Origin of the sequence: Pseudomonas sp. SIMBA_041, assembly GCF_046535095.1 — a bacterium.
Lineage (GTDB): Bacteria > Pseudomonadota > Gammaproteobacteria > Pseudomonadales > Pseudomonadaceae > Aquipseudomonas > Aquipseudomonas mucoides.
In genome coordinates this window covers 1-55,694 of record NZ_JAWRXJ010000017.1, presented here as the reverse complement: position 1 = coordinate 55,694, position 55,694 = coordinate 1, and the positions used below count along the sequence as shown (strand labels likewise).

The window sequence follows — 55,694 nt, the reverse complement described above, 5'->3', positions numbered from 1 at the left end:
TCGCTTGGAAATCTTTAACAACTTCAACCACTTGCGCTTCCGATCACTCGGTAGCGGGAGGCGAATTCTACAGCGTTCCAATACTACGTCAAGTCTCTTTTTGAACTTTCTTTCCCCGTCCGAACGCCTGTACTACAGAGGCCTTTTCAGCCCCCTCCCAAGCCGCATTGGCTGGGTAAACCAGCGACGCGACTACTCGGTCGTCCAGTCGAGATCGTCGTCCCACTCCTCATCGTCCTCAAAGTCCTCCTCATCAACCTCCTCCGCTTCCGGTTGGTTAAGGAGGAAATCCTTACGACTCTCAGTAATTGCCCGTCTTAGTTCCTCCCCCTTCACGGGGCAGTTGAGCATTTGGGCGATGCGATCGATTTTTTTCGCCACGGCTTCCTCCAACGCATCGGCTACGACCCGATAGTGCGCGCTTTCGGGCACGGATGCCAAATGGCTGACCGTCTTGCAACTCAGTTTCTGGGCATTTCCTTGAGTCGGGCCTCGACGTTTTCGTCAGGAAAGCGTTTGTGCAATGCCTTCATTAATGTATCTGCCGCCTGTACCTGACCGGCATTCTGCAGGCGCACCACCTCACGCAGTTGCTCATCCAGCGCTATTGCCGGCGCCGCTGCACGTTTAGCAATTTTCGCCTCTTCGGCCCTCTCGGCATTAATCGGCTCGCTCTGCGCGGGCGCAGCAACATCGGCCATCGGCGCCGCCGGGGCAGCCAGAGAGCGCGCAGCTTCTTTTTTGACGACCGGGGCGGATGCCTTGGGCGCCGTGACGAAGTCATAGCCCGGCGATTGCTCCGGCGTACGCTGCGCCAACGCCAGCATCAACGCGACACCCACAAGGCTGGCAAACGCAACCTGCCAGCGAGGCTTCTGGCACGCCTGAATCCAGCGCTGCCACAGGTTTGGCTTCGGCACCGGAGCTTCCTTATGGGCCACGGCAAGGATCAATGAATCCAGATGAGCCGGCGGTTCACCCGTCGCGTGCTCACGAAAGTGCTTCACCACATCATCTTCAGGTGCAGGACGGGCGTCAGTCATATCAGTACCTCCTCGGCCAGCAGCCGACGCAGTTTTTGCTGGGCGTAACGCAAACGGCTTTTGACGGTTTCCAGCGGTGCTCCAATGAGCATGGCGATCTGCGCCAGATCGAGATTGCCATGGGCACGCAGGAGGAAGACCTCACGCTGGTCAGCAGGCAGATTTTGCAGCGCCGTTTCCAAGCGCTGACTGTCGCGACTCAGGCTTAGCAGTTGCTCCGGATCGGTCGCCTCATCAATGACTGCATGAGCCTGTTCGTCATAGCTGTCGTGCAAGGGGTTGTGGACTCCGTGCTTACGCCAGTGATCGATCAGTCGATTACGGGCGATCTGGTAAAGCCACGTACGAAAGTTCGCCCGACCTTGTGGCTGACTGGTACTGCGAATCAGGCTCAGCCAAGTGTCCTGGTAAACCTCTTCGGCCAGCTCGGGTTTACCGCTGAGGCCGAGCAGGAATCGATAGAGGCCCAAACGATGGCGAGCGTACAAGATCTCGAACGCTGGCCCGTCACCTGCTCGATAACGGGCCAGCAGCGCTTCGTCGCCCGGCTCAAGAGCTGACATGTCAGTTGTTGCCTCCTTTAATAAGCGGCTCACTGTTCGAGGCCGTCGTGGTGCGCAGGCTTTGTGCTAACGCTACCAACTGCACGAACTCGGCACGCAGCCCGAATCGATCCTCTCCCCGCGCACCGCGAGCCAGTACTTGCGTGTCCTTCAAACTGAAATCACCGGTATACCGCCCATCTTTAAGCTGCTGGGAAAACGCGGCGACGGCCGCCGCAAACCTCAGGTCATCGCTGGCTTTGCCGGATTGACTGTCAGTGATGGGTCGCTCGATCAAGCGACTATTCCCACCTTCGGGCAGCTGATACCTCACTCGCAGCATCGCCAGTTCTCCGGAACTCGCGGAAACGGACGACTCAGGTTTGCCATAGCGCAAAGGCTCCAGCCATCCCTTCTCACCCTTGGGCACAATTTCATACAGCGCCGTCACCGTGTGCCCTGCACCGATCTCGCCCGCATCGACATTGTCGTTGCTGAAATCCTCGCGCTTCAACGTCCGATTTTCATACCCCAACAGTCGATACTCGCTGACCTGAGCCGGATTGAACTCCACTTGCAGCTTGACGTTCTTCGCCACGACCGCGAGCGTTGAGCCGAGCTGATCCACCAGCACCTTGCGCGCTTCACGCAGGTTGTCGATGTAGGCGTAGTTACCGTCCCCGGCGTCGGCCAGTAGCTCCATCAGGTGTTCATTGTAGTTATCCACCCCAAAACCCAGGGTCGTCAGGGAAACGCCAGTCTTGCGTTTATCCACAGCCAGTTGCTTGAGGCTATCGAAATCGCTGATGCCGATATTGAAGTCACCGTCGGTGGCCAGCAGGATGCGGTTGATTCCCTTGGGGATAAACGCCTGCTGCGCCATTTGATAGACCAGTTCGATGCCCGACGCGCCAGCGGTCGAACCGCCGGCGGTCAATTGATCGATTGCTGTACGAATTTTCGCCTTTTCGCGTCCGGAAGTTGGCTCGAGCACCACACGCGAATCGCCAGCGTAGACCACCAACGAAACACGATCCTGTTCGCGCAATTGATCAACCAGCAATTTCAGGGTGCTTTTGACCAGCGGCAGACCTTCGCGGCGGTCCATTGAACCGGACACGTCCACCAGAAACACCAGGTTCGCCGGGGCCAGTTCCGCTACCGCGCGATCAGACGCCTTGATGCCGATGCGCAGCAGGCGCGTATGCGGGTTCCAGGGTGACGATGCCACTTCAGTGGTCACGCCGAATGGCGAGCCGTCGGTGGGTAACGCATAGTCGTAGGGGAAGTAATTGACCATTTCCTCCAGGCGCACAGCGCCGTCGGGAGGCAAGCGCCCCTGATTCAGTAACCGTCGGACGTTGGCGTAAGCGCCAGTATCCACATCGGCACTGAAGGTCGAGACCGGCGCCTCGGCCACGCTGTGGATGGGGTTGTCCGCCAGCGCCTGGTATTGCTCTCGCTGTTCATCCCGATACCCCGGTGGGAATGACTCAGGTGCAACACTTGCGACCGGTGCCGGACGTGCGCTGCGCTTGGCCATCGACCTATCCGCCAGCGGCGCTTCACTGCGCACCACCCCAGCCGCCTTCATCTCGCTTTGAGCCGGTGGCGACACTTGCGCGGAATCGGGTGCGGAGGAAACGCCGCAACCGGCGATGGCCAGCAGTAACCCGGTGGTGAAACCCTGGGCGGCCGGGCGGAGGAAATGCAGAGGGAGGGACATGGGGGCTGACCTCAGGAGGAAATTGATCCATTCATCCTCTGAGACGAGCTCCCGTTCAGGTTCGGGTTAAACCGGCTGAAAATTAAACTCAGCGGTGGTAACGGCGCACCACGCTGCTGTTCCTCAGCACATGACCTTTGATTTTTTCCAGCAGTTGCTCACGCGTCAGGCCGGCAGGCAAGGCGTCTGGAGCGAGGTCCAGCGCATACAACTGAATAATGTAGTGATGGGCGCTGTCGCCAGTCGGTGGGCAGGGCCCCATGTAACCGGGGGTGCCTTTGCTGTTGGTGCCGCTGACACCTTCAAGGGCTGATTTTGCCCCGACGCCGGCAGGAATCTGGTGCGTGGTGGCCTTGATGCCGTAATGCACCCAATGATCAACACCTTGGCCCTTTTGGCCGTCCGGGTCGTGCATGACGATGGCATAACTCAGTGTTCCCGCCGGACCGGTGTTCCAGTTCAGCGCCGGTGACGCATTGTGTCCGCCACAACCCGGAGCATCGCTGGCAGCCGCCGAGGTAAACAGCCGGTCATCCGTTACACCTGGAATGTTCAGGGTGAAACGCTCCTGGGCCTGCGCCGGAAATTGCACGCAAAGGGCGACTGCAACGGCCGCCAGCCAAGGGTTCAGAGAGGTCAATCGGGTCATTCCGGAGCACCTTGTGCGGATAGGGCCGTCGTCGGCTTGCGAACTATAGCTGTACCGTTCGTGCGGTGGCAGTGGGAATTGGCTGAACCTCGCGTAAAGCGCCAAACTCTTAAATGAAAGTCTGTCTGGAGAGCCATCATGGCACTGCACCGCGTTGCGCATTTCGCCGATGTGTCCGAGAGCCGGGGCCTTGAAGTCCGGGTTGCAGACACCAAAATCGTTTTGTTGCGAGTGGGCGATCAGTTACGCGCCTATCAGGGCGAATGCCCGCATGCCGGGGCACCGTTGGCGGAAGGCGCGCTGTGCCACGGACGCTTGATCTGCCCGTGGCACAAAGCGGCGTATCGGATTGAGGACGGGGCATTGTGCGAACCGCCGGCCCTGGACAGTCTCAGGCGCTATCCGCTGGAAGTACGCGAGGGCGAGATCTGGGTCGACGACCAGCCATTAGCCGATGCGCATACACCGCCGGCAGACGACGAACGGACATTTGTCATCGTCGGGGCCGGGGCGGCCGGTACGGCGTGTGCGGCGGCGCTGCGCGAAAAGGGCTTCGGCGGCCAAGTGCTGCTGATCGACCGCGAAGTCGATGCCGGCTACGACCGCACCGTCCTGAGCAAATTTGTTATCGCCGGGGAGATGCCGCCGGAAGAAATCCCGCCGCTGAGGGACGAGGCGTTTTATCGCGAACAGCGTATCGAGCGCATCAGCGGTGAAGTCGCCAGCCTGGACTCGTCGAGCAAAACCCTGCGGCTGACTGAGGGTCGATCGTTGAGGTATGACGCCGCATTGCTTGCCACCGGCGGCAAGCCCAATCCTCTCACGCTGCCTGGCGCGGATTTGCCGCAAGTGTTCGTGTTGCGCTCAAAAGATCAGGCACGGGAGATTCTGCAGGCGGCAAAACCCGGCCAGCGCGCAGTAATCATCGGCGACAGCTTTATAGCACTGGAATCCGCGTCAGCCCTGCGTGAATACGGCTTGGAAGTGACTGTTCTGGCCCGGCATGCCATCCCCTTCGTCGCGCAATTTGGCGAAACCGTCGGCAAAGCGATTCGCGCCCTTCATGAGGCCAATGGCGTGGTGTTTCATACCGAAGGCGAAGCCTCTTATATAGAAGGCACGGAAAACGTCGAAGCGGTGTGCCTGGACAATGGTCAACGTTTGCCGGCGGACCTGGTGCTGGCCGGCATCGGCGTCACCCCCGCAACCGATCCGTTTACCGATCTGCCCAAGGAAAAAGACCGCTCGCTGAAGGTCGATGGCGCCATGCGCGTTACCGACGGGGTGTGGGCAGTCGGCGATATCGCGACCTTCCCGCTCAACGGCCAGCCTCAGCGCATCGAGCATTGGCGTCTGGCTCAACAACAGGCGCGGATCGCCGCCGCGAATATGCTGGGCGCTGACGAGCATTACCTCGACGTACCGTATTTCTGGACCTGGCACTTCGGCAAAAACTACGACTATCTTGGCCATGCCGAAGCCTGGGACGAAGTGGAGTTCAAGGGTGATCCCTACCACCCGCCCTTTATAGGCCTGTTCGGCAAGAACGGCGTAGTGGCGGCTGCGGTTGCCTGCGATGAAGAACGGGCCATGGCGCTGCTCGCCGAACGCATGAAGCAGCCGCTCTCAATGGACGAAGCGTGGCAACTGATTCGGGACATGAGTTAGCAGGCAAACACCCGACAGCAAAACGCCCGGCCTCTGCGTGCAGCAGAAGTCGGGCGTTGTTTTGAACGACTGGTTTTATTCCTGGATTTCAGCACCACCACCGATTTTGCTCATCACGAAGCCCACAAACTCTTCTACGGTCATTTTCTGGCCGTTGAATTCCACCTGATTGTTGGCGTAGTGAAATTTGCTGACGATGTTGTTGCCGTCCAGTTTGGCGAATTGCGTACCGACCGCCATGCTGCCGAACATGTCGGCCGTGGCGGTCGCCTGGTCGGCGATGAGCTTGGCGTCGGTCTGACCATCAAGCTGGCTTTGCACGGTGAACACGTCGACGAGCATTGGCTTGGACACTATTACATTGATATCCAGCAGTGCAATCAATTGTTGAGTCAGTTGATCGGGCGGCAGGTCCATGGTCGGTGGTTTGGTCAGGTCGAGCACCAGATTGGCGCGGCTTTCGCCATTGGTGGTGTTGAACGACAGGTTTTCCAACGCCACCTGCGGGCCGGCAGCCAGCAGTTTTTCAAGGCCTGTTTTGACCTGCGCCTCTTCGGCCGGGGTCAGGACCAGTTCTGGAGACGGCTGACCGGCCGCAGCGGCCTCGGCGGCGGCTTTCTCGTAAGGCTGCAGTTTGGTCTGGTAGACCTGCATCAGCGACATGGTCGCCGGGATATCGAGGTTCTTCAGGCTCATGGCCATTTGCGCGGAACCGACCGCCTTGCCGTTCACCGACACTTCACCCACTTTGTAATCGGCACGCCCCGAAGCGCTGGTGCCCGATTCCTCGGTCAGGTTTTTCATTTCAAATTTCTTCAGGCCCAGCACCGATTGCTTGGGACCGAAGGTGGATTTGCTGTCGCTCAGCTCGAGGGTGTTCTCGCCGGTGTAAAAACCGTAAGTGCTTTTTACCAGGTTACTGGCCATGGTCAGGCCATTGAGCTCGACCTTCACCGGGGTCTGATCTTCAGCCACGGTGGTCAGCGTCAGGCTGTCCATGTAGCCGTTGGCCTTGATCTTCTGGGCCTGGGCGCTGGCGGCGACTTCGAGGTTCAAACCGGAGAATTTCAGGTTGGACTTGTCATCCAGCGCGACATCCAGTGGCAGGAATTCGAGGGTGCCATTGGTGGCGTTGTCGTAACCGATGTTGACCACGCCGGTGAGCGGGGATTTGTCTTTGGCGGCAGCAAACCATTTCTCGGTGAGCGGGGTGCGTTCCAGTTCGTAGTGACTGGTGGCCATGACCGGCAACCACTTCAACGAGACCAGACGCGAGAACGGCAGCGGGCCATGTTCGATGTGGTCGACAAAGAGCAACTCAATCGGGGCTTCACCAAACATCTCGCCTTCGCCCTTGAGGCGGTAGTGCGCGGTGCTGCTGAACACATGACGCTCAAGCGACACCAGCTCCAGCGAGGCCGTGCCATTGGAACCGACCAGCGCAGCCTTCAGCTCTTTGTTGGCGTCGGCGATCGAGGTGTTCAACACGCCTTCGATTTTGGTCCCGGTGTACCAGGCTCCACCCGCGCTGATTGCACCGATGGCTACGACGATTCCAAGAAGCACGCCTGCTGATTTATTCATGAATGACCCAGTCAATGTCCGTTGTTTGAAGGTGTCGTCGTCTTCCCTGAACCCTTGAGGGGGTTGCGGCTCGACTCCGCTAAAAGTGGGGTGGAGATTAGCACTAGGCGCATCGGGCGGCCCAATGTTTAAAGGTTAAAGAGTGTCTATGGACTACTCGGGACGGTTGAGAGTTTCGGCGGATATGAAATCGCCATCGCGAGCAGGCTCACTCCTACAAAGGTTATGTGTCGTTCACAGAACCCTTGTAGGAGTGAGCCTGCTCGCGATGGCGTCATCCCAGCCAACACACATCAGGAATATTGCACTTCCATCTCATCCAGCTGATGATCAAAGCTCTTGAGCCGCGCCGTCCACGTATACACCAGCACCTCAAAGTCGCGGTTGATCACCGCCCCGCCGGTCACCTCCGAGCGCGGATCACAGACGTCGAGTTGATAGCGTTCCCGCGCCATCTTGGTGGCGACATCCGACAGCTCGCGGGCATTGTTGAGCCAGTGCCAGCCGTCCTCGGACACCTGTTTATCCAACGCCAGGCATTGCTTCTTCAAGGTTTCGAGGCTTTTTTCCAGCGGTGTGCCAGTGAGTTCGCCCATGACTTCCTGGAACGTGCGCCCCGGTTGCCAGTAGCTGCCCCAGAAATATTGGTCAAACACCGTTTCGACACGACGCAGCGCCACCTTGGTATCCCAGATCAGCACCAGGGTCTTGCCTTGTTCGAATTGTCTTTTTTTGATGCGCTGACCCTGGACGGAAGCCCAGGCCACCACCACGATCGCCATCACGGCGATGAGCGCGGTGGCGCTGTCGAGAAACACCAGCGCCTTGTCGATCTGGTGGGCCAGCATGATGCCGTAGAAATAGGTGGCCGACAGCAAAACCAATGCTGCAATAGCGCACCAAAAGCCAGGAGCATAAGGGTTTTTCATTATTTTTAATCCCCATGACCAACGCGAGCTTGATCGATGAAGTCGACTCGCGACTCCATCAAATCAAAGCATAGCAACGGCCTCAGGGTTTGCTGGCGTTCGTGCCTTGCGTTCGTCCGCTTTCCCAGCCGCCGCCCAAGGCGAGGAACAAATCGATCTGGCTGGCGGCCACCTGGGTGTTGGCAGCGGCGAGTTGCGCAGTGACGTCCGTGTAGGTGCGGGTCGCTTGCAGGTCCGCCAGGAATGATTCGCGCCCGGCCTGGAAGAAACGATGCGTCTGGTCCGCTGCCAGTCTTGCCGATTGCTCGGCGTCTGCCAGGGCGTCACGACGTTGCAACAACGCAGCGTACTGGGCCAGGCTGGTCTGGGTTTCGCGAATGGCGTTGAGCACCACCCCATCGAAATGCGCCAGCGTCGCCTGAGTCACCGCTTCGGCTTCGCGGATGCGTGCCCGGGCGCCGTTGGTCGGCACGTTCCAGGTCAGCGACGGACCGAAGCCCCAACGGTTGGTGGACGGGTCGCCGAGATCGTCGAGGATACCGACGGTGCCGATGGTCGCGCCAATGCTGATGTTCGGGTACAGCTCACCCGTGGCGACGCCAATCCCGGCCGTCGCAGTCGCCAGCCGGCGCTCGGCCTGCCGCACATCGGGACGACGCTTGAGCAATGCGGCGCCATCGCCCACCGGAATCAATTGCGCGATTTTCGGCAGCTCGTGGCAGGTGGCGGTGCCGGCCGGCAGTTGATCCACTGGCTTGGCCAGCAACATCGACAGGCGATACAGCCCGGCCTGACGCGAGGCCTCATAGCGCGGCATGTCGGCGCGCAGGGATTTGAACTGGGTTTGCGAACGGGTGACCTGGGTTTCGTCGCCACGGCCGGCATCGCGCAGGCGCTGGATCAGCGTGGTGCTCTGGGCCTGCAGGTCGAGGGAGTGCTGGGCAATCTCCCGCTCCTCATTGGCCGCGCACACCTGGGTGTAGGCTCGGACCACGTCGGCCACCACGGTGATGCGAGCCGTATCGGCAGCTGCCTGCGTCGCATCGGCGTTGGCCTTGGCCGCTTCGATGCCGCGCTGCAACGTGCCGAACAGATCGAACTGGTACGACGCGCTGATGCCGATATCACCGACGTTGGCCACCGGCACTTTTTCCGGAATCAGGAACGCTTGGCCAGACTCCTGCAATCGCTGGGCGCCCATCTTCACACCGCCGCTCCAGCCACCCGCCGCTTCTGCCTCATCGACCTGAGCACGGGAGCGCGACAGACTGGCCGCCGCAACGCGCAAATCGGTATTGGACGCCATGGCCTGTTGTACCAACTGGTCGAGTCGCGGGTCCTTGTACAGGCGCCACCAATCGGCCGGCACCGGCGCGGACACCACCGTTTTGCCGTCGACCGCCAGATCGCCCTGCAAATCGGGTCGATGGACAGCCGCTTCGTCGGGCAAATGGTAATCCGGGCCAACGACCTGACACGCCGATAGCAGCAAACCTAATCCGGCAACCGCCAAACCCGACGCCTTGCTCATTTCGCCGGCTCCTGCGGTTGATCGTCGATGATCGACACGGTCGCAGTCCGCCCGGCGATCATGCGGAAGTCCGCCGGCACATCGTCAAAGACAATACGCACCGGAATCCGCTGTGCCAGGCGCACCCAGCTGAATGCCGGGTTGACGTTGGGCAGCAGGTTGTTGCCGATGGTGCGGTCGCGGTCTTCGATGCCGGCGACGATGCTTTCCACATGACCACGCAGCCGCGCGCGGTCGCCGATCACGCGGATGTCGACGCTTTGGCCGACATGAATGCCGTTCAGTTTGGTTTCTTCGAAATAGCCGTCGATGTGGAATGAATTGCTGTCGACCACCGACAACACAGGTCGCCCGGCGGTGACGAATTCCTGGGCCCGCGGTGCACGGTCGTTGACATAGCCGTCGACCGGGCTGCGGATGGTCGAGCGGTCGAGGTTCAGTTGAGCGCTGTCCACCGCCACTTGGGCTTCCATCAACCCCACTTCGGCGCGAGCCACCCGGGACTGACTTTCTTCCAGTTGCTCGCCCGGCACCAGATTGCCCAGGCCACGGTTACGCTTGGCCTCGCGTTGCGCCTGAGCCAGGGTTTCCTGACGGTCGGCGACTGTCGCTTTAGCTTGGCGCAGGGCCAGTTTGAAACGGTCCTGATCGATGCTGAACAACACCTGCCCGCGTTTCACCAACTGGTTGTCGCGCACGTCCACTTGCTGAATCAGCCCGGACACGTCCGGGGCGATTTGCACGATGTCGGCACGGATATGCCCGTCGCGGGTCCACGGCGCAAACATGTAGTACATCACCATGCGCCAGACCACGACGACGGCGAAGGTCACGATCAACAGGGTCAGCACCACGCGCCCCAGGGTCAAAAAAGGTTTTTTCATGTCATCAGGTATCGACTGAGTGAGTCCACGGCGCCGAGCAGCAAAGCGTAGAGAGCCACGTTGAACAATGCCCGGTGCCAGACCAGACGGTAAAAGTGCAGGCGCATCAGCAACCCGTGCACCAGCAGGTACAACACATACGTAATGCCCATCAGTACCAGCAGCGTGGGCAGAAACACCCCGCTGATGTCCACATCACCGATCATAAAGGCGCTCCATCGATGCCATGGGGCAGCGGTTCTTCGAGTTCGCCCACGCTTACGAATTCCACGCCCGGCAACAACGCCAGGCGCAGGCCGCTCAGGGCATGCAACAAATTCAGACGGGCATCCTCATCACAATTCGTGTCCAGTGCCCGGCGGGCGCGGTCGAGGGTCATCAGCAACGGGCCGGGGGCCGGCAGACGCTCATCCGCCTTCAGGCAGGCCTTGAAATACTCACCGACTTCCGCCACCACCTGATGCAGCAGCGCTCGCGGTACACCGTCCACTCGCGGCGTGTAAGCCAGCAGATCGAGCACGTTCAGCGCCACACGCACCTCACGCAACGCAATGCCGGTGTCCTGGCCAGTCATGGCCAGACGCGGCAAGTGCTGCATCAGACGATCGAGCACGTGTACGCCCAATTGCCGGTGTTCGGCCAGGTTCGCCGGTTTGCTGAGATTGACGATGTCGCGCCAACTGAAGCGGGTTAACCGCTTGGCCGCCAGCTCCGCACCGAACGGCCGGGCGATCAGGGTCCAGATGAAGGCAAACAATAGCCCGATGGGGCCGGCCAGGTTGGAGTTGGCGAAACTGAGGAAGTCCGCATCGTAGGCGCCCTGAATGCTGATAAACGACGAGGTGTTGACGAGGGTCAGGAGCATGCCCAGGTAAAATTGCGGCTTGACCGTCAGGGTGCCGATGCAGATAAACGGCACGGCAAACGCCAACACCAGCATCGGGAAATCGTGCAGGTTGGGCAGCACCAGAAACAGGTAAAGGCTGGCCAGCACCACCGACATCGCGGTCCAGAAGAAGAATCGGTAAATCTGCGGTGCCGGGTCATCCATCGAGGCGAAAAAGCTGCACGACACGGCGGCCAGAATCACTGCCGAGCCGCCATCGGTCCAGCCAAGCAGAATCCACAGCACCGAGGCAACGATGATCGCGGTGACCGTCGAGGCCGCCGAGTAGAGCATCAACCCACGGTCGAGAAACGGTGACAGGCGACCGAGGCGCCAGTGGCGATACACGGCGCGCCAGCTGTCCGGGCTTTCGCACTGGATGGCGTATTGCAGGCTGCGGCAGTCTTGCCACACATCAATCCACTCGCCGAGGCGATACAACGCATTGGAGAACAGCAGCTGTTTGCGATCGTTAAGCGCTTCGGCGGACGGTTGCAGGGCTTCAAGCTGTTCTTTCAGCGCCTGCCAGCGCGCGAGGTCGGCGTCTTTGTGATTGAGCCATTCGGTCGCAGCGGCCAGCAACGGTGCGAACTTCTCCACCAGCTCGGGCGTACGCCGCTCAAGGGCATACAGCGCGTCGTCGAGGGCGTCGATCACCGGCAACAGGTGAATCATGCGCCCACGCAATTCCTTGGTGTTGCGCACGGTTTGCCGATGCGCACCCTCGTGCGGCAACTGGCCGATCATTAATTCCAGGGTATTGAAGGTCGTGACCATGGCGGAGCGCAGCGCACTGACTTCGTCCGGCTGCACCTGGCGGCTGAGGAAACGCAGGCTGTACGTCGAGGCATCGGCAAACCATTTGCTCACCGAGTCGTTGAACACCGGCGCCAGCCGCCGCGGCCAGAACATGGCGCCGACCACCGCTGCCACGGCGATGCCGAGGAAGATTTCTTCCGTCCGCGCTTCTGCCACATCCCAGACGCCTAACGGGTTGTTCACCACTGGCAAGGCGATCAGCGGCAAGGTGTAACCGGCGAGCATCAAGGCGTAGTTGTTGGCGGTGCGCAGGTGCAAGGACAGGAACAACAGCGTCCCGGTCCACAGCGCAATAACCACCACCAAAACGTAGGGACTCTGGACAAACATCGGCACAAAAAGCACCGCGGCCGCCGCGCCGAAAAAGGTACCGATGGCACGGTACAGCGCCTTCGAACTGGTAGGACCGACAAAGGGGCTGGACACGATGTAGACCGTGGCCATCGCCCAATACGGACGCGGCATTTGCATGAGCAGGGCGATGTACAACGCGATCATCGAGGCGGCAAAAGTACGCACACCGTAGAACCAGTCTCGCGCCGCGGGCATACCGCTGAAAAATCCGCTCAAGGGTTGACCACCGACGGCGAATTCGCCGCTTCAAAGGCTTTCAGTACCCGAAGCGTAGCTTCCAGATCGCTTTGGTCGATGCCTTCAAGCACTTCATGGCGCAATCGCACCAGCTCGATTTCGACGGCCTGCACCAATTCGCGACCGGTGGCGGTCAGGCTTAGGCACTTGGCGCGCCGGTCATGGGCATCTTCGGTGCGGCAGACGTAGCCCGAATGACACAACTGATCGAGCAAACGCACCAGGGACGGACTCTCCATCCCCGCCGCCTGCGCCACCGTCACCTGCCGCACGCCCTCGCCCAAGCGCCCGATCATCAACAACGGGACGGCGCAGGCTTCGGAGATTCCATAGTTGACCAGCGTGGTCTGGCAGATCTTCCGCCAATGCCTGGCGGCCACCACCATGGAGCTGCTGATGTTCATCTGGAGAGCGTCGAGGTTTTTCGGCACGAGGGGAAATACACACTGTTAGTTTGCTAACTATCAATATCGCATTTGGGGGGAAAGGTGGTCAAGTTTTGAAACAATTCACCTGCGGATTGAACACTTCTACAGAGCATCAAGGCTCACAGGCACGGAGTCTTCACCACTGCGGGCAAGAACAAGCACCGCCAAATCGAAATCATCCAGACGCTCCAGCATCGCGCCATACAAATCTGCCGAAATCGGATACGCCTGGATTCTGTTGTTCTCTAGAACTGCGATTGGCTCCTGTTGCGCCTCCCGTACCCCATCACCTGCGTTCTGAGCAAACACGGAGATGCCGATGACCTTTTCTGCCAACAACCGCTGCATGAGCTGATCTCTTCATAGAATCTGTTTTCATGAAATTACTTCAGCCAGGCCCATAACCTTCAAAAAACCTGTGACGAGTTTTTTCAATTGCTTCTACAGCCCCCGCCCCTTCCTCAACAACACATCCAACTGATCCACCACCTCCGCCCAATCCGCATCCTCCAAAATATCGTTACGCAAAAAATCCGCCTGGCTCTCGCTCCAGAAAAACGCATCGGCAAGGTGCAGTTCGGGCTTGAGCGGTGAGTGGGTGGTGATGAATTTATCGATGCTCTCGGCGTCATCCTCCAGGCCGAGTTGCTTGAACAGGTTGGGCAGGGTGTGGGTTGGGGATTCCATGTCGGGCTCCTTGAGAAATGAAAAATCAATCGCGAGCAGGCTCGCTCCCACCTAAAAACCCGGTCAAAGGTGGGAGATAGCTTGCTCGCGATGGCGGTGGTACTGACAACACAACACTCACTGACTCAATTCCCGCACCTCGGCATGCGGCACCATTTTCAAGAATTGCGGCATGTCCATGTGCAGCAAATTGATGTGATTGCCAGCTTCCAGATAGATGTCTTTCTGCCGGGTTACCAACGGGTCAATGACCACATCCAGCCCATAGGCCTCACCCAGCGCCGGCACGGCACCGCGTTCGCAATCATCGAACAGGTGCGGCAGATTGCTTTCCCGCGAGACCTGCCATTCACCGCTGCTGCGGACTTTGCTCAGGTCCAGGTGACGGCTGGCAGGCAACACGGCCATCAGGTAGTGGCCGTGGTGATCGTCGAGGATGACCGACTTGGCCACCCGCTCGGCAGGAACACCCGCGAGCCGCGCCGTTTCCAGGCTACTGGCCGAATGGGGATGGGTGACGATGTCATATTCGCAGTGTGCCGTTTCCAGGCTTCGCTGCACGGTTCTTGCCATACGCATGATGCACCTCGGTGTCCGCAACAGTGACGAGCGGACGATGGTTGACGCGTTTCTTCGTACTGAAAGTCTAGGCCTGATGATGCATTTCGGCGGGAAATCCGCCCATCGGACGCCACCGTAAAGTGAGCAGAATTCAGAGATGCCAAGGCTCAACTAAACTGTATACAGAGCCACCTGATGACTCTCGCGGAGGGTCACGTGAAGATTCGTTGCTGTGCCGTTGCACTGCTGTTGGCGATGAGCGGATCGGTGTTCGCCGCCGATACCGTTGTGCTGCTGATGCCAAATCCCATCGGGATCTGGTTGATCACCTTCGGCATCGCCTTTCTGATCGCCGAGGCCGCGTTGCCCAACTATGGCGTGATCGGTTTGGGCGGCATTGTGATGTTCGTGATCGGTGCAGTGATTCTGACCAACACCGAAATACCTGTTCCCTTGATCATCGGCCTGGGGCTGGTGAGTGCCCTGCTCCTGATTTTCCTGCTGATCCGCGCCCTGAAAACCCGACCGCGGCGCAACGTCACTGGCGATGCAGAGCTGCTGGGCAGCGTGACGCCGGTCCTGTCGTTGCTGCCCGACAACGCCTGCAACGGCTGGGTGCATCTGCAAGGGGAGCGCTGGCAGGTTTCAAGCCCGACACCGCTGCAGCCGGGGCAACACGTCCTGGTGGTGGCGCGAAAAGGATTACTGTTGCAAGTGGCCGCGGCTGACGCGGTGCCGGTGGGAGAATAAACATGGGCCTGCAAGTAGGTTTCGCCGCGCTGCTGCTACTGCTGATTGCACTGGCGGGGTCGACCTTCCGCATCCTGCGCGAATACGAGCGCGGCGTGGTGTTCCAGCTCGGACGCTTCTGGCAGGTCAAGGGTCCCGGCTTGATCCTGCTGATCCCGGTGGTCCAGCAAATGGTCCGTGTCGACCTGCGAACCATCGTCCTCGACGTTCCCCCACAAGACGTCATCACCCGCGACAACGTCTCGGTCAAGGTCAACGCGGTGCTGTATTTCCGTGTGCTCGATCCACAGAAAGCGATTATCCAGGTCGAAGACTTTCTGGCGGCCACCAGCCAATTGGCCCAGACCACTCTGCGAGCGGTGCTGGGTAAACATGAGCTCGATGAACTGCTGGCCGAGCGCGAACGGCTGAACATCGACATCCAGCAAGTGCTCGACGCCCAGACCGACGCCTGGGGCATCAAGGTTGCCAACGTCGAGATCAAACATGTGGACCTCAATGAGTCGATGGTCCGTGCCATCGCCAAACAGGCCGAAGCCGAACGGGAGCGCCGGGCCAAGGTGATCCACGCCGAGGGTGAATTGCAGGCCTCGGAAAAACTCATGCAGGCCGCTGAAATGCTCGGCCGTCAGCCTGGGGCCATGCAGTTGCGTTACATGCAGACGCTGAGTTCGATTGCCGGGGACAAGAGCTCGACCATTGTCTTCCCGCTGCCGATTGAACTGCTCAAGGGGATGGCGGATTTGTCGTCAAAGCCTTAATACCAAGACTTTCAATGCAGCACAAACAAGCGCGCATTAGCCCCGCCCGCCTGCGTAATACCGGCGTTCTTCCAGCCCACGGGCAGCGGTGCGAACTCGTCCGGCACACCGACGGTGCCGATCAGCCACACCCGACCGGTGCCCTTGGGCAAGTTGTCGAGGCGGTCCAGATAAATGTCCTGGGTGACCAGCGTGCCAAATCCATAGCCATTGGGTCGGCCCGACCCGCCGTTGGCTAACGGTGGGGTGTACAGCAACGGTTTAGCGTCGGTGCGATTGTAATAAACATAGGCGAGGTACCAGAGCATATCGCTGGTGACGATCTGGTCGCCCGCAACGAAGTGCTGGTTAACGTAGTCGACCATCACATTGATTTGATCGTGGGTATCGACCGTAGCGTTGTTTTTCAAGCCGACCAGTTCGACGCCGACAAACAACACCAGCACTGCCAGCGCCAGCATTCGAAAGCCTGAATACAGGCGATCAACAGCCAGCGCGACAATCATCGGCAACCCCAGTGCATAGGCCGTCAGGTAACGCTCAATGAACACCGGCGAGATAAACGACACGGCGAACACCAACAGCATTGGCAACGCCGTGTAGATCACCAGCAGGATACTGCCGCGAATGACGCTACGATCCCGCGCCAATGCCACGCCGGCAATGGCCAGCAACGCCAGCGGCAGCGCGATAAAAATCAGCGTCGGCAAGTTTTCGCCATCGTCCTGGGTCAGCAACGACCAGATCATCGACGGCAACGAGCCGAACGTGACCGGCAACTCCCACCCCACATCACCATTGGCTTTGAGCAGGTCCATGTGCTGGATCAGATCAATCAGGTTGGGTACCCATGGCAGGTAGATCAGCACGATTGCCACGTTCGCCAACCACCAGCCGGGGCGTTGAATAGTGCGCACGCGATACGCTGGCAGCACACGAATCAGCCCCAGGTACAGCCAGTGGCACACCACGCACAGGGCGGTGAAATAATGGGTGTAGAACGCCGCACTCATCAGCAGCACATACGCCACCAGATAGCGTGTACGCCGGGGATGCCTGATCCAGTAGACCAGCGCAATCGTCGCGCCGATCAGCCACAGGCCCAGCAGCGAGTACATCCGCACTTCCTGGCTATAACGCACCGCCGTCGGCAGCAGCGCCAGGAGAAAACCAGCCAATAACGCAGCGCGCCGGGTGGCGATCAAGTCCATCAACCAGACGCCGAGCCACACCGTAATGATCCCGGGCAGAGCGCTGAGACAGCGAATCGAAAAAATGCCGTCGCCGAACACTTCGATCCAGCCATGCAGCAGCATGAAATACAGCGGCGGGTGCACGTCATGGGCAGCGTGCACCCATATTTCGGCCAATGAGTAGTGGCTCATCAGCAGGCTCGACCCTTCGTCGCCCCAAATGGCCGCCGCCGTCAGGTCGTAGAAACGTACCAAGGCTGCCAACGCCAGAATCGGCAACAGCCGGTGCTCCTGCGCCCACCGCAACCAACGCTGAACCACCGCCCAGCCGCCAGGCACCGCGTGCGGATCCTGGGTACCGCCAAGCGAAGTTTCTCTGCGCGCTTCCATTGCCTCCCCCTGCAACCGGCCCGACATCACGAAGCCTATGGATCACTTTAAGGCGGCGCAGGTTCTTCGTCGATGCTGGCTTTGCGACCAGTGACGTTGCCGACCTTATCTCCCAGATGGATGAGTAGAGGCTAAAACACGCGGCGGAGCATCAAGCGGAGAATGGTTACTCGATAGAAATGTGCTGTTTCAAAAAACCAGATACTTCTCAGCAGGCACCATGTTCCCTCTCCATTGCCTCTCGGTATCAAATCCCACAGGATTCTGGGAATCTACATGCGGTCGTTACTGAGAAGACCTGTAGACAACTTTCACTTTTGCAAAGATGCAGCACTTTGAACTTCATCTCGTAGCAAACGCTCATAGATTTAGTCGATAAGACCTTGACCAACGACCAACCGACTGCTCAAAACTGGCTCGCCGCTGCAAGTCGAGTAGAGCGATGGATCAATCAACGGGTTGACGTCCGTGCCCCACCCGACTTACGATCCCCCCACTGAACCCCGTACGCAGAGATTAAATTCTCTGGCAGTTGGAGGTGAGAAAACCGGCTTAGGCCGGTTTTTTCGTTTCTGAGGTATGAGCTTTTGCGAACTGCTTTCTTTGTTGATGGCTACAACGTGTTCTATGGGTTACTCGCTGGCACGCCCTACAAATGGCTTAATCTCAAAGGCTTGCTAGCCCATGTCGCGCACATCGAGAATCCGCAGAGCTCAATTATCTCTGTTGATTACTTCACTTCATCCGTCAAACCAGAACTTGCTACTCGCGGCCGAACCTCTAAAGAAGCTCAAGACACTTACGTACGAGCGTTAAAAACGACCAACGTTGCCGTTCACTATGGTCGCCATAAGCTTGAGCCTGCTAAAGCCCCACGTTTCATTGACAGAAAAACCGGGGCATCGCGCCAAGACAAAGTCGACATCTGGAAACTTGAAGAGAAAGAAACAGATGTTCACATCGGAATCAGCATGTATCGCACGGCAGCAAGACAGTCCAAACTTCATTTCAATGAGCCTATCGAACAACTTGTATTAGTATCCAGCGACACAGACATGACTCCAGCTCTCAGAGCAATTCGAGAAGATTTCCCTGACATGAAAGTCGGTGTCATTCTTCCCCACCGGGCTGAGTTAAACCGTCCTTCTCCAGGTTCTTTGAAAGAACACTCCCACTGGATGCGACGAGTCGTCACCGCAGAAGAGCTGCGGACACATCAATTTCCAAACAGGGTACCAACGCACAAGGCGCCCGCCATCAAACCGGATTATTGGTAACGACATTTACCAGCGGATACACCGACTCCCATCCCCCACCCAACGCCTTGTACAACCCGACCATCGCCAGCGAAACCCCGGTCGAACTCTCCACAAACTGCTCCTGCGTCGCCAGCAATGCGCTTTGCACCGTCAGCACATTAACGAAGTCCACCACGCCTTCCGTGTATTGCTGCTGCGCAGTGCGCAGGGCGATCTGGTTTTGGCGGACGGCTTCGGCGAGGCTGTCGCGGCGCAGTTGGCTGGCGTTGTAGGCGGCCAGTTGATCGTCGATTTCATGCCAGGCGCGCAGCACGGTTTGCTGATAGGCGATGGCCGCTTCCTGTTGCTGGGCTTCGCGCAGGTTCAGCACACCGCGCAGGCGACCGCCGTCAAACAGCGGCAGGCTGAATTGCGGGCCGATGCCGAATGAACGCGAGCCCCACGAACCAAAATCGCTGAGCTGCATGGCTTGCGAACCCAGGTTGCCCGACAAGGTGATCCGCGGGTAGAAGTCACCCTTGGCCACGCCGATGTTCGCGGTGGCAGCGTGCAGTTGCGCTTCAGCCTGGCGAATATCCGGACGGCGTTCAGCCAGCTGCGACGGCAAGCCGATCGCGACCTGGCGCGGGGTTTGCGGCACCGGCCCATCTGTGGATAACTCGGCGTGCAGCGCTTGCGGCGGTTCGCCCATCAACAGGCTCAACGCGTTGATCAGTTGCGACTGCCGCTGCTCCAGCGCGGGCAGGCGCGATTCGATGGCGGCAACTTGGGCGGCAGCCTCGGCGACATCCAGGTCAGTGGCAACGCCGTCGGCCAGACGCAGTTGCGAAAGTTTCAAACTGTGGCGGGCGACATCGAGGTTTTGCTCGGTAACAGCCCGAGTGCTTTGCACGCCGCGCAGCTGAATGTAGTCCTGAGCGGTTTCCGCGAGCACCGACAGCAGCACGCCGCGACGATCGTTTTCCGCGACTTCCAGCGTGGCGTCGGCGGCTTCGGTTTCGCGGCGTACACGCCCCCAGAAATCCAGTTCCCAGGAGGCGGAGAAGCCGGTGTCCCACAGGTTGAATGCCGAATCACCGTTGTGCCCCGAGGGATCGTTCAAGCCTTCGCCGCTGTTGCGTTTGCGCCCATAGCTGCCCGTCGCGGCCGTGTTGGGGTAACGGTTGGCGGTGATCACCTGGCGCGCGGCACGGCTTTGCTGCAAGCGGCTGCTGGCGAGTTTCAGGTCGAGGTTGTCGGTCAGGGCGCGCTGGGTCAGGGCGGAGAGTTTTGGGTCGTTGAAGACTTCCCACCAGCGTTCGTTCATGTCGGCGGTGACCGCTTCACCGGCGGCGGGTTTGGCCGGTTTTGACCATTCGGTGATTTGTCGGGCTTGAGGTTTGTGGAAGTCGGGGCCGACGGTGCAGGCTGACAGGCTCATGATCAGCAAGGCGCAAAAGGTCAGTTGAGGCCACCGCTCAACAAAAATCTTCATCGCTGAGCCACCTCATGCGACACGGCACTCGCCGTATCAATACTCGCCTCCACCGACATCCCCACGCGCAGCCGCGAGGCCAATGCCTGCCCAGGTTCGAGGACGATTTTCACCGGGATCCGCTGCACAACCTTGGTGAAGTTACCCGTGGCGTTGTCCGGCTTGATCGAAGCAAACGTCACGCCCGTCGCCGGGGCGATGCTCTCGACGCGACCGTTCAGCGCCTCCCCGCCGAGGCTATCAACCCGCACCTGCACACCCTGCCCTGGCTGAACGTTAGTCAGTTGAGTCTCTTGAAAATTGGCCACCACGTAAGCCTGCGCCAGCGGCACTACCGCCAGAATCTTGCTACCCGGTGTCACATAAGCGCCGACTCGCACGGCGCGCTCGCCGACCATGCCGTCCTGCGGCGCGACAATGCGCGTGTAAGACAACTCATAGCTGGCGATTTCCAGCGCGGCTTGCGCCCGTTTCAGTCCGCCTTCCGCCGCATCGCGCTGGGCCGTCAGGATGTCCACTTGCTTGCGCTCCGCCGCCAGCACCGCCATCGCGTTGGCCAACCGCGCATTGGCCTGATCGATGCGCGTGCGCGCTTGCTGAGCATTCTGCACCGTGCCGGCCCCAACACCGGCCAAGTGGTCGTAGCGGTTCAACTCATGCTCGGCGAACGCCATTTCAGCCTTGGCCGAGACTACCGAGGCTTGAGCCTGAGCGATCACTGAGGCCTGGCGCTCAAGGGTTGCGCGGGCATTTTGCAGTTGCGCCCTGGCCACCAGGGTTTCGGCGTCCGCCGCCTGAGCCGCAGCGCGCAGATCACGATCATCGATCAGTGCCAGCAACTGCCCGGTCTTGACCTGCTGGTTGTCTTCCACCAGCACCTCCTTGATAAACCCGGCCACGCGCGGGACCACCAGCGTGAAGTCCGCCGAGACAAACGCGTCATTGGTTTTTTGCTGCGTACGCGGACCGAAAAGGCCGGGCGTCAGCAGGCAAATCAGCACACTGACCGCCACTACTACGGCGACACCGACAGCTATCTTTTGCTTGGTTTGAGTCGTCATAAAAACCTTCTGTTTCAGTAAAGCGTTCAAGTCGGCGCGCGCGGTGGATACATCCGCGTCGGCAGCCAGAAAATCAGCAGGATCAACGCCAACGCGACGCCCGCCATGCACAGGTAAAGATCGGAAGAAGTCAGCACCACGGCTTGCTCGTGCAGGCGATGGGCGAGGCCCGCGCTGTCGCGTTCGGCCAGGGGCGAGTTGCCGAGGTTGTCCACCAGCATCGTCGAGTGAAAATGCAGCCTGGTGGTGGTCAATGCCTCGATGACGCCGGTCGCAATTACCGCTGACAGACCTTTCACCGTGTTGAACCAGGCCGAGGCGAACGGCCCTTCCATCGGCAAGATGCTGCCGGTCGACAGCATCAACAGCGGCAGGACGGCCATGGGCTGACCGAATATTTGCAGCAGTTGCAGCGCGTAGAAATCGTCGCGAATCCATGCTGACGTCAGCTGCGAACCACCGACGCACGACAGCGCCAACAGGCTCAAACCCGCGCCCAACACCCAGCGACAATCGACCCATCGCAGGTTGCACAACGCCGCCACCAACGGCAGCGCAATCAACTGCGGCAACGCCGCCAACAGCGTGATCGGCGCCGTCTGCACGGGCCGGTAACCCTGCACCTGAGCGAGGTAAGAGGACGGAATGATGATCACCGCCAGCAGTATCACCAGCACCCCGGCCAAGGTGAGCAAAGCAAACGAGAGGTTGCGGATGCCAAGCATCTGCATCTTGAAAAACGGTATCGGCTGCGACCATTCATTGATCAAAAACAGCACCAGCAACAGCAGCCCACCACCGAGCAATCCACAGATCAGGCTCGACTCGAACCAGTCCAGCCGATTGCCCTGCAAGATGCCGATCACCAGCATGCAGATCGCCGGAAAACCCAGCAGCAGTCCGCGCCAGTTGAAGTGCTTGAAGCGCTCCAGACGTAGCGGGTCCTGGGGCAAACCATAGGCCACCGCGCCCAGCGCCAGCAGACACGGCACGATGATCTGCCAAAACGTCCACTGCCAACCGACATACTCGGTCCACAACCCGGCCAGTGGTGTACCGAGACCGGGGCCGAACGTGGCGGTCAGCGCATAACCGGCCAGGCCATAGAGCTTCACATTGGCCGGCAGGAACCGCAGTGCGACGGTCATCAGCATCGGTGGCAATGCACCGCCGGCCAGGCCCTGCAACGTGCGCATGACCAGCAGGCTTTCGTAGTTCGGGGCGAATGGACACAACAGGCCCAACACCGTGAAGACGCTGATGGCGCACAGGGTGAATCGCCGCAGGGAGAACGTCACCGCACACCACGGCGCAAACGCCATGGCCGCCACCGAGGTCGCGGTGTAACTGGCGACCAGCCAGGTGCCTTCGTCGTAACCGATGGCCAATGCACCGCGAATATCCGCCAGCGCTACTTTGGTCACCATCTCGTTCAAGCCCGACACCAGCACTGCCAGCAACACCCCCACCAGACCGATGATGATCCGCGGGCCGAAGACCGGTGGCACGACGGCGGCGGGCGGGGTCACGGCGAGGGGTGCCGTGACGGTGAGGGAAGTCATTACGGCTTGCTCCGGGGGTTGAATACCGGGGCATTTTAAAAAGCGTGTGGCCTGACGAAAACTGACTTATCGACAGGTTATAAGTGCGCTAGACGCAACAATACAAAACCCCCTGTAGGAGTGGGGGTTGCTTCAGATGGGTTGTGCGGCCTGCCATGTTTCGTCGCAGCAGGTTTTGAGGGTTTCACGCAGCCAACGGTGAGCTGGATCATTGTCAAACCGTGGGTGCCAGGCCTGGGTCAGCATCAGGGTGGGCAGCGGAATCGGCAGGGTGAACGAGCGCAGTTTCAAACCCAGGCGTCGCACGCTCAGCAACGCCTCTTGGGGCACCGGCAGAATCAGATTGGAATCCGGCAACGCGAACATTGCCGCATGAAAGCTCGGCGCGATCACCGCCACCCGCCGCTCCAGCCCCAATGCGTTGAGAGCCGTGTCGATCGGCCCGCGGGCAATTCCACGGCGCGACATGCTGATATGCGAAAAACCGGCATAGCGCTCGGCGGTAATCTCTTCGTCGAACAGGGGATGGTCCTCACGCACCAGACCGACGAAGTGTGTCGAGAACAAGTTCTGCACTTTCACTTCCGGCATGACCGGACGATTGTTGCTGACACTCAAATCGATCCGCCCTTCACGCAGCGCTTCATCATCGCCATCGCCTTCCGGCACAAAGCGCAACTCACAGTGCGGCGCCTGGCGCTCCAGGGTGTCGAACAGTTTGCCGCCATAGACACCGACGAAAAAATCATTGGCGCGGATACTGAACCGGCGGCGCAACGAACCGAGGTCCACCTCATCGGCGGAACGAAACAGCAAGGCGGCCTGCTCGACCACGTCACGCACCTGCTCGCGCAGTTCCAGCGCCTTGGGGGTTGGCACCAGACCGCGCCCGGCGCGCACCAGGATCGGGTCGCCGATGGCTTCGCGTATGCGCGTCAGCGTTCGGCTCATCGCCGCCGGGCTGAGGTTCATCCGCCGCGCAGCGCCAACCACGCTGCCCTCATCGAGCAAGGCGTCGAGGGCGACCAACAGGTTCATGTCCGGGAGTTGCATGCTGAGCACTCGTGGCTGATCTGGATTGATTCAGACGCAATGCTAGCAAACATCTCTCAAATGATGTGTTGGCTGGATTGGCCCCATCGCGAGCAAGCTCGCACGATGGATTACATTGACCGACCATTTTGCGAACCATACAAAACCCTGTGGGAGCGAGCTTGCTCGCGATGGCTCAGACCAAACACCACAACTCTTACCGCTGCATCCCCCAGCGCTTAACGGTCACCCGCTCCAACGAATCAAACACCAGGTTCTCCACCAGCAACCCAATTAAAATCACCACCGCCAACCCGGCAAACACCTTGTCGGTGTACAGCTCATTACGGTTCTGAAAAATGTACCAGCCCAACCCACCCTTGCCGCTGGTCGCGCCAAACACCAACTCCGCTGCAATCAACGTACGCCAGGCAAAGGCCCAGCCAATCTTCAACCCGGCAAGTATCGACGGCAGTGCTGCCGGGATCAGGATAAACAGCACAAACCGCATACCCTTTAACCCGTAATTACGACCCGCCATGCGCAACGTTTCCGAGACCCCGAGAAAACCGGCATAGGTGTTCAAGGCCAACGCCCACAGCACCGAATGCACCAGCACAAAAATCAAACTGTTCTGCCCCAGGCCGAACCACAACAGCGCCAACGGCAACAAGGCAATCGCCGGCAACGGGTTGAACATCGAGGTCAATGTGCTCAGCAGGTCCCGACCGAACTGGGTCGACACCGCCAACGTGGTCAAGGCAAACGCCAGGACGATGCCGATCAGGTAGCCCTTGAGCAACACCACCAGCGAAATCCAGACCTTGCCCAGCAACTCACCACTGAGCAAACCGTCATACAGCGCGCGGGCGGTTTGCAGAAAACTCGGCAGCAGCAGGTCATTGTTCTGAACGCGGGCGACCACTTCCCACAGTACCGCCAGCAATATCAGGATCAGGCTTTTACGAATCCAGCCCTGTTGCCAGAGGCGCTGACCGAGGGGTAATTCACGCTCCAGCGGTACGCTGGTCAGCGGCTGCAAAACCGTTTCGAACGCTTCACGCGCAGATGATAAATGGCTCATCGGGCACTCCTCTCAATGGCTCAATAAGCGATGCGAATGTCGGAGAAATCCAGCTCACGCTCGGTTTCCGGCGACTGACCTTCATCGAACAACAACCGGTGAATCCGTCGCGCCGACTCCTGAAACGCCACGCCGCCAAGGCTGTGCAGATCGTATTGGTGGCTGTGGACTTCCGCCCGCACCCGACCCGGATGCGGCGACAGCAACAGAATGCGATTGCCCACCACCAACGCCTCTTCGATGGAGTGGGTGACGAACAGCAGCGTGAAACGCACCTCTTCCCACAGCAGCAGCAATTCTTCCTGCATCTTGCGGCGGGTCAGCGCATCGAGCGCGGCGAAGGGTTCGTCCATCAGGAGGATTTTCGGTTGCATCGCCAAGGCGCGAGCGATGGCGACTCGCGCTTTCATGCCACCGGACAAGGTATGCGGATAAGCATCGGCAAACGCCGCCAGCCCGACTTTTTCGAGGTAGTGCAGCGCCCGCTCTTCAGCTTCTTTACGCTTCAGGGTTTTCGATGCCAGCAGCGGAAACATGACGTTCTGTTTCACGGTTTTCCACGGCGGCAGTTGATCGAACTCCTGGAACACCACGATGCGGTCCGGCCCCGGCGCATGTACGGTTTGCCCTTGAAGACGGATCTCGCCCTCACACGGCTGAATGAACCCGGCTACTGCCTTGAGTAAAGTTGATTTGCCGCAACCGGACGGGCCGAGCAGCACAAAGCGGTCCGCCGGATCAATTTCAAAACTGACTTGATGGGTCGCTCGAACCACACGCTGCGGCGTGCGGTATTCGAGGCTGACGTTGTCGACCGACAGCAGCGCCTGGGCTGCAACGTTCGGTTTGCTGACCGTGTGGCCTTGCAAAGGAGCGTTCATTTCGATCAGCTCCCTTGCAGTGGCTTGGCGTCCTGGAAGAAATAGTCCTTCCACGAATCCGGTTTGTTTTTGATCGCCCCCACGCGGTAGAGGAACTCGGCCAGTGGATACGTATTCTTCGGCGTGACGCTGAATTCGAACTGCGGGTTGTCGATGATTTTCAGCAACGCGGCGCGATCGATTTTCGCCTTGGTGACGCGGATGTAAGTGTCGGCGGCAGCGCCTTTGTCGTTCTGCGCGAATTCGGCCGCTTCGGTCAGCGCCGCGATGAAGGCCTTATAGGTTTTCGGGTTCTCGTCTCGGAATTTCTCGGTGGCGAACAGCACCGTCGGCGAGTTCGGGCCGAGCACGTCATAGGAGTTCAACACCACGTGGACGTTGGGGTTGGCCAGCTCCTGATCCTGGAATGGCGGGTTGGAGAAGTGCCCGGACAACTCGGTGCCCCCGGCCACCAACGCAGCCGTAGCGTCCGGGTGCGGCACTGCAATGGTGTACTTGTCGAGGCGATTGAATTCCTTGTCACCCCACTGCTTGGCGGCCGCGTATTGCAGGAAACGTGACTGCACCGACACGCCCACCGCCGGCACCGCAATCCGGTCCTTGTCGGTGAAATCGGCGATGGTCTTGACCTTGGGATTGTTGCTCACCAGGTAGTAAGGGAAGTTGCCAAGCGAGGCCACGGCTTTGACGTTCTGCTTGCCGTGGGTGCGATCCCAAATGGTCAGCAACGGACCGACGCCCGCGCCTGCAATATCAATCGAGCCCGAGAGCAGCGCATCGTTGACCGCCGCGCCTCCCGACAGCTGAGTCCAGTCGACCTTGATGTCGATGCCTTCCTGCTTGCCGTACTTCTCGATCAGGTTCTGATCGCGCACCACATTGAGCAACAGGTAAACAATGCCGAACTGCTCGGCGATGCGGATTTCACCTTCGGCGTGGGCCGCGGTCGGCGCCACCAGGCTGCCGGCGATCAGGCTGAAACCCAGGCCGATAGCGGCCGCCAGCGGTGCAAAGGGAAAACGTTTGGACATGTGAGTTCTCCGATAAATCAGAAAGGCGCGTCGCCCTGAATGGTGGTGCGGTACAGCTTGCGGCGCAGATGGCTGGGGCATCCGGCGGCGAGGTGGATCAACGAACGGTTGTCCCAGAACACCAGGTCATGCGGTTGCCACTGATGGCGGTAGATGTTTTGCGGCAGCACGCTGTGGGCGTAGAGCTCGGCGAGCAGTTGCTGGCTCTCGTCATCCGGCAACCCAACGATGCGGGTGGTAAAGCCTTCGCTGACGAACAGCGCCTTGCGCCCGTTTTCCGGGTGCGTACGCACGATCGGGTGGACCACTTCGGCAACTTGAGCGAGCTGTTCAGGCGTCAGGGTCGGGCGCCAGTTGCCTTCGAATTTGGTTTCGCTGTAGCGCGCCGTGTAAGAGTGCGCCGCGGATCGGCCTTCAACCGCTTTGCGCAACGCATCGGGCAGGTTGTCCCAGGCTTTGTGCATGTCAGCGAACAAGGTGTCGCCGCCCTCGGATGGCAGCTCTTGGGCGTGCAACATCGAGCCCAGGCTGGGCAGTTCTTTATAGGAAAGGTCCGAATGCCAGAACTTGCCGGCGTCACCTAAGCCGATGGATTGGCCGTTATCGATGATGTTGGAAACGATGAGGATTTCCGGGTGGCCGGCCAGCAGGAATTGCTTGAGCACGTGGATCTGCAACACGCCGAATCGACGGCTGAAGGCAATCTGCTGCTCGGGGGTGATGCGCTGGTCGCGGAACACCACGACGTGATGATTCAGGTGCGCGCGATGGAGGCGGGTGAAGTCCTGCTCATTGATCGGAAGAGACAGGTCGAGGCCGATGATTTCGGCACCGACGGCGCCCCTGAACGGGCGGATGTCGAAGGTTTGTGGCGCGATGCGGTTGGTAGCAGAGACAGCTGACATAAAAATCACTCCCACGCACGGCACGCTCAAGGGCGCGCGCGTCGATCAAGAAACTCACGGAGGTCCCGTGTTGGTTCGTGTCGTGCGGCGCGCCGATTGGTCGGCAGGTACGCAGGAGAGTGACTTTATAGGTATAAGAATTGAAATTTAAATACCGTTAGTGAATAACGATATGGCTTTTAGGGATGTGCTGTTTTTCAGGCCGCCATCGCGAATTATCGCTCGTGCAACGCCTCAGCCCGCGCCCGAATAATCGGCTTGAGCAAATAGCTGAGCACTGACTTCTTGCCGGTGATGATATCCACCGACGCCACCATCCCCGGAATGATCAGCAACGGCTTTTCATCCGTGCCCAGGTGGCTGCGATCGGTGCGCAGCTTGATGATGTAGTACGTGGTCTTCTTGTCTTCATCGGTGATGGTGTCTGCACCGATCTGCTCAAGCTTGGCCTTCAACCCACCGTAGATGGTGTAGTCGTACGCCGTGAACTTCACCGTCGCCTCTTGCCCCGGGTGCAGAAAGGCGATGTCTTGCGGGCGAATTTTCGCCTCGACCAGCAAGGTGTCGTCCAGCGGCACGATTTCCACCAGGTCGCTACCCGGCTGGATCACGCCGCCAATGGTGTTCACCAGCAGCTTGTTGACGATGCCGCGAACCGGAGATGCCACCAGCGTTCGGCTGACCCGGTCTTCCAGCGCTTTGCCCGTGGCCTGGGCCTTGTTCAGGTCGGTGCGTGCTTCGTTCAGTTGAGTCAGGGCTTCGCTGCGGAATTTACCGCGTGTCTCGTCAATCTTGCGCTGCACTTCCTTGATCGCCGATTCGGCGCGAGGGATCGCCAGTGTCGTGGCATCCAGTTGTCCGCGCGTTTCGACTTCGGCACGCCGCAGGCGCAGCACTTCAACCGGCGACACCGCGCCCTGGGCCACTAACGGCTCGGACATGTTGATTTCCTGGCGTTGCATACTCAGTTGCTGGCGATACTGCGACTGTTTGGAGGTGAACTCACGCAGCTCTTGCTGACGCTGGATCAACTGCTCCTGCAAACCACCGATTTCATCGTGCAGTTGCTGACGACGGCTCGTGTACAGCGACTCTTCGCTGGCCGCCTGAACGGGCACGGCTTTGAGCACGTCCGCCGCGAAATTCAGCGGACGGTCGTCGACTTCCGCGCTCAAGCGTTCAACCCGCAGTAGCATCGACAAGCGATCCGCTTCGGTCTCGCCGACATTGGAAGCGAAGCGCGTATCGTCGAGGCGAATCAGCGGCGCACCGGCCTCAACGATCTGCCCTTCTTTGACGAACAGCTCGGAGACGATACCGCCCTCAAGGTTCTGGATTTTCTGGATCTTGGACGATGGAATCGCCTTGCCGTCGCCCTTGGTGACCTCGTCGATCACCGCGTAATGGGCCCAGAGCATCAGGAACACGAAGAACGCGATGATCGCCCAGATCGTCAACCGCACCACGCGTGGGGCGTCTTCGATGAGGGCTTTGTTGACCTCGGGCAGTGGCTGGCCATGCAACGAATCGGAGCCTTTGAAGTAACGACCGATCGAATTTTTGAACCCCGACTTAAGCAACACTGATCTGCCCCTTCTTCAACGCTTCCATCACGGCGGCTTTCGGGCCATCGGCAAGAATTTGTCCACGGTCGATGACGATCAAGCGATCCACCAGCGACAACAGCGAAGCCCGGTGCGTGACCAGCACCACGGTTTTACTTTCCACCACCGCCGCGAGGCGTTGTTTGAGGCGTTCTTCGCCGGTGTTGTCCATGGCACTGGTCGGCTCGTCGAGCAGCAGGATTGGCGGATCAAGCAACAGCGCCCGGGCCAGCGCGACATTCTGGCGCTGACCGCCGGACAGGTTCTGCCCGCGCTCACCGACTTGCAGTTCGTAACCTTGCGGGTGCAGACGGGCAAACTCGTGCACGCCGGCCAGTTCGGCGGCCTGCAGGACCAATTCGTCTTCTACATAACGCGCGCCCGACACCAGGTTATCGCGCAAGGTACCCGCCAGCAGCTGGATGTCCTGAGCCACGTAGCCGATGTTGTGGCGCAACTCACTGACGTCGATCTGACGGATGTCGACGCCATCCACCAACAGCGCGCCGTCATCCGGTTGGTACAGGCCCACCAGCAGTTTGGCCAGGGAGCTTTTGCCCGAGCCGCTGCGACCGATGATGCCGATTTTCTCGCCCGGCTTGATGATCAGGTTGATGTTCTTCAGCGCCGGATTCTGCTGTTGCGGATAGGTGAAGCTCATCTGCCGGCATTCGATGGCACCTTGCAGCACCTTGCGGCTCAGCGGGCGCTCTTCGAAATTGCGCTCTTGCGGCAACTCCATCATTTGATCGACCGAGGTCATGGTCACCCGTGCTTGCTGATAACGGGTCAGCAGGCCGGACAGCGAAGCCAGCGGGCTCAGCGCACGACCGCTGAGCATGTAGCAGGCAATCAGGCCGCCCATGCTCAGGTTACCGGCGATGATCTGGTACACACCGAAGACAATCATGATCACCCCGGCCAGTTGCTGGATCAGCAAGGTGATGTTCATCGCCAGGCCAGAGAGCATTTTCACCCGCAGTTCGAGGCGGCTGAGGGTGCCGATGGTTTGTTCCCACTGATACTGGCGTTCGCTTTCGGCGTTGTTGACCTTCACCGCGTCGAGGCCGGCGAGGGTTTCGATCAGGCTCGACTGACGCTCTGCGCCGAGGGCCATGGTTCGTTCCATGGTCGCCACCAGCGGTTTCTGCAGCGCGTAGCCGATCAGCAGGGCAATCGGGAACGCCAGCACCGGGATCCATACTAGGTGTCCGCCGAGTATCGCGATGACCATGAAGATCAGCAGCGTAAACGGCAGGTCGATCAGGCTGGTCAGGGTCAGCGAGGCGAGGAAGTCGCGCAGGCTCTGAAACTCATGGATGTTCTGGGCGAAGCTGCCGACCCGCGCCGGGCGGTATTTCATCGCCATGCCGACAATGCGCTCGAACAGAGTGGCGGAGATGATCAGGTCGGTTTTCTTGCCGGCCAGGTCCAGACACAGACTGCGCAGGCTCTTCAGAATCAGGTCGAACAGGTAGGCACCGGAGATGCCGATGGCCAAGACCCACAGGGTCGATTCCGCCTGGTTCGGCACCACGCGGTCGTACACATTCATCACAAACAGCGGCGCGGCCATGGCGATGATGTTGATCAGGAAACTGGCGGCGATGGCGTCGGCGTACAGCCAGCGCGAACGCTTGAGGGTGTCGCGGAACCACGAACGCGCACGCGGAATCAGCGTGCCGTGATTGACGTCGAATTTGTGCTGGGGTTGAGCGAAAAACACTTTGCCGGTGTAGTCGTCGGCGAGCAATTCACGACTGACGACACTTTCGCCGCCATCGCATTCACTCAGCAGTACGCGCGCCTGGTCGTCACCGTGCCAGCCGAGCAGGACCGCACTGCGGCCATCCTTGAGCAACAGCAATGCAGGCATCGCAATCGCCGGGATCTGCTCAAGCTTGCGTTGCAGCACCCGACCTTGCAGGCCGGCGCGAGCGGCGGCGCGAGGCAGCAACTCAACGCTCAGGCGTTGCTTGGGCAATGGCAGGCCGGTGGTCAACATCGCGGCGCTGGCCGGTTTCTGGTGCAGCGTGCACAGGGCGAGCAGGCCATCCAGTAACGGATCGTCATGCAACGCGCGTGGATCATGGATGAGTTGAACTCGACTGACTTCTGATTCCACGCTCGACACTCTTGGCTAACGGTAAAAAGGGAGGACTCAATTCATCCCGGAAAGCGGAACCTGGCTTCACGTCGTTCTGCACAACGGATGCCAACGGTGCAACCACTCCCTGGCGCTTGAGCAACCGGCTCATGGTCGCCTTGAATCGGTGATGAGTAAATAACTGAATGTTTTTGAGCTCGGCGGCTTGTTGACGCACCACTTCACTGGACGTCGAGAAACCGTCAAACGCCATTGGCGAGAGGCGCTGGCGCGACGCCTGCGGAGCAAAATTTCCCCGGTGATTATGGGTCGATGCTGTTCGCGTGGTGACGCTATCCAGTGTCTTCATGACAATTACCGCCCAGCAGATCGCCCCTTGGAAGTATCCCCCTTTGGCCGTCTTTAACTGATAATCCGCGCCCAATCGATTATTAACACCTGCCTGGACTTCCGGATGGACTTCCAGTGCCTGTCGCATGGCCTGCGCAAAGCTCTGTACCCGAACAAAACCGGTGCCTGGAGCGATGGGGCGAAGCCTTGAATCAGTGCAGACGAACGGTTTCTATTTCCCTGAATTACTTGTCGTAAATCACTGTGAAACATACGAACGCATCGGAAAATGACCACCCGAATGACCGTATGTCGGAAAGTTTAAAATTGGACCCGGATCACACTCGACGGGACCGCTCGTTACTCAAATATCAATGTGACATTACTGAGACGAGTGTTTAGGATGGCACCCGCAAGGTCAATAGTTTGGCATATAGTCAATAGCTAAAAAATATAGACAATTTATTGACGAATATCCGCGTCAAACTTGCGTCTACTCTTGCTTTAAAAGTTTGCCCGGACAGGTCCGGCCGAGTGCCGTCATGTCCCTGTAAGTCACGTGTGCAAGTCAACTGAATGTTCCACCCGGAGAGTCTTCAATGAGCAGTGTTGTTGCCATCGTCAAAAGCATTGTCGGTCAAGTTTTCGCGGTGTCCCCAGAGGGCGTCCGTCGTGTACTCGTTGAAGGCGATCGGTTGCTGACAGGGGATCAGGTAGACACGGGGGCAGCGGGTGCCGTGACGCTCGAACTGGCTGACGGCCGGACCCTGGACCTGGGTCGCGACACTCAGTGGAGCGCCAGCGCTCCGGACTCCAGCACCGACCTGGCAGAAGCCACCGCACAGGCCGCGCCATCGGTTGAAGAATTGCAGCAAGCCATCGTCGCCGGCGCCGACCCGACCAAAGACCTTGAAGCCACCGCGGCCGGCCCTACGGCTGCCGGCACGGGCGGCGCGGCAGGTGGCGGTCACAGCTTCGTGATGCTGGATGCCACCGCTGGCCGGGTGGACCCGACCGTGGGTTTCCCGACGGCGGGTTTTGGCACCAGCGCATTGGCGGCACAGAACCCCCTCGACGGACAAACGGCCGACACCAATCCGAACCTGCAACGTGAATCGACCCTGAGCCTCAGCGCCACGCCGACCATCACCGAAGCCGGCGGCGTACTGGTTTACACCGCGACCCTGACACAGGCGCCGCTGACCGACCTGAGCATCACCTTGTCCAACGGCTCGGTGATCGTGATCCAGGCCGGCCAACTGACCGGCACCGTCAGTGTGCCGTTGGCGCCGAACGACACTGTTTATAACGACCCGACCCAAATCGATGTGACCGTCACCGGCACCACGGGCGGCAACGGCATCATCGTCACGCCGCCGACGACCCCGGCCGTGACTCAGGTCACCGACACCGTCGACACCACCACGGTTAGTTTGACCGCAGGCGCCAGCGTTACCGAAGGCGGCGTGATCACCTACACCGCGACGCTGACCAACCCGGCTCAAACCCCGGTGACCATCACGCTGTCCAACGGTTCGACCATCACCATCGACGCCGGCAACACCACGGGCACCGTTAACGTGCCGACCGCTGCCAACGATGTCTATAACAATGGCAGCACCGTCACCACCACGATTACCGGTGCAACCGGTGGCAACTTCGAAAACCTGGTCCCGAGCACCACGCCGGCGGTCACCACCATCACCGACTCCCGCGACGACACCGGCCTGAGCCTGTCGGCATCGACCGAAGTGGCCGAGGGCGGTCAGATTCTGTACACCGCAACCCTGACCAATCCGGCCGGTACGCCAGTCACCGTGACCTTGAGCAACGGCGCGGTCATTACCATCGCGGCGGGCGCGACCACCGGCAGCGTGAGCGTCCCGGCGCCGGCTGATGATGTCTACAAAGACGCCGGCAAAGTCGAAGCGACCATCAAGGACGCCACCGGCGGCAACTTCGAAAACCTGGTGACCAGCCCGGCAGCGGCGGTGACTGAAGTCACTGACACCATCAACACGTCGACAGTCAGCCTGACGGCCAGCGGTACTGTGGCCGAAGGCGGCACCGTGGTTTACACCGCGTCCGTTACCGCACCCGTCACCGGTTCGCCAGTGGTTGTGACCTTGTCCAACGGCCAGACCATTACCATCCCGGTCGGATCGAGCAGCGGCAGTGTGAATTTCACCGCGCCGAACGATGCCCTCGCCGGTGGCGGTTCCTTGAGCGTCAAGATTGATGACGCCAAGGGCGGCAACTACGAGAAGCTGGACGTTGACGGCAAGTCGGCGGACACCTCGATCACCGATACCCAGGACACCACCACCGTTAGCCTGACCGCGACCGATTCCGTCGCTGAAGGCGGCTCGATCGTTTACACCGCGACCCTGACCAACGCCGCCGGCACGCCGGTGACCGTCACCCTGAGCAATGGCGCGGTCATCACCATCGCGGCCAACGCAACCAGCGGTTCCGTGACCGTTAAAGCACCGGCCGATGACGTCTACAAAGACGCTGGCAAAGTCGAAGTCACCATCAACGACGCCATTGGCGGCAATTTCGAAAACCTGGTCAAAGACCCCACGGCGGCGGTCACCAGCGTCACCGACACCCTCGACACCTCGACCGTCACCCTGACCGCCACCGGCAGCGTGGCCGAGGGCGGCACCGTGGTTTACACCGCATCGGTCGGTGCTCCGGTTACCGGTTCGCCCGTCATCGTGACCCTGGCCAACGGTCAGACCATCACCATCGACGTTGGCAAAAGCAGCGGCACCGTCAATGCCGTGGTCTCGAACGATGTGCTAAATGGCCACGCACCGGTCACCAACTCGATCACCAACATCAGCGGCGGCAACTACGAAAACCTGGTCGCCGACAAGATACCGGTCAGCACCCGCGTGACCGACACCGTCGACACCACCACCCTGTCGCTGACGGCCACCGGCAACGTCAACGAGGGTGGCTCGATTGTTTACACCGCGACCCTGACCAACCCGGCCGGCACGCCAGTGACCGTGACCCTGAGCAACGGCGCGACCATCACCATCGACGCCGGTAAAACCACCGGCACCGTCAAAGTCGATGCGCCGAAGGACGACGTCTACAAAGACGCCGGCAAAGTTGAAGTCACCATCAAAGACGCGGCCGGCGGCAACTTTGAAAGCCTGGTCACCAACCCGGCGCCAGCCGTGACCAACGTGGCGGATACCACCAACACCACACGCCTGACCCTCAGCGCGGACACGGCGGTACTTGAAGGTTCGCACATTACTTACACCGCGACCCTGACCCACGCCGCGCAAACCCCGGTAACCGTCACGCTGAGCAACGGTGAGACCATCACCATTGCCGCGGGCAAAACCAGTGGTTCGGTGACCATCGCGGCGCCAAGCGACGACGTCTACAGGGACACCGGTTTGCTCACCGTGAAGGTGACCGACGCCACCGGCGGCAACTTCGAGAACCTCGTCGTTAGCCAGGCACCCGCAATCACCATCGTCTTTGACACCATCAACACCACATTGCTGTCTCTGTCGGCCAGCCACACCGTCAGCGAGGGTGGCCAGATCACCTATACCGCCACCCTGAGCAACCCGACAGACACGGCCATGACCGTGAAGTTGAGCAACGGCGCGGTCATCCAGATCGCCGCTGGCGCTTCCAGCGGTTCGGTCGAGTTTGCTGCACCGGCTGACACACCGTACGTCGATGGCGGCAAAGTCGCGGCGATCATCGTCAGCCAAAGCGGTGGCAACTTCGAAAACGTCGCGGTCAATTACGCGCCTGCGGTCACCACCGTTGCTGATACGAAAGACACCACCGGCCTGTCACTGAGCGCCACCGGCACGGTCGCCGAGGGCGGCTCGATTGTCTACACCGCGACGCTGACCAATGCCGCTGGCTCTTCCATGAGTGTGACGCTGAGCAACGGCGCCGTGATCAACATTGCCAAGGGCGCCACCACCGGCTCAGTGAGTTTCGCCGCGCCCAAGGATGATGTGTACAAGGACGCCGGCAAAGTCGACGCCAGCATCACCAAAACCACCGGTGGCAACTTCGAAAACCTGGTGGCCGACAAGACGCCAGCCGTCACCAACGTGACCGACACCATCAACAACAGCACCGTATCCCTGACCGCCACGGCCCACACGGTCGAAGGCGGGACCGTGGTCTACACCGCGTCCGTCACCGCGCCCGTCACCGGTTCACCGGTGGTTGTGACCTTGTCCAACGGCCAGACCATCACCATTCCGGTCGGCGCCAGCAGTGCAAGCGTGCATTTCAAAGCACCTAACGATGCCTTGGCTGGCGGCGGATCGCTGAGCGTAAAAATCGACGGCACCACCGGTGGCAACTACGAAAATCTGGTGGCGAACAAAACGCCGGCGGTCACCTCAGTGACCGATGTAAAAGACACCACCACGGTTAGCCTGACCGCGACCGATTCCGTCGCTGAAGGCGGCTCGATCGTTTACACCGCCAAACTGACCAACGCCGCCGGCACGCCAGTCACCGTCACCTTGAGCAATGGCGCGGTGATCAGCATCGCTGCGGGTGCGACCACTGGCTCGGTGACCGTCAAGGCACCGGCCGATGACGTCTACAAAGACGCCGGCAAAGTCGAAGCGACCATCAAAGACGCCACTGGCGGCAACTTCGAACACCTGGTGAGCAGCCCGGTAGCAGCGGTGACTGACGTCACTGACACGATCAACACCTCGACGGTCAGCCTGACGGCAACGCCTGCCACGAACGAAGGCGGCAACGTGGTGTACACCGCGTCCGTCACTGCACCCGTCACCGGCCAGGCCGTGGTCGTCACCTTGGCCAACGGTGAAAAAATCACCATCGCCGTCGGTGAAAGCAATGCCTCGATCACCGTCAAGGCGCCGAACGATGCGCTGGTCGGCCACGAGCCGCTGATCAACTCCATCAAGGAGGTGACCGGTGGCAACTTCGAGAATCTGGTCGCCGACAAAACCCCGACCTCGACCGCCATCAGCGATACCGTGGACACCACCAAGGTGACCATGACCGCCAGCGACTACGTGGTCGAAGGCGGCAACATCACTTACACCGTCAACCTCAGCAATGCCGCTGGCACTGACATGACGGTCAAGTTGAGCAACGGCGAGAGCGTCCTGATCAAGGCCGGCGACAAGTCGGGCTCCATCACCGTTCCGGCGCCGGGCGATGACGTCTACAAGGACGGCAGCAAGATCACCGTCGGCATCGCCAGCACCAGCGGCGGCGATTTCGAGAAGCTCGACGTCAGCCAGACCACGCACACCACCACCGTCAATGACACCATCGACACCACGACGCTGAAGCTCAGCGCAGACGTGAGCACCGTCGGCGAAGGTGGCCAGATCATCTACACCGCCACCCTGAACCACCCGGCTGACACCGCGATGACCGTGACGCTGAACAATGGCCTGGTGATCAATATCAAGGCCGGCGAATCCAGTGGTTCGGTGCCGTACACCGTGCCGAATGACATTTACATCGGCGCACCGGACGTCCGCGCAGCAATCGCCGACAGCACCGGCGGCAACTTCGAAAAACTCGACACCGACCGCTCCGCCGTCGTCACCAAAGTAACCGACACCGCCGACACCACCAGCCTGACCCTCAGCGCCAGCAGTTCGGTGCAGGAAGGTGGGCAGATCGTCTACACCGCGACCTTGTCCCATGCCGCCGGCAGCGACATGACCGTGGAACTGAGCAACGGCGCGATCATCACCATCCTCAAGGATGCGGTGTCCGGCCAGGTCAGCGTGGACGCACCGAAAGACGACGTGTACCTGGACGCCGGCAAAGTCACCGCCAGCATCGATCAGGTCAGCGGCGGCAAGTTTGAAAGCCTGGTGCCGGACAAGTCGCTGGTGTCCACGGACATCACGGACACCCTCAACGACGTGGTCGCCAAACTGACGGTGGATAACTCCAGCATCACCGAAGGCGGCAAAGTCACCTACACCGTGACCCTGACCAACGCCGATGGTTTGCCGGTCAACAATCACGGTGACCTGACCTTTACATTGACTGACGGCACCGTGGTCAAAGTTGCGGCCAACCAAACCAGCGGCAACACCGTGGTGACCACCCAGGACAACCACTCCGTCAACCAGCCGGTGACTGTGGTTAATCAACTGACTGGCGTCTCGGGCACCAACAACTTCGAAAACCTGGTACTGAGCACCGACAAGACCAGCGTCACCGTCATCGACAACGACCACGCGCCAGTGTCCGCCGGCGGTGCTGTCACCGGCCTCGAAGATTCGACCATCACCCTGAGCTGGAACGACTTCAAGGTCACCGACGTCGATAATGACAGTCCACTCGGCATCACCATCACCCAGGTATCGGGCGGTGGCACGCTGCTGTTCAACGGTGTGCAGGTCACCTTGGGCCAGACCATCAGCCAGGCGGATATCGCGCTGGGCAAACTGACCTTTGTACCCGCCGCCAATGAATCGGGCGCCGATGGTTACGGCGGTACCGGCGTTGGTAACAAGGCGTCGGATTACGCGCAGATCCAGTTCAAACCTACCGACGGCTTCAACCAGGGCGCGGAATCGACCTTGAAAGTCGACATCACCCCGGTAGCTGACGCGCCAACGCTGAACGTCGCGGGCAACAACGTAACCTCGACGGGCTTGATCAAAGAGGTCTGGACCGGCCTGTCAGGCCTCGGCACCGATGGCAGCGGCGCGGCAACGGGCACACTGAAAAGTGTCATCGATGGCGCCGGCACACCGAATTCCAGCAGCACCGTGAGCAACGTGCAATCCGGTGGCGATGTGGCCCAAGGCACGGCGTCGAAAACCTCCGGCCTGATTTACCTCGAAGCCGGCAAGACTTACACCTTCAGCGGCACCGGCGATGACAGCTTGCTGGTGACCATTGGTGGCAAGAACATCGCGGCCACTACGTGGGGCGCGGGTGCCAACCTGAACGGTTCATTCACCCCGTCCACCAGCGGTTACTACACGCTGGACATCTACCACCACAATCAGAACGGTCCGGGCAACTATGACGTCAACCTGTCGGTCAACGGCAGCCCGGCCATCGACCTGAGCAGCGCTGGCGTTCCGCTGTATACCGGCGTCGCGGATCTGGCCGCTTCCGGCGTGACGGTGTCCGATTTGCACGGCACCAACGGCGAAGGCTACTACGACGGCTACGCACTCAACACCGGCGCAGAAGGCACCAGCATTCACCTGTCCGCCATCAGCACGGCGCTGACCGATACCGACGGCTCTGAAAGCCTGAGCGTGAAGATCAGCGGCATCCCGGCGGGCTCGGTACTTACTGACGGCGCGGGCCATACCTTCACCGCGACTGCGACCTCAGGCGAAGCCAATGTCACCGGCTGGAACCTCGGCTCCCTGACCGTGACCCCGCCGGCGAACTACAACGGCCAGTTCAACCTGACCGTGACCTCGACGTCCACCGAGACCCTCGGCGGTTCCGCGCCAAGTACCGCGACGATCCCGGTCACGGTTTATCCGACGGCCTACGTCAGCGAAGTGGTTGCGACCCTCACCGTGGATAAAACCACCGTGGCCGAAGGTGGCCAGATCACTTACACCGTGACCCTGTCCAACAAAGATGGCATTGCAATCAGCAGCCACGACGAGCTGACCTTCAAGCTGTCCGACGGCACACTCATCAAAGTGCCCGCCAACGCGGCGTCGGGCTCGTTCACCATTACCGCCCCTGACGACATCCTGATGGGCGGTCAGCCGACCATCGTCAACAAGCTCGAAAGCGTTAGCGGTGCTGACAACTTCCAACAACTGACCCTGGCGCAGAATTCGTCGCAAACCACCGTGACCGACGAATCAGGTTCGGGTACCTCAATCGACAACCATGGCGACAAAGTCGGCATCACCATCGTCGGCAACGGCGCGGTCCTGGAAAACCAGGCGCCGAGCTTCACCATCAAGCTCGACAAGGCCCAGGATGTTGCCCTGACCGTGAAACTGAGCGACGGCCAGACAGTGACCTTCGCCGCAGGCGAAACGGAAAAAGTCCACACCCTGGCGCCGCAAGGCGAAGACGTCTACAAAGACGGCGGCACCGCGACGCTGGGCATCAGCGGCGCAACTTCCGGTGGCACTGCGCTGGAAAATCTGGTGGTGGGTAACCCGGCATCGGTGGTCATCACCGACACCATTAGCGAAGTCATCGCCAAGCTGACCGCGACCCCGAGCGTGAATGAAAACGGCACTATCACCTACACCGCGACCCTGACCGATGCCAAAGGCGCCTTGGTCACCGCTCACGATGTGCCAGTGACCGTCACCCTCGACAGCGGCAAAACCATCACCATCGCCGTCGGCCAGAGCTCCGGCACCTTGCTGGTGACGGCGGATAACGATGTCTACAAAGGCCAGACCACCGTTACCGAGGGCATCAAATCGGCGGCCGGTGGCAACCTGGAACTGATTTCGCCAAACACCGACAAAATCACCACCACGGTCAATGACGTCAACGACGCCACCACCGTAAAACTGACCGCCACCCCGAGCGTCGATGAAAACGGCACCATCACTTACACCGCGACGCTGACCGACGCCAAAGGCGCCTTGGTCACCGCGCACGATGCGCCGGTCACCGTGACGCTGGACAGCGGCAAGACCATCACCATCGCCGTCGGCCAGAGCTCGGGCACCTTGTCGGTAACCGCGGGCAACGACGTTTACAACGGCGCGCCAACCGTCACTGAATCCATCAAGAGCGCCAGCGGCGGCAACCTTGAAGCCCTCGGCGCAGACAAGACCAGCGTCTCGACCACGGTCGGCGACTTCAAGGACACCACCACGGTCAGCATCACCGGCAGCACCTCGGTGACCGAAGGCCAGACGGCCAATTACACGGTCAGCCTGACCAACCCGGCGCAGACCGAAGTGACGCTGAAAATCGTCTACAGCGGCACCGCGGCCGACGGTTCGGACTTCACCGGGGTGTACACCGTGAAGATTCCGGCCGGCGCCAGCAGCGCCAATTTCAATGTCGCAACGCTGGACGACCGGATCACCGAAGGCACTGAAAACTTCGTGGTCAAGATCGACTCGGCCACCGGCGGCAACTTCGAGACGCTGGCGGTCAGTGCGACCAATGGCAGCGTCAGCACCTCGATCATCGACAACGATGCGCCGCCGGTGCTCGACCTCGACGCCAATAACTCCAGCGGCGCCACCGGTGCCAACTACAACGTGACGTTCACCGAAGGCACCACCGGCCAGGGTGTATCGATCGGCGACACTGATCTGAAAATCACCGACCCGGACAGCACAATGCTGACCGGCGCAACCATCGTGCTGACCAACCGTCAGCCGGGCGATGCGCTGAACCTGGGCAACAGCGTCAATGGCATCACCATCAATGCCAACAGCACGAATGGCACGGTCACGCTGACGTTGTCCGGCAACGCGACACTCGCCGACTACATGCAGCAGATCAAGAACATCAGCTTCACCAACAGCAGTGAAGACCCGAGCACCGTGCCGCGGATCATCACCGTGACCGTGACCGATGGCAGCAACTACTCCAACACCGCGACCACCACGGTGACCGTCGTCGGGGTGAATGACGCACCGACCGCCGCACCGGTCAACGTCACCGGCACCGAAGACACCCCGCTGATCCTGAACTGGTCGACCTTCGGCGTCAGCGATGTCGACACCCCCGCCGCCAGCCTCGGTGTGAAAATCACCGGCCTGCCGGGCGAAGGTAAATTGCAGTACCTGAACGGCTCGACCTGGACCGACGTAACGGCCAACCAGACCCTCAGCAAGACTGATATCGACGCCGGTAAAGTGCGTTTCATGCCGGATGCCAACGAGTCTGGCGCCAATGGCAACAGCGCCGGCATGGGCAACAACAAGGCGGACTACGCGCAGATCCAGTTCCAGCCAACCGATGGCTCGCTGCAGGGCAACACCGGCACGATCAAAATCGACATCACCCCGGTTGCTGACGCGCCAACGCTGAACGTCGCGAGCAACAACGTAACCTCGACAGGCTTGATCAAGGAAGTCTGGACCGGCCTGTCGGGCCTCGGCACCGATGGCAACGGCGCGGCTACGGGCACGCTGAAAAGCGTCATCGATGACGCGGGCAAACCGAACACCAGTGGCACAGTGACCAACGTGCAGTCCGACGGCAGCGTCGCGGCAGGCACGGCGTCGAAAACCTCCGGTCTGATCTACCTCGAAGCGGGCAAGACTTACACCTTCAGCGGTACTGGCGATGACAGCCTGCTGGTGACCATCGGCGGCAAGAACGTTGCGTCGATCACCTGGGGCGCGGGGGGCAATTTGAACGGTTCGTTCATCCCGACCACCAGCGGTTACTACACCCTGGACATCTACCACCACAACCAGAGCGGCCCGGGCAGCTATGACGTCAACCTGTCGGTCAACGGCGGTGCGGCAGTCGACCTGAGCAGCGCCGGCGTGCCGCTGTACACCGGTGTGGCGGACCTGGCCGCGGCCGGCGTGACGGTGTCCGATTTGCACGGCACCAACGGCGAAGGCTACTACGACGGTTACAAACTCAACACCGGCGCCGAAGGCACCAGCGTTCACCTGACCGCGATCAACACAGCGCTGACCGACACCGACGGCTCCGAAAGCCTGAGCGTGAAGATCAGCGGCATCCCGGCGGGCTCGGTGCTCACCGATGGCGCCGGCCACACCTTCACCGCCACCGCGACCTCAGGCGAAGCCAACGTCACCGGCTGGAACCTCGGCACCCTGACCGTGACCCCGCCGCCGTACTACAACGGCCAGTTCAACCTGACCGTAACCTCGACCTCCACCGAGGCGTTGGGCGGATCGGCACTCAGCACCGCGACGATTCCAGTCACGGTTTACCCGGCGGCTTACAACGCCGTTACCGCAACGTCCGGTAGTGACAACATCACCGGCACCGACGGCAACGACATCATGGTCGCCGACATCGGCGGGCTGACCGTGGTGCCGGGCACCAACTACAACATCGCGTTCATGGTCGACAGTTCGGGCAGCATGAGCTCGTCGTCGATCAACGCCGCCAAGGACTCGCTGACGTCGGTGTTCAACACCCTCAAGCAGAGCATGGGCGGCAACTCGGGCACCGTGAACATCTTCCTGGTGGACTTCGATACCCAGGTCAACAAATCGGTATCGGTCAACCTGAACGATCCGAACGCCCTGACCTTGCTCAAATCGGTACTGGACTCGATGTCGTCCGGCGGTGTGACCAACTACGAAGATGTGTTCAAAACCACGGCCAACTGGTTCCAGAGCGCTGACGCCGTGGCCAACACCGGGGCGAAGAACCTCACCTACTTCATCACCGACGGCCAACCGAACTACTACCAGAGTGGCGAACAGACCAACCCGACGCTGTACGGCAGCGTGAAGCTCGATGACGTGGTGAACACCCGCAATTACAAGCCGGGAGATACCTTCTCCACGACCATCGACAGTACTCACAAACTGACCATCGACAGTGACGGGAATGCGACGCTGTACACCTTGAACGGCTCCAAGAACTGGAAAGCCAGCGACGTGGGAACCATACACGCTCAGGGCGACGGTACTTACGAGGTGTCCTACACGACGGGCAGCGGCAGTGATCAGACGATTGTCGATAACTCCTCTTCCAGTTTTGCGCTGCTGAGCAATGTGTCCAACGTTGAAGCCATTGGCCTGAACAAGGGCGTTACCCTCGTCGACTTGAGCCCGTACGACTCGAACCATACACCGCAAACCAACATCGATCCGAAAGACCTGGCCAACTCGATCGTCGGTCATACCGAAGCGACACAACCAGGTTCCGACACGGTCAATGGCGGCGACGGCAACGACATTCTGTTCGGCGACCTGGTGAGCTTCAACGGTGTTGCCGGTGAGGGTTATCAGGCGATGCAGGCGTTCGTCGCCCAGCAGACCGGCGTGGACGTCAGCAAGGTCACCACCAGCAACGTGCACCAGTTCATCACCGAGCACTACACCGTGTTTGATGTGTCCGGCGCCCACGACGGCAACGACACGCTGTTGGGTGGTGCGGGCAATGACATTCTCTTCGGCTCGGGTGGCAACGACAGCCTCGACGGCGGCAAGGGCAATGACATTCTGCTCGGCGGCACCGGTAACGACACGCTGATGGGTGGTTCGGGCAACGACATCCTCATTGGCGGTTCGGGCGCCGATACCTTTGTGTGGAAGTCGGGCGACACCGGCAACGACGTGATCAAGGACTTCAAGGCCAACGAAGGCGACCGTATCGACCTGCGTGATCTGTTGCAGGGCGAGACCGGCAGCACCATCGACAACTTCCTGAAGATCAGCACGGTGGATGGCGTGTCGTCGCTGCAAGTCAGCTCCGGCGGCAAGTTCAACTCTGGTGACGCGGCAGCCGCAACACCGGACGTGACGATCAAACTGGAAGGCAACAATTGGTCCAGCGCCAACATCCACACGCTGATTGCCGGCAGCGATCCAACCATCAAAGTCGACCACAACAACAGCTGATCCCACGAAAAACGGCCGCCCTTATGGGGCGGCCGTCACGTTTGTGCCTTTCTCCACGGTGACGATTTCGTCGCCGCACCGCATACTCGCGTCCAGTTGGCCTATGCTGCTGACAGCATGAGGCTGGTTCATTTCTGAGGGATGCTCACATGTTCTACGTGCAACGCGATGCGCAAGGCCAGTTAGTGCGCGTGGAAGCCGCGGCCTACGCCGAGGCCACGGAAACACTGCCGGCCGACCACCATGAGATCCAGGCCTGGTATGCCAACGAAGTGGTGGAAACCAACCTCAAACAACTCAAGCAGAGCGACCAGGAAATGATCCGGGTACTCGACGACTTGATCCAGGTGCTGACCAGCAAAGGCGTGATCCGCGTCACCGATCTGCCGCCGGCGGCACAAGCCAAATTGATGGACCGGACCCAGGCCCGTGAGGCGTTGGGCGGGTTGAGTCATTTGATTGATGATGAAGAGACGGGGTTGATTTAACCCCGCACACTGATCGATCCCACGCGGAGCGTGGGATCGATCATCCGCGCTAAGCCTTGACCGAACCCGGCGCCAACTCTGGCGATTCAAGGTGATCCAGCGCTCGCTCCACCAATAAATGAACCCCATCTGCCATTCGGCCAAGCGCCAGCGCGACGCAGCGGCGTGAGCCTTCGACATCGTCTGCCAGCGCTGATGGAGCGCAGGTCTTCAGAGGCGTTGGCCAGGAGGGCTTCGGTGGGGATGTCGGGGGAGACGGTGAAGAGGAGGCCTCTGCGGGGAGAAGGCGGGTTGGGGGTTACTTTGAACATGGCGTAGTCTCAATGATTACAAAGAGGCTGACCCGGTTCGCTTGCACGCGAATAAGGTGGCCGCTATGTGCGGGGTGCAAGACCGAGTAAACCACGCCCTAAACCTCGGCAGACCCGAAGGTCTCCCGCACACAGCCGCCATAAAGCAATCGCAACAAGCATGAAAAATGCCTGATGAACGGCCAGAGGCAGTGTTTGGATGTGGTTTTTACCCGGACTTGCACGTCCGTGTCACCGATTATTCAGTGACAAGGCCAGACTAGACCTGCGCATTACCCGGAATAAGTTCACCAAAACCGACGCAACTCGAAGGAAATCTCCTAGGAGTTTTCCTTCAGATTTCCCGGTGACTGCGATAAGGGCATCAGCCTCACCGCCAAGGCTTGGGCTCACCGAACAACTGCCCCTGAACCCCATAGATCCCCATTTCCCGAATCACCGACAACTCCCCTTCGGTCTCGACCCGCTCGGCAATCAGCGGCAAATCGATGCTGTGCGCCGCGCGCTGGATTGCCTCGATGAACAGGCGCTTGTCGCTCTCCTGATCAATCGCCCGAATGTAGCCGCCATCGATCTTCAAGTACGCCAACCCCAGCCGCGCCAGGTTGCCGATCATGCTGAAACGCCCGCCAAAGCGCTGCAGGCTCAGGGAGAAGCCGAGTTCTCGCAGGCGCCGCGTCAGCTCTTCCAGCTTCGCCTGCTCTGGCAATTGTTCCTCGCCAATTTCCAGGGTCAGGCGCGGCCCCAGATTGGAATTCGCGCGCAGAATCTCGAAGATTTTATTCAGCGTTTGCGGATCGCCCAACGTCGCCGACGACAGGTTCAACGCCAGCGACTCTTCGTGGTCCGCCATCTGTTCCAGCACCAACTCCAACATCAGCCGATCCAGCCGCGCAGTCCAGCCAAAACGCTCCAGCCATGGCAGGAAGCGCCCGGCGGGAATGGTCTGGCCCTGCTCGTCGACCAAGCGCGAGAGCACTTTGTAATGCAGCACCAGTTGCGTGTCCTGACTGGCCACAACCGGTTGGAAATACAGCTGGAAGCGCCGCTGATTCAACGCCTGATCCAGCAAGTTGTTCCAGGCATGATGGTCATCGCCGACACTGGCCGACGCGCTGTGATCCAGGCACGCCCAGCTCGGCTCGCCCTGACTTTCGGCCTGCGCCAGCGCCTGGTCACCCAGCCCCAGCACCGCTTGTGGTGAGTCGCCATGAACAAACGGCGCCAGCCCGATCGAAGCCACCGTGGCCACGTCGGTGGCGCCCGTCGCATGCAGGCTGGCCAAGGCACTGTCGAGGCTCTGCGCCAGCTGCAACGCTTCTTCGCGCACCAACCCTGGGGCCAGCACAGCGAATTCGCCGCCGCGAATCCGCGTGACGAGGTTCTGGGTTTCCGGGTACTTGGCACACTCGCGGGACAACTGCTCGCCTACCGCTTTCAACAACTGGTCGGTGCGCTGGCCGCCTAACCGCTGGTTCAAACCGGCCAAGTCCTTGACCCGCAACAACAGCAGATAACCGGAACTGGCCTGCTCCGGATTGCTCACCCGAGCGTTTAATTGCATCTCGAAATAACGACGGTTGGCGAGTCCCGTCAGGTTGTCCTGATAGGACTCGACCCGCAGTTTTTCACTGCGTTCGGCCTGCTCCTGGAACAGTGCCTTGAGCTTCTCGACCATCTGGTTCATCGCCTGCACCACGCGGCGCAGCTCCGGGGTGCGTGGCAGCTCCGGCAGGCTGAGAAATTCACGACGCGCGATGGCGTGGGATTGCTGGACCATGTAGTCCAGCGGTTTCAATTGCCGACGCAACAGCAGCGCGCCCAGTACCGCACTCACGGCGCCGCAGACCAGCAACCAGCCAAGACTGCCCAGCGCGCTCTGCCACAGCTTGGCCAACGCGAACATCGGGTGGCTGACCACCTCGACCCGCGCCGCCTGCTCCCAGCCACGGCTGACAATCGCATCGCCGCCAGCGGCTTCGAGGCCAATCATTTTGACGAACCAGTCCGGCACGTTGTTCACCGCCGGAATCCCGCTGCGCTCGACGATGGTTTTGTCATTGCTCAGATCAACGACGCGGATACTGGCGTAGTAGCCGCTGTCGAAAATCGAACTGACCAGCAACTCGACCATCGCCGGGTCGTCGATGTTCGGCGTCAGGGACAGCGCCAGCGCCGTCGCGGCGTCCTGAGCGTGGGAACGCAACTGGTTGACGTACTGGGTGCGCGAGCTTTCCAGGCTGACCATGAAGCTGCCGGTGAAGGCGACCACCAGGAACAGACAGATAGCGATCAACAGCTGTTTGAACAAAGACATCTGAGCGCGTGCTCCTAGTTTGTCGTTTCGACCGGGAAACCTTCGGCCTGCATTTTCTTCAACACGTCCTGCCAGCGGGACAGGCGTTTGGTGTCACCGACCTTTTTGTTGCCCTTGGCGCCCGGCAAATACAAACCTTCTGCATTGAAAGAGTAGACCGGTAACAGATCGGTTCGTTGACTGGCCGGTTTTATCTCGTTGATCAGACTGTCGAGCACCAGCGGCATGGCCTCGGGGCTGGAATAGTAGGTCAACACCATGTGCGCCCGGTTCTGGCGCAACGCCTTGACGTAGGTGATGCGCAGCTTGTCACTGGACACGCCGAGGTGGCGCAGGCTGAAATACTTGGCAATCGCATAGTCTTCGCAATCGCCGGCGCCCTTCCACAACGCTTCGATGGGCGTTTCCCAATAATCGACGTCGTGCCACAGGTCGATGTCCTCGACGTAGCGCACCTGATTGTTGAAGAACAGGTTGACCACTTTGAGCTGTTCCAGCTCGCTGACCTGCTTCTGCGTGGCCAGTAAATGCTGCCAGGCGTCTATCCGTTGCTGCCCTTCACCCAACGGCCCGTACAGGGCCTGGGCGCGACGGCTGATCAGCGAAAAGTCCCAATCGGCCTGCAAGCCGCCCAGCATGACGCCGGTCAGCAGCAGCGCGCAGCACAGCCAGCGCAAGATCCGTGGGATTGCGAAACGTACCGCCAATGCGAGGCATCCAGAGCAGGCAAATGGAATTCGCCCGATGGTGCAGGTTAGCCCGACAAAAGACAATGGCACGGTGCAATCACGGGCGACGCGCTAGACTTTGTATTGTGAATGTCATTAAAAGGTTGCGATTGAAAACCTGACTTGTTTGACAAGCCTCATCGCAGTCACTAGTGTCCAGTTGGATCCAAATATTTCAGTCGAATAGGGTGCGAGTAGTGTCACACAAGACCAACCCTCTCAGCAGTATCAAGGTCAGCGGGTCGATACCCGCTCACCTCGCACGTTCGGTGATCGAAGAAACGCTGCGTTCGGCGATTCTCGATGGGCGCATCCCTTGCGGCACCGCGTTGCGCCAGCAAGACCTGGCTGACCTGTTCGGCGTCAGCCGTATGCCCGTGCGCGAAGCCTTGCGCCAGCTCGAAGCCCAGGCGCTGCTCAACGTTGTCGCCCATAAAGGTGCCGTCGTCGCACCGCTGGTCCAGGGCGACGCCGTGGAAACCTATGCGCTGCGGATTCTCCTGGAATCCGAAGCCCTGCGATTGTCGATTCCATTGCTCGAAAAAGAAGACCTGGAAGCCGCTGCCCGTCATATCGATGATATGGAGACCGAGCAGAACTACAGCGAGATTGGCCGTCTCAATCGCTTGTTCCACATGTCGCTGTACTGCAAGGCGCCTAACCGCCGCCTGTTGGGCCTGATCGAAGAAGGGTTGAACGAAGAAGAACGCTTCCTGCGTTTCAACCTCGAAGCGATGGGACTGGGCAAACTGTCCCAGGACGATCACCGGGAGCTGTTGCTGGCCGTGGAAGATCGCGACATCGAGCGCGCAGTCAAGCTGCTAGAAAATCACCTCAACCGCGGTGTAGAGGTCATTACGCGCTATCTCGCCAGCCCTGAAGCACTGAACAAGAAAACCACCCGGTAAATCGTGCCATCAAGCCTGAACGAGCAGATCGGACTGCTCGTTTCGCTGACCACGTCGGCGCTCAGCCCCTCGCTAAAGCCTTGCCCTCGATTTTTCCCTTCCCAAGCCCAATAACTGTACCGAGAGGATGACGCCTCGGTGATAGCGGCTGCCGTGATTTACGCTCACTCTTGGACGGCCAACAACCAATGAACGGGCGACGCTGCGCACCTGCGCAACAGTCCCCGCCACAAGAACCTACGGAAGGAGTCTTGTCACGGGAAAGGAAGCATCGGCGTTGATCCCAGCCAACTTCCACCCTCTAAAGTCACGTCATTGATTCAACCAAGAAAGTTGCTTCGAGTGAGGCATTCACTCTTTATTTCAATTCTGACTTTAATTAGTTGGAAGGAGCAACTACGCCTGAATAAAACTTCAAACCGCAGTTTTATTGGAGCTTGTCGCGCCGAACAAACTTGAACTTTCATTTAATTAAAAAATGACTTGCCGGAAACTTTATTCGTGTATTAGTTTTTGCTCGCCGCACTGAGCAAAGTCCTACAAGGCTTGCCCTGTGGACTCATAGCCATTCAAACCGACTAATCAGTTCGAGGCACTTGCTCGCCCACTGAAAACTTTAAACGCCAGGCACTGATTGATCGCAACTTCCTTAACGCCATCTCAGATCACTTATAGGCATACTCATGAAAGCGAATAAAGACCGTCTCATCCAGAAGAAAGCAGAACTTAGTGCACACCCGATCTTTTCTGAAATACATTCGCTGGCGGTACTTCAGCGCTTCATGGAAACCCATGTATTTGCAGTCTGGGATTTCATGTCGCTGACCAAACGTCTGCAACAGGAACTGACCTGTGTTCAATTACCTTGGCTGCCGCCTCGAGACTCGCAGGCCGCACGCCTGATCAACGAGATCGTGCTGGGTGAGGAGTCCGATGACCGTCCGGCCCAGGGTCATTACAGCCACTTTGAATTGTATCTGGATGCGATGCGCGAAGTCGGCGCCAGCACCGTCGCCGTGGAGCGCTTTGTTGCGTTGCAACAAGAAGGCGTGAGCTACGACGTCGCGTTGCAAAGCGTGGACGTCGACCCGGCCGCCGCGCAGTTCGTGCGGCACACCTTGCACACAGCATTGCATGCACCGGGACACAGCGTTGCAGCGGCGTTTTTGCATGGTCGTGAGAGTGTGATTCCGCAGATGTTCCAGCGAATTCTGGACGATTGGGGCATCGGCATCGAGCAAGCGCCGACCTTCCGTTATTACCTGGAACGGCACATCGAAGTCGATTCCGAAGACCACGGCCCGGCGGCGGAAAAGCTTCTCGCCCGGTTGGTTGATGGCAATCCGCAACGGGAAGAAGACGTCTACGCCAGCGCGATTGCTGCCGTAGAAAGCCGCATTGCCCTGTGGGACGGTCTGCGCCTGAGCATGGGCGAGCCTTTGCGTGAGGTGACTGTATGAACGCTGCCGATTACCAATCCTTCGCCGACGCCTGGGAGAGCCGCGCGACCATCCGCACTCGCCCACGGCGAGTGCTGGAAAACGATGACAAGCTGATCTATCCCTTGAGCCGTCAGCCGCTGGTGCTGAGCGAAACCTTCCTGCGTGAATGCCCGGAACAGCGGGACTTCGCCTTGGTGCAGACGCTCTACAAATTCATCAACGACGTGGTGATTTTCGAAACCGAGATCGTCGACAAGACTGCGCGCAGCATCGCCAAGAATCGCTTCGCCGTGGCGTTCCCGTTCGCTTGCCGATACGACGCCATGACCGTGGTGGTGGACGAGGATTACCACGCCTTGGTGGCCATGGATTTCATGCAGCAGACCATCGCCATGACCGGCATCACACCGGTCCTGTTGCCAGACGAAATCGAGCTCAGTCGCGCTATCCCGGCGGCGGTGGCGCTCGCGCCGGAACACTTGCGCAGTGCCGTCGAATTGATCTGCGTGGCCATTGCCGAGAACACCGTGACCGGCGATGTCGCGGCGTTCGCCAAAGACGACACGGTCAAGCAATCGATCAAAGGCCTGATGGCCGATCACTTGCTGGACGAAGGTCGCCACTCCGGCTTCTGGGCGCGGCTCGTGCGTATCTACTGGCACACCGCGAGCGAAGACGATCGCCATTGCATCGCGCAGATCCTGCCGGTGTTCATCGGCCATTACCTGACCAACGATATCCAGAAGTCTTTCGACTTCCGGCTGATCGAGTCTTTGCAGATCAGCGACGCGGCGCGTCAGGCCCTCAAGGGCGAAGTCTCGGGGCTGGCCTTCCCGATCAATCGCCATCACCCGCTGGTCGCCAACATCGTGCGGTTTTTCCGCAGCAGTTCGCTGCTCGATTCGCCGTGCGTGCAAGACGCCCTCAGCGACTACCTGGTTTAACGAGGAGAACCTCCATGAGACGTCTCGACATTTTGCTCATTGGGCAAAGCCAGGCCTTGACCGCCCTGGCGCTGGAGCTTGAACAACACGGTCATTCGCTGGTGCGGTTTTTCGACACACTTGATAAGCAACCGTCGTTTGATTTGCTGATAGACGACGCGTCGATGCCTTTCGGTCATTCTGGTGAGACACCGCGATTGACGCTTCAACTGGGTATCGGCGGGTCGGAGGCTGGTAGCTTGCCGTCGCTGGACCTGTTGTGCTCGTACAACGAGGCATTGTTCACGCGTGTGCCGATCGCCGACGAGCCTTACGGCAACGGCCAGGCATTGCGCCTGCGAGCGGTAGCGGAGCTGGTGGATCACGTCGCGCTGCTGGTCAGCCGCTTCTCCCGGGATGCCGAGTATTTTCTGCACGCACAACCGGCCGCGCCGGCTCACTTTGAGCGTGTGGACACGTTGGTGTGGCTTGAACACCTGGCATTCGTCCATCAACTCAACGTCACCGCTCAACCCTGGCTGCTGGAACTGGGGCAGATCCCGATGATCGAGCGCCTTGAACAGCGCCTCCTTCAATCCGCCGAACGACCCGCGCTGAGCATCGACGGTACGACGCTGAGCTATCGGCAACTGCATGCCCATAGCCGTGCTATCCAACAGCAGTTACAGCCGCTGCTCGATAAGCATCAGGGGCCGTTGGTGGTCGGGATCTGCCTGCCGAAATGCAGTGCGCTGTATGCAGGGATTCTGGCGATTCTCGGCAGCGGCGCGGTGTATTTGCCGTTGGAGCCGAGCCATCCGCTGCAACGTCAGCAGTACATACTTTCAAACGCCGGGGCCGTGTTGTTGCTGCATGACGGCCAGCATCCGCTCGCCGAGGACATGCCGGGGCTGGACATCAGCCGCATCGACCTCGACGACGTGGACCTCAAACAACCCTTGATGCGTCAGCGACCTGACAGGGATGCGCCGTGCATGGCGCTCTATACCTCGGGCACCACCGGGCATCCCAAAGGCGTGTTGCTCAGTCAGGCCAACCTTGCACACTTCACTACGTGGTACGCCGACTACGTACAACTCACCGAACAGAGTCGGGTACTGCAGTTTTCATCGCTGAGTTTTGACTCGTCGCTGATCGATATTTTCCCGACGCTGTTGCAGGGCGCCGAGCTGATCGTGCCCAGTGACGATCAACGCCGTGATCCCTTGCAACTGGTCGAGCTGATCCGCCACCAGCAACTCAGCCACGGTTTTTTGCCGCCGGCACTGCTGAGCATTCTGCCGCTGGATCAGTTACAGGGGCTGGATCATGTGATGACCGGCGGCGACGTTTGTGAACCGTACGTGATCGAACAACTGTCGCGCCAGGGCAAGCTCTACAACTTGTATGGCCCGACCGAAGCCACGGTGCTGATCACCGCGCGACAATTGCGTCCCGGCGACAGTAACCGGACCCTCGGCGCACCGATTGCCAACAGTCAGGTGCTGATTCTCGATGAAGAGTTTCAACCCGTTACCGACCACACCGTAGGTGAGTTGTACATCGTCGGGCCGGGGGTGTGCCTGGGGTATCTGAACAACCCGCAGCAGACCGCCGAACGCTATCTGAACCTGAGTTTGCCAAGCGGCCAAAGCCTGCGCGCCTATCGGACTGGCGATATGGCGAAGTGGACGAGCGACGGCATCGAGCTGTGTGGGCGGCGAGATAACCAGGTGAAGATTCGCGGCTTTCGGGTTGAACCGGAAGAGATCGAACGCTGCCTGCGCGACAGCCTGTTGTACCGCCAGGTGGCGGTGGTCATCGACAGTCAGCGGCGCATTCTGGCCTTCCTCGCACAGCCTCAGGAAGACTGGCCCGGTGCCGCTCGCGAAGCCTTGAAGGCTCACGCGTTGCAGTTCTTGCCGGACTACATGCAGCCCGGTGCCTGGACCGAACTGCACAGCATGCCCTTCGCCAGTAATGGCAAAGTCGATCGCAAAGCATTGCTTGCCATGCCGGTCAACGTCCTGGAAAACACCGCTCGACGCTTACCAGTCAGTGCCGATGAGGCTTTGCTGCTGGAGATCTGGGCCGAGTTGCTGGAGCTGCCGGCCAGCGATATTTCTACCGACGAAAGCTTCTTCAATCTGGGCGGTCACTCGATCCTGTTGTCGCGCATGTTGCTGCGATTGCGTGAGGAGTTCGGGCGCAGTATTTCGATCAACCGCTTCATTGAACTGCCGACCATTACGAAGTTGGCGACCTTGGTGCGCGGCTCCGGCACTGAAGAAGTGCTCAGCGAAAAGGCCCTGGCGGATGCCTTCCGTGAGTTGGATATTCAGCCGCTGCCTGTCAGCCGAATGGGCGACGTGCATAAGGTGATTGTCACCGGCGCAAACAGTTTTGTCGGTGTGCATATCGTCGAGGCACTGCTGGGTTGGGGCGCCACTGAAGTCGCGTGCCTGGTGCGCGATGGCGGTGGGCAATCAGCGGCCGAGCGCTTCGCTCATGCGCTGCGCGAGAACCGTCTGGAGCATCTGGATCTGAGCCGTGTACGGGTTTATGCGTCGGACATGACTCGTCCGTTTCTGGGGCTATCCGATGAGGTTTACGCGCGCCTCGATCGAGAGTTCGGCGCGCTGGTGCACAACGCTGCCAACGTCAATCACGTACTCGATTACGAATCACTGGCGCGAGACAACGTCGAACCGATTTTCGAGTGCCTGAAGTTGTGTGAAGGGCGCAGCAAGAAAGTCTTCAACTTCGTCTCGACGCTCTCGGCGTCCAGCACGATTGCCGCCGACGGCCGAGTGCTGGAATTGCCAGCGGCGCAGACCCCGCCAATCTATATCAAGAATGGCTACAACCTCTCCAAGTGGGTCGGCGAACGGATTCTTGAACGGGCTCGCGAGCGTGGGGTGCGGGTCAATCTCTATCGCCCCGGCAACATCAGTTTCAACAGCCTCACGGGTGTCTGCCAGCCGCACAAAAACCGTTTGATGTTGATGCTCAAAGGCTCGATCCAGCTCGGCCAGGTGCCGGAGTTCGCGCTGAATTTCGACCTGATGCCGGTGGACTTTCTCGCCCGATTCATCGCCTTCCATGCCAGTCGCTATCAGCCGGAAAAGGCGGTGTTCAACCTGCACAACCCCGAGCCGTTGAGCTGGGACGACTACGTGGCGTCCTTTCGCGAGGCCGGGCGGGAATTCTCTATGGTCAGCGTCGCGCACTGGCAGCAGCAACTGGGCCGGGTCGACAGCGACAACGCGCTGTTCGGTGTGCTCGGTTTTTACCTCAACGGCTTCGAGGAAGACATCGGCGACATCTCGATGATCGGCCACGCCAACGCCCAGGCAGGCGTGCGACAGATGGGCGCGCACTACCCGGAAAAGACCCCGGCGCTACTGCGGCGTGGTTGCGACTACCTGAAAGAAATCAACTTCATCTGAATCAACCAAACGGAGCAAAACCATGAGCACTCTGCAACCCGATACCCTGATCAAAAATCCTGAAGGCTGCCACGTGGTGTCCTCGGTGGAAGTGCCGGTGGAAGCCACGAAAGTCTGGGCAATCGTCGGCAACTTTGCCGGCTTTGATCAGTTCATTCCGGCACTGTCGCACATCGAAATGACGGGCGAAGGCGTATCGTCCTTACGCAAAAAATTCTTCAAGGACGGTAACCTGGTGGTCGAGCAACTCAACTCGCGGGATGACCACGCGTTGAACATGACCTGGACCACGATCTACAACACCTTGGGCGTGGCCAATTTGTGGGCGGCGATGAGTGTTGAGCCGCTGGGCGTGGGCAAGTCCCGTGCGACCTGGACCATCATCGCCGAACCGGTGCAGAGGGGTGCTGAGGCTCTGCCGGGGTTCAAGGCGTTTGTGCAGGGGTTTGCTGATGATGCGATGAATAATGTGTTGAAGCTGTTTGTATAAGTCTGAGCTTGATCGATAACTTAGCCTGAAACGACAAAACCCCTGTCTGCGTTAGCAGACAGGGGTTTCTGAATTCAATCTTGACGATGACCTACTCTCACATGGGGAAACCCCACACTACCATCGGCGATGCATCGTTTCACTGCTGAGTTC

At 59.8% G+C, this 55,694-nt stretch carries 39 protein-coding genes and 3 pseudogenes; 12 read left to right on the top strand and 30 right to left on the bottom strand.

Features of this window, described 5'->3' with window-relative positions:
- Positions 1-192: 192 nt before the first annotated feature.
- From SB725_RS29290 to SB725_RS29270, 5 genes are all read right to left on the bottom strand, one after another.
- The gene (locus tag SB725_RS29290) at positions 193-441 is read right to left on the bottom strand and encodes a hypothetical protein (protein WP_027925997.1); all 249 of its coding nucleotides are present in this window, start codon (positions 439-441) and stop codon (positions 193-195) included.
- 20 nt (positions 442-461) lie between these two features.
- Positions 462-1,043, bottom strand: coding sequence for a hypothetical protein (locus tag SB725_RS29285; RefSeq protein WP_027925998.1), 582 nt, complete (start codon positions 1,041-1,043; stop codon positions 462-464).
- Positions 1,040-1,606, bottom strand: coding sequence for an RNA polymerase sigma factor (locus SB725_RS29280; protein WP_027925999.1), 567 nt, complete (start codon positions 1,604-1,606; stop codon positions 1,040-1,042). Before SB725_RS29280 ends, SB725_RS29285 begins: the two co-directional genes overlap by 4 nt.
- A 1-nt stretch (position 1,607) precedes the next feature.
- Complete coding sequence (locus tag SB725_RS29275) at positions 1,608-3,311, bottom strand: vWA domain-containing protein (RefSeq protein ID WP_410922944.1); 1,704 nt, start codon at positions 3,309-3,311, stop codon at positions 1,608-1,610.
- An 88-nt stretch (positions 3,312-3,399) separates the two neighbouring features.
- Positions 3,400-3,960 carry a YbhB/YbcL family Raf kinase inhibitor-like protein gene (locus SB725_RS29270; protein WP_410922943.1) on the bottom strand — a complete coding sequence of 187 codons (561 nt, stop codon included), beginning with the start codon at positions 3,958-3,960 and terminating at the stop codon, positions 3,400-3,402.
- 138 nt (positions 3,961-4,098) lie between these two features.
- On the opposite strand from SB725_RS29270, the gene SB725_RS29265 reads away from it, so the two are divergent.
- On the top strand, positions 4,099-5,628 hold the full coding sequence (locus SB725_RS29265; RefSeq protein WP_410922942.1) for an FAD-dependent oxidoreductase: 1,530 nt from the start codon (positions 4,099-4,101) through the stop codon (positions 5,626-5,628).
- A 75-nt stretch (positions 5,629-5,703) separates the two neighbouring features.
- Here the strand turns inward: SB725_RS29265 and SB725_RS29260 are convergent, their stop codons facing one another.
- The 10 genes from SB725_RS29260 to SB725_RS29215 form a co-directional block, all read right to left on the bottom strand.
- Positions 5,704-7,212: a YdgA family protein gene (locus SB725_RS29260; protein ID WP_410922941.1), complete on the bottom strand. Its 1,509-nt coding sequence runs from the start codon at positions 7,210-7,212 to the stop codon at positions 5,704-5,706.
- Between the two features lie 293 nt (positions 7,213-7,505).
- On the bottom strand, positions 7,506-8,141 hold the full coding sequence (locus SB725_RS29255; protein WP_027926004.1) for a hypothetical protein: 636 nt from the start codon (positions 8,139-8,141) through the stop codon (positions 7,506-7,508).
- An 82-nt stretch (positions 8,142-8,223) separates the two neighbouring features.
- Positions 8,224-9,672 (bottom strand): efflux transporter outer membrane subunit, encoded by a 1,449-nt coding sequence (locus SB725_RS29250; protein ID WP_194941125.1) that lies wholly within the window; start codon positions 9,670-9,672, stop codon positions 8,224-8,226.
- Entirely contained in the window at positions 9,669-10,556 is an 888-nt protein-coding gene (locus tag SB725_RS29245; RefSeq protein ID WP_410922940.1) for an efflux RND transporter periplasmic adaptor subunit, read from the bottom strand. Before SB725_RS29245 ends, SB725_RS29250 begins: the two co-directional genes overlap by 4 nt.
- Entirely contained in the window at positions 10,553-10,762 is a 210-nt protein-coding gene (locus SB725_RS29240; protein WP_027926007.1) for a DUF1656 domain-containing protein, read from the bottom strand. Before SB725_RS29240 ends, SB725_RS29245 begins: the two co-directional genes overlap by 4 nt.
- Positions 10,759-12,831 (bottom strand): FUSC family protein, encoded by a 2,073-nt coding sequence (locus SB725_RS29235; RefSeq protein WP_027926008.1) that lies wholly within the window; start codon positions 12,829-12,831, stop codon positions 10,759-10,761. Before SB725_RS29235 ends, SB725_RS29240 begins: the two co-directional genes overlap by 4 nt.
- Positions 12,828-13,256, bottom strand: a complete 429-nt coding sequence (locus SB725_RS29230; RefSeq protein WP_027926009.1) for a MarR family winged helix-turn-helix transcriptional regulator — start codon at positions 13,254-13,256, stop codon at positions 12,828-12,830. The genes SB725_RS29235 and SB725_RS29230 overlap by 4 nt, the downstream gene beginning before the upstream one ends.
- A 126-nt stretch (positions 13,257-13,382) precedes the next feature.
- Positions 13,383-13,628, bottom strand: coding sequence for a prevent-host-death protein (locus SB725_RS29225; protein ID WP_027926010.1), 246 nt, complete (start codon positions 13,626-13,628; stop codon positions 13,383-13,385).
- Between the two features lie 93 nt (positions 13,629-13,721).
- A complete protein-coding gene (locus SB725_RS29220; protein ID WP_027926011.1) occupies positions 13,722-13,967 on the bottom strand; it encodes a DUF2789 domain-containing protein in 246 nt (81 codons plus the stop codon).
- A gap of 117 nt (positions 13,968-14,084) precedes the next feature.
- Positions 14,085-14,546: an aminoacyl-tRNA deacylase gene (locus SB725_RS29215; protein ID WP_027926012.1), complete on the bottom strand. Its 462-nt coding sequence runs from the start codon at positions 14,544-14,546 to the stop codon at positions 14,085-14,087.
- Positions 14,547-14,744: 198 nt separating this feature from the next.
- Here SB725_RS29215 and SB725_RS29210 point away from each other — a divergent pair, with 198 nt between their 5' ends.
- Together SB725_RS29210 and SB725_RS29205 are read left to right on the top strand one after the other, a co-directional pair.
- The gene (locus tag SB725_RS29210) at positions 14,745-15,278 is read left to right on the top strand and encodes an NfeD family protein (protein WP_027926013.1); all 534 of its coding nucleotides are present in this window, start codon (positions 14,745-14,747) and stop codon (positions 15,276-15,278) included.
- Between the two features lie 2 nt (positions 15,279-15,280).
- On the top strand, positions 15,281-16,039 hold the full coding sequence (locus SB725_RS29205) for a slipin family protein (RefSeq protein ID WP_027926014.1): 759 nt from the start codon (positions 15,281-15,283) through the stop codon (positions 16,037-16,039).
- 11 nt (positions 16,040-16,050) lie between these two features.
- On the opposite strand, the gene SB725_RS29200 is transcribed toward SB725_RS29205, so the two are convergent.
- Positions 16,051-17,622 carry a glycosyltransferase family 39 protein gene (locus SB725_RS29200; protein WP_027926015.1) on the bottom strand — a complete coding sequence of 524 codons (1,572 nt, stop codon included), beginning with the start codon at positions 17,620-17,622 and terminating at the stop codon, positions 16,051-16,053.
- A gap of 587 nt (positions 17,623-18,209) precedes the next feature.
- Here SB725_RS29200 and SB725_RS29195 point away from each other — a divergent pair.
- The gene (locus SB725_RS29195; RefSeq protein WP_082694318.1) at positions 18,210-18,899 is read left to right on the top strand and encodes an NYN domain-containing protein; all 690 of its coding nucleotides are present in this window, start codon (positions 18,210-18,212) and stop codon (positions 18,897-18,899) included.
- Here the strand turns inward: SB725_RS29195 and SB725_RS29190 are convergent.
- The 11 genes from SB725_RS29190 to SB725_RS29140 all read right to left on the bottom strand — a co-directional run bounded on the left by SB725_RS29190 (position 18,880) and on the right by SB725_RS29140 (position 32,100).
- Positions 18,880-20,355, bottom strand: coding sequence for an efflux transporter outer membrane subunit (locus SB725_RS29190; RefSeq protein WP_410922939.1), 1,476 nt, complete (start codon positions 20,353-20,355; stop codon positions 18,880-18,882). The genes SB725_RS29195 and SB725_RS29190 overlap by 20 nt on opposite strands.
- Entirely contained in the window at positions 20,352-21,416 is a 1,065-nt protein-coding gene (locus SB725_RS29185; protein WP_027926016.1) for an HlyD family secretion protein, read from the bottom strand. The genes SB725_RS29190 and SB725_RS29185 overlap by 4 nt, the downstream gene beginning before the upstream one ends.
- Before the next feature lie 26 nt (positions 21,417-21,442).
- Positions 21,443-22,978 carry an MFS transporter gene (locus SB725_RS29180; RefSeq protein WP_027926017.1) on the bottom strand — a complete coding sequence of 512 codons (1,536 nt, stop codon included), beginning with the start codon at positions 22,976-22,978 and terminating at the stop codon, positions 21,443-21,445.
- Positions 22,979-23,110: 132 nt separating this feature from the next.
- Entirely contained in the window at positions 23,111-24,031 is a 921-nt protein-coding gene (locus SB725_RS29175; protein ID WP_027926018.1) for a LysR family transcriptional regulator, read from the bottom strand.
- 196 nt (positions 24,032-24,227) lie between these two features.
- The gene (locus tag SB725_RS29170; RefSeq protein WP_410922938.1) at positions 24,228-25,094 is read right to left on the bottom strand and encodes an ABC transporter permease; all 867 of its coding nucleotides are present in this window, start codon (positions 25,092-25,094) and stop codon (positions 24,228-24,230) included.
- A 20-nt stretch (positions 25,095-25,114) separates the two neighbouring features.
- Positions 25,115-25,975, bottom strand: coding sequence for an ABC transporter ATP-binding protein (locus SB725_RS29165; protein WP_410922937.1), 861 nt, complete (start codon positions 25,973-25,975; stop codon positions 25,115-25,117).
- A gap of 5 nt (positions 25,976-25,980) precedes the next feature.
- Positions 25,981-27,006: an ABC transporter substrate-binding protein gene (locus SB725_RS29160; protein WP_027926021.1), complete on the bottom strand. Its 1,026-nt coding sequence runs from the start codon at positions 27,004-27,006 to the stop codon at positions 25,981-25,983.
- A gap of 17 nt (positions 27,007-27,023) precedes the next feature.
- Complete coding sequence (locus SB725_RS29155; RefSeq protein ID WP_410922936.1) at positions 27,024-27,911, bottom strand: TauD/TfdA dioxygenase family protein; 888 nt, start codon at positions 27,909-27,911, stop codon at positions 27,024-27,026.
- Positions 27,912-28,126: 215 nt separating this feature from the next.
- Positions 28,127-29,494 carry an HlyD family type I secretion periplasmic adaptor subunit gene (locus SB725_RS29150; RefSeq protein WP_027926023.1) on the bottom strand — a complete coding sequence of 456 codons (1,368 nt, stop codon included), beginning with the start codon at positions 29,492-29,494 and terminating at the stop codon, positions 28,127-28,129.
- On the bottom strand, positions 29,484-31,640 hold the full coding sequence (locus SB725_RS29145) for a type I secretion system permease/ATPase (protein WP_027926024.1): 2,157 nt from the start codon (positions 31,638-31,640) through the stop codon (positions 29,484-29,486). The genes SB725_RS29150 and SB725_RS29145 overlap by 11 nt, the downstream gene beginning before the upstream one ends.
- Entirely contained in the window at positions 31,603-32,100 is a 498-nt protein-coding gene (locus SB725_RS29140; RefSeq protein ID WP_156428511.1) for a hypothetical protein, read from the bottom strand. Before SB725_RS29140 ends, SB725_RS29145 begins: the two co-directional genes overlap by 38 nt.
- 451 nt (positions 32,101-32,551) lie before the next feature.
- Here SB725_RS29140 and SB725_RS29135 point away from each other — a divergent pair.
- The 3 genes and pseudogenes from SB725_RS29135 to SB725_RS29125 all read left to right on the top strand — a co-directional run.
- Positions 32,552-38,173 (top strand): annotated as a pseudogene (locus SB725_RS29135) (retention module-containing protein); the annotation flags it as partial.
- A gap of 1,014 nt (positions 38,174-39,187) precedes the next feature.
- Positions 39,188-44,485, top strand: a pseudogene (locus SB725_RS29130) (LapA family giant adhesin); the annotation flags it as partial.
- 149 nt (positions 44,486-44,634) lie between these two features.
- Positions 44,635-44,973, top strand: a complete 339-nt coding sequence (locus SB725_RS29125) for a hypothetical protein (RefSeq protein ID WP_027926026.1) — start codon at positions 44,635-44,637, stop codon at positions 44,971-44,973.
- A gap of 49 nt (positions 44,974-45,022) precedes the next feature.
- On the opposite strand, the pseudogene SB725_RS29120 reads toward SB725_RS29125, so the two are convergent.
- From SB725_RS29120 to lapG, 3 genes and pseudogenes are all read right to left on the bottom strand, one after another.
- Positions 45,023-45,269: pseudogene (locus SB725_RS29120) on the bottom strand (DUF6124 family protein); the annotation flags it as partial.
- Positions 45,270-45,654: 385 nt separating this feature from the next.
- On the bottom strand, positions 45,655-47,601 hold the full coding sequence (gene lapD / locus SB725_RS29115) for a cyclic di-GMP receptor LapD (protein WP_059181869.1): 1,947 nt from the start codon (positions 47,599-47,601) through the stop codon (positions 45,655-45,657).
- A 14-nt stretch (positions 47,602-47,615) separates the two neighbouring features.
- Entirely contained in the window at positions 47,616-48,308 is a 693-nt protein-coding gene (gene lapG, locus SB725_RS29110; protein WP_027926028.1) for a cysteine protease LapG, read from the bottom strand.
- Positions 48,309-48,526: 218 nt separating this feature from the next.
- Here lapG and SB725_RS29105 point away from each other — a divergent pair, with 218 nt between their 5' ends.
- The 5 genes from SB725_RS29105 to SB725_RS29085 all read left to right on the top strand — a co-directional run bounded on the left by SB725_RS29105 (position 48,527) and on the right by SB725_RS29085 (position 55,541).
- A complete protein-coding gene (locus tag SB725_RS29105; protein WP_027926029.1) occupies positions 48,527-49,237 on the top strand; it encodes a GntR family transcriptional regulator in 711 nt (236 codons plus the stop codon).
- A 683-nt stretch (positions 49,238-49,920) separates the two neighbouring features.
- Positions 49,921-50,697 carry a DUF3050 domain-containing protein gene (locus tag SB725_RS29100; RefSeq protein WP_027926030.1) on the top strand — a complete coding sequence of 259 codons (777 nt, stop codon included), beginning with the start codon at positions 49,921-49,923 and terminating at the stop codon, positions 50,695-50,697.
- Entirely contained in the window at positions 50,694-51,623 is a 930-nt protein-coding gene (locus SB725_RS29095) for a diiron oxygenase (RefSeq protein ID WP_027926031.1), read from the top strand. The genes SB725_RS29100 and SB725_RS29095 overlap by 4 nt, the downstream gene beginning before the upstream one ends.
- A gap of 14 nt (positions 51,624-51,637) precedes the next feature.
- Positions 51,638-55,051: an amino acid adenylation domain-containing protein gene (locus SB725_RS29090; RefSeq protein WP_410922935.1), complete on the top strand. Its 3,414-nt coding sequence runs from the start codon at positions 51,638-51,640 to the stop codon at positions 55,049-55,051.
- A gap of 22 nt (positions 55,052-55,073) precedes the next feature.
- Entirely contained in the window at positions 55,074-55,541 is a 468-nt protein-coding gene (locus tag SB725_RS29085) for an SRPBCC family protein (RefSeq protein WP_027926033.1), read from the top strand.
- Positions 55,542-55,694 lie beyond the last annotated feature (153 nt).

Bases quoted from the DNA above. Each gene is read 5' to 3' on its own strand.
- SB725_RS29285 (WP_027925998.1), bottom strand. From the start codon at position 1,043: ATGACTGACGCCCGTCCTGCACCTGAAGATGATGTGGTGAAGCACTTT.
- SB725_RS29280 (WP_027925999.1), bottom strand. From the start codon at position 1,606: ATGTCAGCTCTTGAGCCGGGCGACGAAGCGCTGCTGGCCCGTTATCGA.
- SB725_RS29275 (WP_410922944.1), bottom strand. From the start codon at position 3,311: ATGTCCCTCCCTCTGCATTTCCTCCGCCCGGCCGCCCAGGGTTTCACC.
- SB725_RS29270 (WP_410922943.1), bottom strand. From the start codon at position 3,960: ATGACCCGATTGACCTCTCTGAACCCTTGGCTGGCGGCCGTTGCAGTC.
- SB725_RS29265 (WP_410922942.1), top strand. From the start codon at position 4,099: ATGGCACTGCACCGCGTTGCGCATTTCGCCGATGTGTCCGAGAGCCGG.
- SB725_RS29260 (WP_410922941.1), bottom strand. From the start codon at position 7,212: ATGAATAAATCAGCAGGCGTGCTTCTTGGAATCGTCGTAGCCATCGGT.
- SB725_RS29255 (WP_027926004.1), bottom strand. From the start codon at position 8,141: ATGAAAAACCCTTATGCTCCTGGCTTTTGGTGCGCTATTGCAGCATTG.
- SB725_RS29250 (WP_194941125.1), bottom strand. From the start codon at position 9,672: ATGAGCAAGGCGTCGGGTTTGGCGGTTGCCGGATTAGGTTTGCTGCTA.
- SB725_RS29245 (WP_410922940.1), bottom strand. From the start codon at position 10,556: ATGAAAAAACCTTTTTTGACCCTGGGGCGCGTGGTGCTGACCCTGTTG.
- SB725_RS29240 (WP_027926007.1), bottom strand. From the start codon at position 10,762: ATGATCGGTGATGTGGACATCAGCGGGGTGTTTCTGCCCACGCTGCTG.
- SB725_RS29230 (WP_027926009.1), bottom strand. From the start codon at position 13,256: ATGAACATCAGCAGCTCCATGGTGGTGGCCGCCAGGCATTGGCGGAAG.
- SB725_RS29225 (WP_027926010.1), bottom strand. From the start codon at position 13,628: ATGCAGCGGTTGTTGGCAGAAAAGGTCATCGGCATCTCCGTGTTTGCT.
- SB725_RS29220 (WP_027926011.1), bottom strand. From the start codon at position 13,967: ATGGAATCCCCAACCCACACCCTGCCCAACCTGTTCAAGCAACTCGGC.
- SB725_RS29215 (WP_027926012.1), bottom strand. From the start codon at position 14,546: ATGCGTATGGCAAGAACCGTGCAGCGAAGCCTGGAAACGGCACACTGC.
- SB725_RS29205 (WP_027926014.1), top strand. From the start codon at position 15,281: ATGGGCCTGCAAGTAGGTTTCGCCGCGCTGCTGCTACTGCTGATTGCA.
- SB725_RS29200 (WP_027926015.1), bottom strand. From the start codon at position 17,622: ATGGAAGCGCGCAGAGAAACTTCGCTTGGCGGTACCCAGGATCCGCAC.
- SB725_RS29190 (WP_410922939.1), bottom strand. From the start codon at position 20,355: ATGAAGATTTTTGTTGAGCGGTGGCCTCAACTGACCTTTTGCGCCTTG.
- SB725_RS29185 (WP_027926016.1), bottom strand. From the start codon at position 21,416: ATGACGACTCAAACCAAGCAAAAGATAGCTGTCGGTGTCGCCGTAGTA.
- SB725_RS29180 (WP_027926017.1), bottom strand. From the start codon at position 22,978: ATGACTTCCCTCACCGTCACGGCACCCCTCGCCGTGACCCCGCCCGCC.
- SB725_RS29175 (WP_027926018.1), bottom strand. From the start codon at position 24,031: ATGCAACTCCCGGACATGAACCTGTTGGTCGCCCTCGACGCCTTGCTC.
- SB725_RS29170 (WP_410922938.1), bottom strand. From the start codon at position 25,094: ATGAGCCATTTATCATCTGCGCGTGAAGCGTTCGAAACGGTTTTGCAG.
- SB725_RS29165 (WP_410922937.1), bottom strand. From the start codon at position 25,975: ATGAACGCTCCTTTGCAAGGCCACACGGTCAGCAAACCGAACGTTGCA.
- SB725_RS29160 (WP_027926021.1), bottom strand. From the start codon at position 27,006: ATGTCCAAACGTTTTCCCTTTGCACCGCTGGCGGCCGCTATCGGCCTG.
- SB725_RS29155 (WP_410922936.1), bottom strand. From the start codon at position 27,911: ATGTCAGCTGTCTCTGCTACCAACCGCATCGCGCCACAAACCTTCGAC.
- SB725_RS29140 (WP_156428511.1), bottom strand. From the start codon at position 32,100: ATGCGACAGGCACTGGAAGTCCATCCGGAAGTCCAGGCAGGTGTTAAT.
- SB725_RS29125 (WP_027926026.1), top strand. From the start codon at position 44,635: ATGTTCTACGTGCAACGCGATGCGCAAGGCCAGTTAGTGCGCGTGGAA.
- lapD (WP_059181869.1), bottom strand. From the start codon at position 47,601: ATGTCTTTGTTCAAACAGCTGTTGATCGCTATCTGTCTGTTCCTGGTG.
- SB725_RS29100 (WP_027926030.1), top strand. From the start codon at position 49,921: ATGAAAGCGAATAAAGACCGTCTCATCCAGAAGAAAGCAGAACTTAGT.
- SB725_RS29095 (WP_027926031.1), top strand. From the start codon at position 50,694: ATGAACGCTGCCGATTACCAATCCTTCGCCGACGCCTGGGAGAGCCGC.
- SB725_RS29090 (WP_410922935.1), top strand. From the start codon at position 51,638: ATGAGACGTCTCGACATTTTGCTCATTGGGCAAAGCCAGGCCTTGACC.
- SB725_RS29085 (WP_027926033.1), top strand. From the start codon at position 55,074: ATGAGCACTCTGCAACCCGATACCCTGATCAAAAATCCTGAAGGCTGC.